Raw genomic sequence first — 57,671 nt, forward strand, 5'->3', positions numbered from 1 at the left:
TGTCTACGAAAGGCTGGCCGGTCCAATAGGGTCTGAAATCGCAGTTCCGCCCAAAATTACTCAGATGATTTCCATACGCATACTCAGGGATTGTGTATTGCCACTTTGAACTATCTGGAAGCGTCACATATTGCAGATCTTCCCTCCCCCCATCGTGGCGTATGAGTAGCGCCACGTGCGTCCCCCAGATACTACTTCCGCGAGTTTTCCGTTCGCACCATAGGTAAGACGGATTTCTGCGCCGTCCGATGCCAGCATCCTGGTTAGATGGGTTGGATTTACTGGGTCATATTCATAAATGACCGAGTTCCCGTATTTGTCTATAGCCTTCGTCGCCAGGAAGTACATTTCCTTCCGCGCCTCTGTTGCGAGCGAGGTACTGAAGCTGCTGACATTACGTAAAGCCAACCAGTCAAAGAAGTAACGGGATCCGTCCGGCAATGCTATGACGTATCCCTCTCCTGGGCCATTCTTAAGAGAAGAGAGGCATGAGACTCTCCAGTTGCTTACCGTTGAGAACTTGTAAGTGATGTTGTCGGAGGGCACGACCGATCCGGGAGTCAACGGCCAGATCTTTTCCTTGCCATGCCCTGGGATGTTCGCAGTCATTCCGTACCAGAAATTGTAGGGAAGTATCGGAGGGCTACTAGGAATACTGATGGCTAGCGGAGACAGCGTTCCTCCTGAACAACGGGGCTTTGCTCCTGTATAAAGCCCATCTCGCGTTGGGTATACGCCAACAATGGAAGGAATATCGGGTTTCCAACGGGGTCCCAGGATCATGATCTTCTTATCTGCCTCTCGATCCTGAGTGTCTGAGGAATCCAAATTGTCGGCAAATGGATCCATTGTTCTTCCGAACTGCAATGGCAACTTGACGGATGTATTTGCAACGACATCGACTACGCGAAAGCCAACTCCACCCTCAATGTAGCTGACCTCGTCCCCAAACAGGCCATCGTCCAATGACTCGATCTTGGACTTCCCATTGATGGTTCCGGGATAGTCGTAGTAGTAGGTTGCTTGAGCTGTTGCAGAGAAAGAAGAGAAGGCGAGGACCGCGACTACGCCAAAGCTCAAGAAGATGTGCGCCGGTCCTTGACGCAGAGAAGTGATCTGCATGTACGCCCCCAAAGTGAATTGGACGGCGCAGGCCCTTTTGGGCAGCAGACCATCCTTGTTTCCGCCAAAGGCAGTATCAGATCCACTCACTGCGCCGTCAACCTAGCAATTGGGTAAAGCAGAAACGACCTTAGGAGATTTCAGCCATCCATAATGAAAAAAGGGGGCAGATCTCATGTCTGCCCCCGTACATGTACTTGACCCGCCAGCGACGTGCGTGCCACTGATCACATTCTGCGATCAACCGCCCCCTTTTTCACACTTCACCGCATCGGCATCCGCCGCCGCACCGGCCACCACCTTGATGTTGGTGAAGGCGGCCGAGAACGGGGCGTCGGCGTCGATGGCGAACGGCATGTCGATGCCGCCCAGGTTGGCGCCGCGATCGGCGAAGCAGGACAGCGGCACCTTCACGGTGTGCTTGTCGCCGGGCTTGTAGCCGGCCAGCTGCGGAGCCAGATCGATGCCGTCGCCACAACCCTGCGTGCAACCGAAGCGCAGCGTGACCTTGCCCTTCGGTGCCTGCGCGAGCTTGATGTCGAACAGCAGCGCGCCCTTGTCCTGCGCGATCGACGCCATGCTGGTGCCGCCCGGGCTGCGCGCATAAAAGCGCGCCGGTGCCAGCCAGGTGACTTCCTTGGCGTCCTGCTGGGTATTGACCTGCACCGTGCGCACGCGCAGCGCCGGCTTGTCCTGCGGCCACTCGATGGTCTGGTTGAGATCGGCACCGAGCGCGCGATCCTGGCCCGCCGCCGACAGGTGCAGCGCGTAGGGCGCGGCATCGGCGAGGTTGAACACCGCCACCGTGGTGGCTTCGCCACAGGTCGCGGGCGCGGCTTCCGCCAGCTTGGCAACCTGGCCGGGCTTGGCGTACGACAGACCGTAGCCGAGTCCGAATTGCGCGGGCTTCTTCGGATCCGGATGGTTCGACGGCGCCGGGCACGCATCACCCGGCCACGGGAAGGTCAGGCGGCCACGGAAGTCATGCGCCGGCTTGCCGTCCGCACCGGCGAACAGCACGTCGGCCACGCCCTTGCCTTCGGTGCCAGGCAGCCACGCGGCGACGAACGCGCTCGACAGGTTGATCAGATCGTTGACATACAGCGGACGCCCGGACAGGAACACTGTCACGACCGGCTTGCCGGTGGCGGCGGCGGACTTCAACACCGCCAGATCCTCGGGGCTGCGCTGGCTGTGGGCGACGGTCTGGTACGGCAGGATGTCGCCCATCATCTCGGCGTACGGCGTTTCGCCGATCACCGCAATGACGGTGTCGAAGCTGGCCGGATCCACGCCTTCGGCCGATTCGCGCACGGTCACGTTGCCTTCGCCGACCGCTTCTCGGATGCCGGCCAGCAGCGTGTCCGCGTTCGGGTAATCGGCGTTGGTGTTGTCGGTGCCCTGCCAGGTCAGCGACCAGCCACCGGCCTGGTTCGGCACGCTGTCAGCGTTCTTGCCGACGACCAGCACGCGCTGGTTGCGCTTGAGCGGCAGCGCGGCGTTCTCGTTCTTCAGCAGCACCAGCGACTCGCGTACCGCCTGGCGGGCCAGTTCGCGGTGCTGCAGCGATTCCGGCTTGCCGGCATGCGGGCTGTCGGACGGCTTGCGCTCGAACAGGCCGGCACGCAGCTTGACCCGCAGGATGCGGGTGACGGCGTCGTCGATGCGGGCCAGCGGAATCTCGCCGCTCTCGACCTGCTGGAGGGTGTTGGCGATGAAAGCCTTCCAGTCGTCCGGCACCATGATCATGTCCATGCCGGCGTTGATCGAAGCGGCGCAGCTGGCGTTGCTGCAGCCCGGCACCTGGCCGATGCCGTTCCAGTCGGACACGACGAAACCGTCGAAGCCCATCTTCTCCTTCAGCGCGCCGGTCAGCAGGTCCTTCGTTCCATGCATCTTGCCGTAGTCCTTGCCGGCGGCGACGTCATTCCAGCTGTTGTAGGACGCCATCACCGTCTGCACACCGGCTTCGATGGCGCCGTAGTAACCCTGGCCGTGGACGTTGATCATGTCGGCCAGCGGCACGGTCGAATTACCCTGGTCCTTGCCGTTGTCGGTGGCACCGTCGCCGATGAAATGCTTGGCGGTGGCGACCACGTCGCCGTCGCCCTTGAGCGTGCCCTGCATGCCCTTGACGTAGGCCGCGCCGTATTCGCGGATCAGCGCCGGCTCGGAGGAGTAACTCTCGTAGGTGCGGCCCCAGCGCGCGTTCTGCGCGACCGCCACGGTCGGCGCGAATGCCCAGCCGATGCCGGTGGCACGGGTGGACTGCGCGGTGGCCGCGCCGATCTTCTCGATCAGCGCCGGGTCATGCGCCGCGCCCAGGCCGATGTTGTGCGGGAAGATGGTCGCGCCGAACACGTTGCTGTGACCATGCACGGCGTCGGTACCCCAGATGATCGGCACCGGGATCTTTGCATCCGTGCTCATCGAAGCCGCGTAGTAGGCATCGGCCAGCGCCAGCCAATCCTTCACGTCGGCATGCTTGTTCTTGCCCGGCCAGGAACCGCCGCCATTGAGCACCGAGCCGATGTAGTACTTGCGGACTTCCTCCGGCGTAATCGACTTGATCTCCGCCTGGGTCATCTGGCCGACCTTCTGGGCCAGGGTCATCGATGCCAGGATTTCCTTGATACGCGCTTCCAGGGCCGGATCCTGCGCCACGGCGCTGGTCAGGCGTGGCCAGTCGGCCAGCTGTTCGCTCGGCTTCACTGCTCCGGTAGCCTGTTGTGTAGTTGGCTCCTGCTTTCCGGTGCAGGAAAGGCAGGCCATCAGGCTGGCGCCCAGCAAGGTCATACGGATCGGATTCACTGGCATCTCCCTTGGTTGCGGTCGCCAAGGATCTATCCGTGGCGATTCTTTATCGGTGGTGCTCGGGCTTCAAATGACGCAGGGACGGCGGAGTGTGCTCCATCGTCCCTGCGTCTATTCAACTCAAACGACTTTTCTTTCCATCGGGCCTTACAGGTTGTACCGGAAACCCAACATGTACTGACGGCCGTACTCGGTGTATTCCTCGGGGAAGAACAAACCGGTCCCGGTGCTTTCGCTGACCTGCGTGCGGAACGGCTCGTTGTTCAAGTTGTTGACCTGAAGCAGCAGCGACAGGCCGCTGAGCTTGCTGGTTTCCGGGAACTCATAGCCAAACTGCAGGTCCAGCACCCGCTCGCTCAGGGTGAATCTGTACTGGCGTTGGCCGAACAGGGCGCTGTACTCGCCACGATACCGGTCTCGATAACGTTGGCTCAGGCGCGCGGAGAATCCGTGCTTCTCGTAGTAGACCGTGGCGTTGGCTACGATCTTCGATAGACCCGGAATGGTATCCGTGCCCACCGAGTTGTCGCCCGGGTCTGGATCAATGGAGGACTCGGTGTAGGACGCATTGAGCAGGGCGCCAAATCCTTCGAGCACCGGATGGATCGCTTCGCCGGTGATCGCTCCACTAAGCTCCACGCCACGCATGTAGCCCCCCGTGCCGTTGGCCCAGGTGCTGTAGTTGCCGAAGTTGGAAACCGGTGTCTTGCCGTCGGGGTCATACCCGCTGAAGTCCCACTGCGGGAAGTTCTGCCGATAGATATAGGTTTCCAGATCCTTGTAGAACACTGCCAGGCCGACATAGCTGCCTTCGCCGAAGTAGCGCTCGAGCGACAGGTCGTAGGCATTAGCCCGGTAAGGCTCGAGCTTCGGATTGCCGCCGCTTCCCGACCACAAGGCGGGACTCGAATCGCTGACCGAGGCGCTGCTATCCGCGCTTAGATAATTGATGGGCGGACGCATGAGCGTCTTGGCCGCACCGAAACGGAGCATCCAACCCCCGCCGAAATCCGCCACGAGATTCATGCTCGGCAGGATGTCGCCATAGCTGGTGCCGAGAGTTTGCGCTGCGACAATCGCATTGTTGTTTGCATTGAAGCCCGTGGAGGATTGCTCGGAGCGTATGTACTGGACACCGACGTTTCCGCGCAGACGGATTTTGTCGGTCAGATCCATGTCCAGGTTCGCCTTGGCATAGAAGGTCTTGATCGTCTCCTCGACGGTAAAGTCCTTGCGCAGGTCATCGTTGCTCTCGCTGACATAGACATCGTAGTAGCGATTGAGCAGATTGCGTGGGTTGAAGCTCAAGATGTTGCCCATCCCCACGAACCCAAGTGATGTCGGCGAGTAGAGCAGCGAGGGGTCGACCAGCGTCGGCGTCCTGCCATTGGGCAGATCGGCGAAGAAAACCGTGGCGACCTTTTCCTTGGTACGACGATTGTAGTTGAAGCCTACGTCGAAACTCCTCAGGAAATCCGAGGACTCCACCAGCCGATTGAGTTCCACGCGTCCAGCCTTGATGGTGTCCTTCTGGAAAGAATCCTCCATGCGTCCGTCATGGCCCCAGCCCTGTGGGTCCCACAGGTACACGGCACCCGGGTCCGCCATGTCCGGAAGTCCATAGTGCGCGAAGCCGGGATCGGTACGCAGGTTGAAGTCAACGCTCTGGCCACCGAGACGACCCGCATAGAGTTCCAGCACTGACTGATCACGCTCTGCACGCGAATAGCTCAAATCCGTCTTCAGGGTATAGATATCGCCCCAGTTGAACGTATTCGCCCATCCTGCTGAGAACAGCTTGTCCTCACGCTGGTTGCTGTCGTTGCGCACGGCGGGGCGCACGCCGTTGAGCGTGCCGCTGGTGACAACATCCCGGCCCTGGTACTGGCTGGTGCTGGCATTGCTGTAACTGACACCCCCATTCTGGAACCAGGGATCGTTGTTCCACATGACACCATGCATCACTTCGTCCTGCTCGAACTTCGAGTAATACATGTCGAGGATGCTGTGGAAGTTCTCGTTGGGCTTGAATTCCAGCACGCCCATCACGCCGTCGCGCTGGAGGTCGCGGGACTTCACCCAGCCTTCCGATCCCTGCAGCGCGATCGCGTTGGCCGGACGGCCCGGCTGTGGCGGATCGCCCCAATCGACCGCATCCATGTCCGCCCACCACCACGCTTTGTAGTGTTTTTCCTGGAAGGGCGAGTTGATGCGTGCAACGCCCAGCGCAACACCGATCGTGTCATTGGCGAACTGATCCACGTATGACGCGCTGGCGCGGTAGCCGCGATCCTCACCATCCGAGCTCAGATCGCCGAACGAGTTCGCCTCATACTGGCCACCGAATACGATGCGACGCTCACCCAGACTGAGCGGGCGGACCGTCTGCAGATCGACGGTGCCGGACAGGCCTTGTCCAATCAGTCCCGCATCCGGGGTCTTGTAAACGACGACGGAATTGATCAGCTCGGCCGGGTACTGGTCGAATTCGACACCGCGACTGTCGCCGGTGCTGACCTGTTCGCGACCGTTGAGCAGGGTGCCTGCAAACTGTTCCGACATGCCGCGGATGTTGATGACCTGGGAACGGCCATCCACGCGCTGCGTCGCCAGGCCAGGCAGACGGGAGATCGAGTCGGCGATGCTGATGTCGGGCAGTTTGCCAATGTCCTCGGCGGAAATGGCCTCGACAATCGAGGTGGATTCGTTCTTGATCTCCACCGCTTTTGTGACGGCGGCGCGGATACCCGTGACCTGCACGGTATCCAGGGTGTCGACGTCGGGGTTCTGCTGCGCAGGCGCGGTCTGACCCTGCTGCGCATCCTGGGCATGGACCGCGAAGGTGGACACGAGCGCCAGCGCGCAGGCGGAGGCAAGCAGTTGCTTGCGGGGGACGAAGCGAAGTTGGGAGCCGGCGGCTCCCCGAGCGTGTGCCTGGTGTGTCATGCGGCCCTCTCCAGCCTGTATTGACAGCGCTGTCATACTGTCGCTCAATGCGACTTGTCAATATCGCGTTACGCGAGCTGGCGGCAACTGCCGTCGTTGTTGGCGCAGGGCGCGGGATACGTGGCGGCATCGCTGCAGCGCAGCATTGGAAATGCGCGGAAACATGGCGTTTTTTTCGCCACCGCGAACCGAGGGAGAGTTCCATTGAAAACGACCATCCGCTGGCGCATGCCATTCACCTTGTCCGTTCTGTTCGCGGCGATGTTCGCCGGCGCGGCCGGTACCGCGCACGCAGGGCCACGGGCGCAGGTGTGGATCACCACCTCCGACCATCGGCAGGCGATGCAGGCGCAGGCGCCGGTGGAGTTCGGCGACGACTCCGATCGGCGGACCCACATCGAAGTAGATCCGGAGCAGCGCTTCCAGCGCATGGTCGGTTTCGGCGCCTCCATCACCGATTCCTCCGCCTGGTTGATCCAGCACCGCATGTCGCCGGCTCAACGCGATGCGCTGCTGCGCGAGCTGTTTGGCCGGGACAACGGCGGGCTCGGCCTGAGTTTCACCCGCCTGACCATTGGCGCCTCCGACTTCTCGCGCCACCACTACAGCCTGGACGATCCGCCGGGCAACCAGCCGGACCCGGAGCTCAAGCACTTCAGCATCGAACCGAATCGCGGCGACGTGGTGCCGGTGACCCGCGCCGCCCTGGCGATCAATCCGCGGTTGCAGGTGATGGCCTCGCCCTGGAGCGCGCCGGCGTGGATGAAATCCAACAACAGCCTGATCCAGGGCACGCTGCGGCCGGAGTACTACGATGCCTTCGCCCGCTACCTGCTCAAGTTCGTCGACGCCTACGCGGCCGAGGGCATCCCGATCTTCGCCCTCACCGTGCAGAACGAGCCGGATTTCGAACCCAAGGACTACCCCGGCATGCGCCTCAATGCGCCGGCGCGGGCGCGCTTCATCGGCGATCACCTGGGACCGTTGCTGGCGAAGCGCAGGAACGCTCCGCAGATCTTCGACTGGGACCACAACTGGGACAAGCCGCAGGAGCCGCTGGGCGTGCTGAACGATCCGGCCGCCGGCAAGTACGTGTCGGCGGTCGCCTGGCATTGCTACGGCGGTGCGGTGGACGCGCAGACCCCGGTCCATGAAGCCTTTCCCGACAAGGACGCCTACCTGACCGAATGCTCCGGCGGCGACTGGGAACCGATCATCAGCGGTGGCCTGACCCTGCAGGCGCGTGGACAGGTCATCGGCGCGACGCGCAACTGGGCCCGTGGCGTGCTGTTCTGGAACCTGGCGCTGGATCAGGATGGCGGCCCGCACGCCGGCGGCTGCGATACCTGCCGCGGCGTGGTCACCATCGACTCGCGCACCGGCGAGGTCAGTCGCACCGACGAGTACTACGCCCTGGCCCATGCCAGCCGCTTCGTGCGGCCGGGCGCTTCCAGGATCGCGTCCGACGGCGAGGGCGGCGATCTGGATCACGTGGCGTTCCGCAACGAGGACGATGGCTCGCTGGTGCTGGTGGTGACCAATTCCGCCAACCGTACCCGCCGCTTTTCGATTGGGCAGGGCGGTCAGACCCTGCGCTACGCCCTGCCGGCGCGCAGCCTGGCGACCTTCGTTTGGACGCCGGGGGCGCCGTGACGCAGCGCGCAAGGCCGACGCCGCGCGCTCTGGCAGAATGACGCCCTGGAAGAGGTGAAGGAACCCCAGCGCCATGCGCATTCGGATTGAGGACGTGGCCGCCGCCGCCGGTGTTTCGATGAAGACGGTATCGCGCGTGCTCAACCACGAGCCGAACGTGCGCGAGGAGACCCGGCGCCGGGTCGAGGATGTCGTCGCCCGTTTGCAGTACCGTCCCAACCCGTCGGCGCGCAGCCTGGCCGGCCAGCGGTCCTACGTGGTGGCGCTGGCCTACGACAACCCGTCGCGCAACTACCTGATGGAAATCCAGAGCGGCGTGCTGGAAGCCTGCCGTGCCCAGCACTACACCCTGGTGCTGGCGCCGGTGACCTTCGGCCAGCGCGGCTACACCGCCGACATAACCTCGCTGGTCGAACATTTCGGCCTGGACGGGGTGCTGCTGATCCCGCCACTGACCGACGACAAGGCGCTGCTGGCGCAGCTGGAGGAACACGAGATCCCGTTCGCCAGCATTTCCCCGCGTGTGCGCCGTGGCCGTATTGGAGTGACCGTGGACGAGCACGCCGCTGTCTGTGACCTGGTGGCCGAACTGGTCGCCCTCGGCCATCGCCGTATCGGCCACATCAAGGGCCACAAGGCGCATGGTGCCTGCGCCTGGCGTTTCGCCGGCTATCGCGACGCGCTGGAACGCGCCGGCATCGACTTCGATCCGGACCTGGTGGTGGAAGGCGAGTTCACCTACGAATCCGGCGTGCATGGCGCCAACCAGCTGCTGGATCTGAAGGATCCGCCGACCGCCATCTTCGCCGCCAACGACGACACCGCCGCCGGAGTGATCCGGGTCGCGGGCCTGCGCGGGCTGAGCGTGCCACGCGATCTGTCGGTCTGCGGCTTCGACGACACGCCGATCTCGCGCCACATTTTTCCGGCCCTGACCACGGTCCGCCAGCCAACCCGCGACATGGGCCGGGTGGCGACCCTGGAACTGCTCAACAGCATCCGCGATCCCGATGCGGGCCGGATGGTGCCGATCCAGTACTCCCTGGAACTGCGCGAATCCATCGCCCCGCCCCGCCGCAAGCGATGACGTGGAGCGGAGCTCGCTCCGCTGCTCTTCGCACCATCTCCAGCCGAGCAAGCTCGGCTCTACACGTAGAGCGGAGCTCGCTCCGCTGCTCTTCGCGCCATCCCCTAGCCGAGCAAGATCGGCTCTACATGTAGAGCGGAGCTCGCTCCGCTGCTTCTCGCGCCGTTCCGAGCCAGGCAAGCGCGCGCCTGCGGATCACCAGAAGATCGTGTACAGGGCGAACAGGATGATGATCACGCCTACCGCGCCGATGTTGAACACGCCCGGGGTGCGGTAGTCCACATCGTCGGTGCGGATGAAATCCTTGCCTTCGGCCCGCGCGGTGGCCAGCGACACCACCACCGCCAGCACCAGCGCGGCCAGGAACACGATGCCGACCCGGTCCATGAACGGCAACAGGTAGACGCCGGTCTTCTGTGCCCAGAAGAAGGCCGCCGACAGCAGCACCGAACCCAGCGCCGCGGCCAGCGCGCCGGCCTCGTTGGCGCGCTTCCAGAACAGGCCGAGCACGAAGATCACCACGATGCCCGGAGTGAAGAAACCGGTGAATTCCTGGATGAACTGGAAACCCTGGTCGAAGCTGCCCAGCAGCGGCTTGGCCGCCAGGATGCCCAGCAGCACGGCGACGGCGGCGGCGATGCGGCCGACCTTCACCTGGCGCGCCTCGCTCGGCTTGCTCTTGGACTTGGCGTAGAAGTCGAGGGTGAAGATGGTCGCCACCGAATTGATCTTGGAAGCCAGCGACGCGACGATCGCCGCCACCAGCGCGGCGAACACCAGGCCGAGGATGCCGGTGGGCAGCAGGCGCATCATCGTCGGATAGGCCTGGTCAGGTTTCTCCAGTCCCGGCGCCAGCACCACCGCGGCGATGCCCGGCAGCACCACGATCACCGGCATCAGCAGCTTGAGGAAGGCGGCGAACAGCACGCCCTTCTGCGCCTCGGCGATGTCCTTGGCGGCCAGCGCGCGCTGGATGATGTACTGGTTGAAGCCCCAGTAGCTGACGTTCATGATCCACATGCCGCCGATCAGCACGCTGATGCCGGGCAGATCCTTGTAGAAGGGGTTGTCCTTGCCGAGGATCATCTCGAAGTGCTCGGGATGCTGCGACCACAGCTTCTGGAAGCCGGCGACGACGCCCGCGCCTTCGCCGATGTGGCTCAGGGTCAGGCCGGCGACCAGCAGCCCGCCCAGCACCAGCAGCGACACCTGCACGATGTCGGTCAGCGCTACCGCCTTCAGCCCGCCGTATAGCTGGTACACCAGCGCGAACACGCCCAGCAGGGTCAGCGCCAGCATCTGATCCATGCCGGTCACCTGGCTGACCGCGATCGAACCCAGCCACATGATCGAGGTCAGGTTGACGAACACGTACAGCAGCAGCCAGAACACTGCCATCAGGGTGCGGATGCGGGTGCCGTAACGCTGCTCCAGGAACTGCGGCATGGTGTAGATGCCGTTGCGCAGGAACACCGGCAGGAAGAACTTGCCGACGATCAGCAGGGTCAGTGCCGCCATCCACTCGTAGGAGGCGATGGCCAGGCCGATGGCGTAGCCGGAACCGGACATGCCGATGATCTGCTCGGCGGAAATGTTCGCGGCGATCAGCGACGCGCCAATCGCCCACCATGGCAGCGACTTGCTGGCCAGGAAGTAGTCCTTGGCGTCCTTCTGGTGGCCGCCCTTCTCGCGGGACACCCACTGGGCCAGGATGAAGATGCCGGCCAGATAGACCAGGACGATGCCGATATCGAGTGCGGACAGTTCCACTACGGGCTCCCGTGGTAATGGATGGCGCATCGTCGCGCATCGGGATCCGTGGAAACACGCGCGCTGTCGCACGATGCGCGGCCAGTCGCGGCTCCATGGGATCCACCCGGCGGACGACAGGCGGAATCGCGGCATCACACGCCGGCAAGCACAAGGTTTCCCGCCGCTGATGACAGCGCTGTCAGCTTACGCAACGGGATCGTGTTTGCATCGTGCGATGCACCAATCCGGTGATTGGTATTTCTTTGGTGGTGAGGCAGGTCGGTTTAGATCGGTACAAACCCACTCGCGATGAAAGCGGCACCCCGCCGCGGCGCGGCCGGATGCGCGAGGTGCCCGGAAGGCTCGTTCGCTACCCGTGGGCCTTGGCGCAGGCCAACACGTGGTTGTAGTCGCTGGACATGCAGCGATAGAACTCCCGGCGCTCGCCGGTCGCGCCTTCACAGTCGGCGAGCGTCAAGCCCTCCAGCTGCGTCCTCAACGGCGCCGCCATGCGATCGAAATCCGCACGGGCCAGGTAGCCACCATCGAGATTGCGCTGGCCGACTTCCAGCATGGTCTCCACGCCCGAGCGCGCGTTCTCCACCGCCCTGGCGCAGGACAGCTCATTGTCTGCGTCCCGCACCTGCAGGAGTTGCCGGGTGATCGCGTCGACATCCTCCCGCACCCGCGGCGGCAGCTCGCGCGTCGCCGTGGTTTGCTCGGGCGAATCCGGCGTGGCGATGGCGGCGGCGCACGCCGTCAGCAGCCAGGCCCCGGCCGTCAGCACCGATGCACGGCGTTTCCCGTTCCCTTCCATGGCATCCCCGTCCCCTCGTTCGAGGGGCGCGAGTATAGCCGCGTCAGCGCGGCCGCAGTCGCTCGTCATCCAGGCGCAGGTTCTTGCGCAACGATTCGCGCAAGGCCGCATCCGGCGGCAACGGCGCGCGTCCGCCCAGGTGCCGGTGCAGCATGGTCTCGACTAGATAGAGATAGGCTTCGCGGGTGACCGGATTGACCAGTTGGTGGCGTCCCTCGGCATCGACGAACAAGGTGACGTCCTTGCCCATCGATTGCAGTTGCGCGGCGTAATGCAGCACGCTGCGGATCGGCACGCGTTCGTCGTCCGCGCCGGCCAGCAACAGCACGGGCCTGCGCAGCGAGGCGGCATTGGCGATCGGCGACTGCGCGCGCAGGCGTTCCATCACGCCGGCATCGGCCGGATCCAGCGACAGCATCCGCATGGTCGCGGCCATCGGCACGCCGCGGGTCATCTGGTCGCACCCGCGCGCGTACCAGCGCAGCACCCAGCCGAAGTCCGCCGGCGGCACCGCGGCGATGCCGACCTTGAATAGATCCGGCTGGAAGGTCACGCCCTGCAGCGCCGAGTAGCCGCCAAAGGAGGCGCCGAGGATGCCGACGCGCTGGCCGTCGCCTATGCCCTGGGCAAGCAGGTGGCGCACGCCTTCCACGATGTCCTGCTGGACCCGGCCGTTGCCGAAGTCGCCATTGCCGGCGAACAGGTAACGGCGACCGTGTCCGGTGGATCCGCGGAAGTTCGGTTCGAACACCACGTAGCCACGATTGGCGAGCATCTGCGATTGCCCGCCGAACTCAGGCCGGAACAGGTTGAACGGACCGCCGTGGACGTTGGCCACCAGCGGCGCGCGCGCGGGATCCACGCCGGGCGGCACCAGCACGAAGCCATGCACGCGCATGCCGTCGGACGCGCGCCAGCTGAAGGCGATCTTGCGCGCCATCGCCGACTCGGGAAGCCGCCGGACCGGCGTGCGGTCGTGGCGGAAACCCAGATCCCCCAGCACTTCGCGCAGCAGGCCGTCGCGCGGGTCGAACAGGTACAGGCGTTCGCCCTTCAGGGAGGCGGCGCGCTCGTGCACCAGCCAGCGCGCGGCGGGACCGCGCCCGACCTCGATGCGCAGGTCGCGGTGCGGAAGGCGTTGCTGGAGCAAGGCGAGGGATCGCGCCGCCTCCGCCTGCAGGCCATAGGCCATGGCGTCGGTGCTGCGATAGGACGCGAACAGGGGTTCGCGGGTCACCGGATCCAGGGTCACCTGCGCCAGATCGGCTTCATTGCGCGGGTCGGCATGCAGCGTGCGCAGTTTTCCCTGCGCATCCAGGCGCGCCAGTCGGCCGAGATCACCGTCGGCATCCGTGTTGAGCAGGAGATCGCGTCCCTGCTCCAGCGTGCCCAGCATGGAGCAGCGCTGCAATCGCTCGCAGCGCAGCACCGGTCGCGCGCGCCCCTGCTCCACGCGCAGGATGACGTGCGCCTCGCCTTCCACCCGGGCCATCCAGGCCAGCCTACCCAGCGGATCCACTTCGAAATCGATGATTTCCCGCGCGTCCTCGTGCACCAGCGTCTGCTTGCCCTGCACGTCCACGCGCTGGATCCGCCAGCGCCTGGGCTGGCGCGTGATCGCGGGGGGACTCTCCATCACGAAGGCCGCGGCGGGCGACGCGGGATCCACGGCGACAAAGCGGCGCTCGAAGGTCCCACCCAGGCGATCGATCGCCCCGGAGCCGGACTGCCCCGCCACCGCCAGCGCGAACAGCTGGCGGGAGGACGCCAGGAACAGCCAGCGGCTGTCGCGCGACCACGACAGTTCGTCCGCGTCGGTGTGCGCGAGCACCCGCTTCGGCGTACCGCCCGCGGTTGGCAGCAGCCACACGCCCCGGTTGGCACCCTCATCCTTGAGGAAGGCGACCTGTTTTCCATCCGGCGAAAGCCAGGCGCCAATCAGGATGGGACGGGCGATGAAGTCGATCCGCGCGAACATCGGCGCGGCGGGCCGCGCGCGTTCGGCGGCGACGGCGGCGCGCAGCGCGGCGTCCTCGTCGGCACGGGCGGGCGCGCACAGCGTCGCGAGAATCATCAACCATGCGAACCGGCAACGAGGGCGGAACGGCAAGTCGGACGCGCGCGCGACCGGCGCCGCCAGCGGCAGCGATGACAAGCTCATCAGCATTCTCCTGTATCCGGCCGTCGAGACGGCCGGAGAACGATACGGTTCAGGCCAGCGCGGGTTGCGCCACCAGTTGCGGTTGCAGCACTTCGCGGCGCGGGTGGATCAGCCGCAGGCTCATCAACGCCGGCAGGCTGAGCACGCCGCAGGCGACGATCCAGGCAATCCGTGCGGGCATGGACAGATCGGTCTTCCGCGTCCACCACACCGCGCCCAGCAGCGACAGCAGCATGAGCACGCCAGCGATGACGGCCACCTGGCGAGGCACCGGCGGGCGCGCGGTGTCGTCGGTGATCTGGTAACCCGCGAACAGCCGGCGTGCGGCGCGCTGCAATTCATAGATCACCGGCGCGGGGAACCAGTTCTGGTAGCGCCACAGCGCGGGGAAACCGCTCTTGAGATCCCGTCGCATGATCGGCATGGCCCTGCCCTGATCGTCGATTCGCGTCATCTGCTGGTAGGGCAGCGCACCCTCTGCGTTATGGGCACTGCGACTGAACAGGAACGACACCAGGTAACCGTCCAGCAGTTCGATCGCATCGGCGCGGTACAGATCGCCGACCTTGCCCGGAATGGCCAGGCGCTGGCGCGGCGTGAGCATGCCGTCGCTGGCCGCGAGGTCGCGTCCGTCATAGAAGTACACGGCGCGGTCGCTGAGCAGGGCCAGATCGTCACCCACCCGGTCATAGCCGGTGATCCGCTCCCCCGCCGGCAGCCGCAGGCGCGGCACCACCCGCTTCTGGTCGCTGTCGTACTGGTAAACGCGGGTGGTGCCGATCAGGCTGTTCTCCGGCCCGGGCATTACCGGCTCCGGGAACGGCGCGTCGCCCTCCACGCCGAGTTCGCCGACGCTGCGGTAGTCCACCAGGCTGTAGCCTTCCAGGCGCATGCGATCGTGGCTGAACACCCAGCGGATGCGGTGCTGCTCGTCGTCGAATTCCATCGGCACGATATTGACCAGCTCGTTGCGCACCGGCGTCGCGCGCAGGCCCGGACCAAACGAGAAGACCTCCGAAATCTGCGCCTGTTCCCGCCACAACGGCGCCTGCGGGTCGCGGCTGCCGCGCAGGCCCATCACCATCAGGTCCTTGCCCTCGGCGTTCTCGGACTCCTTCTCGCCGCCAGCGGCCGGCACCGGCGCGTTGTTCGGATGGGAGCCCTGCGCGATCCACAGGAATTCGATACCAAAGCCCACCATCACCAGCGCCAGCCACATCGCCAGTTGCAACGGAACCGCGGTGAAGAAGGTGCGTGGCATGGTGTGGGGCGCCGCGCCGAGATCCGGTTTGAATGCGACCCACACCATTCCCGCCAGCATCGCCAGGGTGATCAGCTGCACCGCGATCGCGCCCAGGCCGGTGGCCTGGCTGAACACCAGCCAGGACAACAGCGCGATTCCGCTGTATCCATAACGGCGGTTGGCCAGCATCGCGTAGGCGCCGGCGAGGTAGGCGCAGACCGCAATCAGCCACGCCGATACGCCGAGCAGCAGATGGCGATGATCGACCACCCGCGCGGTCATGAACTCCTGCCAGCCGGCCAGCAGCCACAGTGGCAGCACGATCGCCACCGCCAGTTGCAGCGCGCCCGCGCCTACCAGCACGGCCGCCAGCTTTCCATGCGGAATCGGCCGGTGCAGCAGGTTCATCCAGGTGTTCGGCTTGCGGTAGCCGCCCATCTGGTAGAGCCCCAGCAGCAGGCCGGTGACGGCGTAGACGCCGGCCAGCACTTCGTAGACCAGCCGTGGTTGCTGGGCCAGATCGACCACCCGGGTCATGAACCCGAGGATCACCAGTTGCAGCACCGCGTAGGCGATCGCCCAGATGCGGAAGCGCTGCATTTCAGCCTTGAACATGTCCCACATGACCGTGTCCTCTCCGTGCGCTCAGTGCTGCCGTTGCGGTTGCGCCGGCGCGGCGTGGTTCTTGGTCAGGAAGCCGTTGACCGCGCGATCCAGGCTGACCGGCATGCTCTGGATCGAGCGCGCGCCGCTGGCGCGCAGGAACTCGGCGAAGTCCTCGTCCTGGTCCAGCACCAGGTAGTGGTGCAGGCCGTCCAGCCGCTGCAGTTGAAGCAGGCCGGGAACGGTCGCCGGATCCGGTCCCTTGAACGGGATGTCCGCCACCCAATGGGTGACCCGCGCGCAGAATTCCTCCGGCGCGGACATGTTCTTCAGCTGGCCGCGTTCCAGGATGATGAGGTTGTCGGCGATGCGCTCGATTTCCTCCATCTGGTGGGAGCAGTAGATCACCGTGCATTGCTCGGCCGCGTTGGAGTACATCAGCGATTCCAGGAACGCGCGCTTGGCGACCACGTCCAGGCCCAGCGTGGGTTCGTCCAGCACCAGCAATTCCGGTCCCTGCGCCAGCGCCAGCGCCAGGTTCAGTCCGGCGCGCTCGCCGCGCGAGAGCTGGGCGACTTTTTGCTCCGGCAGCACGTGGTAATGGCCCAGCACCTCGTCGTAGGCGTGCTGGTTCCAGCGCGGGTACTGGTGCCGCTGCATCGCGGTCACCGCGGCGACCTTCATCCAGCCGGGCAGGGTATGTTCCTCGTTGACGAAGCCGATGCGTGCACGGTCCTCCGGACGCAGCCGCTGGCTGTCGCGGCCGAGGATGCGCGCCTGCCCCACCGTCGGCGGCAGGAAGCCGAGCAGGACGCGGAACAGGGTGGATTTGCCGGCGCCGTTGGCGCCGACGATGGCGTGGATGCGCCCGCGCGGAATGCGCAGGTCGAGGTGGTCCAGCGCCAGCTTGCGCCCGTAGCGCTTGCTCAGCGCGACGGTTTCGATCACGTAGTCGGAAGCGGGAGTGCTCATGGTCGTCCCAGGGTCGGGTAACGGAACGCGGAAGGGGGACGCGCGGATGCGCGTCAGGCGGATTTCCTTTTCGGCGCGATCACGCGCAGTTCCTCGTCCAGCCGCGCCAGCGCGCGATCGGGCGGGTAGTCGAGCGCGATCACTTCATGCACGAACGCCTGCACGGCGTCGTCCATGCGCCGCTCGCGTTCGGCGTCGCTCAGGCGCTGGCGCGGCGTGGCCACGAACAGTCCCAGGCCCTGGCGCGATTCCAGCCAGCCTTCACTGGTTAGTTCGGCGTAGGCCTTGGCGACGGTGTTGGGATTGATCATCAGCTGCTGGGCCAGTCCGCGCACGCTGGGCAACTGCGCACCCGGCTTGAGTTCGGCGGTGGCGATCTTCATCCGCACGCCATCGACGATCTGCTTGCTGATCGGACGCGCGTCGCCGGTGGCGATCTGGATCATCAGGGCCTGGGTACGGGCCATGGAACACCTCAATCAACTGTACTAGTACGAACAGTACAGTTGGCTTGCAAGCGGCGTCAAGCGTCCAGAGGTCATGGTCCGACGAAAGCCCGGATCCGGCGACGAAAACCCCGTCCGCGCGGACGCGCATACCGGAACGGCGTAGGAGCGGCGTCCCGCCGCGAGCCTTTTGCGCGGTCACCCCGGCCATCGCCGTCACCATCGCGATCATCGCAGCCGAGCATCACGCGGAAGATCTCGCGGCCGGAGGCCGCTCCTACCTGGGGTGTGGTAGGCATTCGCGCCACAGGTGACGCCTTGAGGGTGTCAGCGCGTTCCAGTCACGCGGTCAAAAAGCGAGGTAGGAGCGGCGTCCCCGCCGCGAGCCTATTGCGCGGTCACCACAGACATCGCCGTCACCATCGCCATCATCGGAACCGGGCATCGCGCGGAGGAGCTCGCGGCCGGAGGCCGCTCCTACCCGGCGTGTTCGCGGCAGCGGGAGCCGGACGTTATTCGCTCTGCAGTTCGGCGACGAAGTCGTAGGCGTCGCCGCGGTAGTAGGAACGGGTGGATTCGACCACGCGGCCGTCTTCCAGGAAGGCGCGGCGTTCGACCAGCAGTCCCGGGGCGCCGACAGGCAGTTCCAGGTGGCGGGCGGCCTCGTCGTCCAGCGCGACCGCGCGCAGGCGCTGCAAGGCGCGGCGCGGACGGTTGCCGTGCGCGTCGAGCGCCTCGTACAGCGAGGTGGTGACGGTTTCCGGATCCGGCAGCAGCGACAGCGGCACCAGGGTGCGTTCGATCGCGATCGGCGCGCCGTCGACGTGGCGCAGGCGGTACATGCGGACCACGCCGCTGCCCGGCGACAGGTTCAGCGCCATCGATTCTTCCGGTGTCACTTCGCCGACGCTGCGTTCGAGGAATTTCACCTGCGGATTGAGGCCGCGCTCGCGCAAGTCGTCGGTGAAGCTGGTCAGGCGCGAGAACTGGCGCAGGATGCGCTCGGCCACGAAAGTGCCCGCGCCCTGCCGCTGCACCAGCAGGCCGGCTTCGATGAGTCCGGCCAGCGCCTTGCGGATCGTCACGCGGGACAGACCCAGCAGGTTGGCAAGATCGCGTTCGCTGGGCAGGGCCTGGCCCGAGCGCAGCACGCCGGCGTCCATCAGGTTCTGCAGGGCGCGGCGCAGGCGCAGGTAAGCCACGGCGCGGGTGGACTCGCCGGTCTGCAGGCGCTGGTATTCATCGAACAGGGCTTTTTGCATGGCCCTGAACATACCACTCACGTACCAATAAAGGCAATATCAGCCGACAAATGGTTACATTGGCCTGATTCATTGGTCAGCGTGGTAGCCCGGTGGTATTGTTCCTCCCCACCTGACAAGCGAACGAGATGACGACGTGACCGCCAAGACCCTGCCCGTCGACCCTTTCGATCTGGTGATCTTCGGAGGCACCGGCGACCTGGCCCTGCGCAAGCTGCTGCCCGGCCTGCTGCGCCGCTATGCCGACGGCCAGATCCGCGAGGACAGCCGGATCATCGGCGTGGCCCGCGACAAGCAGTCCGACGCCGACTACCGCGCCAAGGTGGGCGACGCCCTGCAGCGCGCGGCCGGCAACGACGAGGCGCTCAAGGCCAAGCTGCCCGCCTTCCTGGAGAAGCTCGGCTACCACGCGCTGGACGCGACCAAGGACGAGGGCTGGGAGGAGTTCGCCAGCGCGCTCAAGGCCCATGGCGACCGCATCCGGGTGTTCTACCTGTCGACCAGTCCCAGCCTGTTCGTGAACCTGTGCGACCGCCTGCGCGCGCACGGCCTCAACGGCGGCCAGTCGCGGGTGGTCATCGAGAAACCGATCGGCCATGACCTGGCCAGCGCGACGGTGATCAACGACGCGGTCGGCAGCGCGTTCGCGGAAAGCCAGATCTTCCGCATCGATCACTACCTGGGCAAGGAAACGGTGCAGAACCTGCTGGCGCTGCGCTTCGCCAACATCCTGTTCGAACCGCTGTGGAACGCCAACCACATCGATCACGTGCAGATCACCGTGGCCGAGACGGTCGGCCTGGAGAAGCGCGCGACCTACTACGACACCTCCGGCGCGCTGCGCGACATGGTCCAGAACCACCTGCTGCAGCTGCTGTGCATGGTGGCGATGGAACCGCCGGCGGCGCTGGAAGCCGACGCGGTGCGCGACGAGAAGCTGAAGGTGCTGCGCTCGCTGCGCCCGATCACCGCCGACGAGATCAGCCACATGACCGTGCGTGGCCAGTACCGCGCCGGCGCGGTCAACGGCATGGCGGTGCCGGGCTACCTGGACGAACTGGGCCGCGAGGACTCGCGCACCGAGACCTTCGTGGCACTGAAGGCGGAAGTGGACAACTGGCGCTGGGCCGGCGTGCCTTTCTACCTGCGCACCGGCAAGCGCCTGCCCGAGCGCGTGTCGGAGATCGTGATTGCGTTCAAGCAGATTCCGCATTCGATCTTCGAGCACGGCGCCGGCCCGGTGATGGGCAACAAGCTGGTCCTGCGCCTGCAGCCGGACGAAGGCGTGAAGCTGTGGCTGATGATCAAGGATCCCGGTCCGGGCGGCCTGCGCCTGCAGCATGTGCCGCTGGACATGAGCTTCGCCGAGGCGTTCGGCGTGCACCAGCCGGAGGCCTACGAGCGCCTGCTGATGGACGTGGTGCGCGGCAACCCGACCCTGTTCATGCGCCGCGACGAGGTCGAGGCGGCATGGAAATGGATCGACCCGATCCTGGGCGCGTGGGAAAACCAGCGCGAGACGCCCAAGCCCTACACCGCCGGTTCGTGGGGACCCAGCGCGGCGGTCGCGCTGGTCGAGCGCGACGGCCGGACCTGGCACGAGGACACGGTGTAAGCGCGTGACCCAGTCCCTCCTCCCCCCCGTCCCGACCGAACTGGTCACCTTCGCCGACAGCGAGGCGCTGGCCGGCGCCCTGGCCGCGGCCGTCGCCGCCGATCTGCGCGCGGGAATCGATGCCCGCGGCGGCGCGCTGCTGGCGCTGTCCGGCGGCACCACACCCAAGCGGTTCATGCAGCGACTGTCGGAACAATCGCTGGACTGGGACAAGGTCACCGTCACCTTGGTCGATGAGCGCTGGGTGGCGCCGGACAACGAACGCTCCAACGCCCGCCTGCTGCGCGAGCACCTGTTGCGGGGCGAGGCCGCGGCGGCGCATTTCCTGCCGCTGTTCCGCGACACCCCGGAGCCGGAGGACGCACTGGCCGAACTGGAACGGCGCTTTGCCAGCCTGCCGCCATCGTTCGACGCGATCGTGCTGGGCATGGGCAGCGACGGCCATACCGCCTCGTTCTTCCCCGGCGGCGATCACCTGGCCGCGGCGCTGGATCCGGCCTCGCCGGCACGCCTGCTGCCGATGCGCGCGCCCGGCGCCGGCGAAGCCCGCATCACCCTGACCCTGCCGGTGCTGCTGGCCGCGCGCCACCTGTACCTGCATATCGAAGGCGCGGAAAAGCGCGCCGTGCTGGATCGCGCCCTCGCGGGCGTTGGCGCCGACGGCCAACTGCCGATCCGCATCGTGCTGGCGCAGGCCGCCACGCCCGTGGTGACTTACCTGACGCCCTGACCCGCCGTCGCGGCGCGGTTGGAATGCCCGCACGCGCCGCGTACAGTAGCCCGCATCGAGAGGATTTCGGGGGCGCCATGCTGGCTCGGTTAGTGAACGTGTTCCGTGGTTTCTTTGCGCAGTTCGTCAAGGGGATGGAAAAGCGCAATCCGGAAGCCCTGCTGGAACTGGAACAGGAAAACCTGCGCAAGCAGATCGGCAGCTACAACCAGAGCCTGGCGACCCATGCCGGCCTGGCCGAGCGCCTGATCGGCCAAGTGCGCAAGCTGGAGAACGAAGAACGCGAGCTGCGCGCGCGCACCACCGCCCACCTGCGCGCGGGCAACCGCGATGCCGCCGCCCAGCACGCCCTGCGCCTGCAGACGGTCAGCCGCGAGTTGCAGGAAAACCGCGACCAGATGGAGCAGGCCGAAGCCACCTACAAGAACCTGGTGAAGGCGCGCGACGTCGCCGTGGCCGCCGCGCGCGCCAAGATCGAGAGCCTGAAGGGCGCCATCAACGACATGCGCATGAAGCACGCGCTGGCGGAAATGAACGAGATGGCCGCCGGCATGGTCACCACGATCGGCGGTTCCGGCGACACCCTCGATCGCCTGCACGAGATGGTCGAGGAAGAGCGCAACAAGGCCGCCGGCCGCGCTCGGGTCGCGCGCGATGCGCTCGACATGAACCAGATCGAGGTCAAGGAAGCCGAGCAGAAGGCGCTGGCCGACCAGGCGCTCGCGGATTTCGCCGCGGCCGAGGGCATTTCCCTGCAGGCCGAACCGGCTGCGACGCCAGCCGCGCCCCGCAGCATGGGCGCCGCCGAGGCTGCCAAACCGGTGTCGGAAAACGACGCGGGCTGATCGCCCCGCCCTTGCCCGGAGGATGGCCGCCATGCAGGCGAAGGCGCACTGATGCCGCTCGATAGCAACGCCCCGGCGTGGGCGCACGAACTGGCGCTGGCCTATGAAAGCGGCGCGCACGGACAGTTCGTCCTGTACGGCAACGTCGGCGATCGCCTGCCGCTGTCGGGGCGACTGGTCAGCCTGACCCGCTGGCTGGAATCGCAGTTGCTCACCGGTTTCGACGTGGTGTTCCAGTACGACCCCGGCAACGGGCTCACCGTGCTGCGCGGCAGTGATCGCCTGCGCCAGTGGCTGGCCGGTCGCGATGACGCCGCCTGGCCGCGCGAACCGCGGGCGGCGGTCGAACGCGTTTCCCACTACCTGCGCTACCTCGCCAACCTGAAGGCGCTGGGACAAGGCGACGGCGAGCACGTGGCGGTGATCATGCGCGGCATCGATCAGGTGTTGCCGGGCGGGCGCGCCGGCGACTTCGAGATCGCCAGCCTGGCCAGCCTGGTGCGCGACTGGGCCAGCGAATCTCCGTTCACCGACCAGGCCTTCGCCAGTTTCCTGATCGCCGACAACCTCAACGACCTGCACCCGCAGATCGCTTTCCATCCGCGCGTCGCGCGCATCCGCGTGCCGCTGCCCGACGAGGCCATGCTGGGCCAGGCGCTGGCGCAACTGCGGCTGGATCACCCGGGCGCCTTCGCTGGGGCCGACGACGGCATGATCACCGGCGCCCTGACCGGCGTCAGCATCAGCGCCCTGCAAAGCCTGGTGAGGACCTGCGCCCACCAGGGCCGCGCGCTGGGACCGGCCGACTGGTTGCGGGTCAAGAAGCAGCTTGTCGAGGGCGATGCCAGCGGCCTGGTCGAGTTCATCGACTCCCGTCGCACGCTCGACGACTACGAGGCGCCGCCGGCGCTGAAGGAATGGTTGCGCCAGGACATCGCGCTGTGGCGCGCGGCCAACCTGCGCGCCCTGCCGATGGGTTACCTGTTCTGCGGTCCGGTCGGCACCGGCAAGACCTTCCTGGTCGAATGCCTGGCGGGCGAAGCCGGCGTGCCGGTGCTGAAGCTGAAGAACTTCCGCGATCGCTGGGTCGGCTCCAGCGAAGGCAACCTGGAAAAGGTCTTCCGCCTGATCCGCGCGCTTGGCCGCTGCATCGTGTTCATCGATGAAGCCGACCAGACACTGGGCAAGCGCGACTCGGGCAACGGCGACAGCGGCCTGTCCGGCCGGCTGTATTCGATGATCGCCCAGGAGATGTCCGACACCGACAACCGTGGCCGGGTGATGTGGGTGCTGGCTTCCTCGCGCCCGGACCTGATCGAAGTCGACCTGAAGCGGCCGGGCCGCATCGACGTCAAGATCCCGCTGCTGCCCACCACCACCGCCGCCGAAAGCGCGGCCCTGCTCGATGCCCTGCTGAAACGCTTCGGCATGGCGCCGGGCGCTGAGGCATTGCTGGCGCTGCCGTCCCCGTTGCCGCTGTTGCTGACTCCCGGCGCCGCCGAAGCCTTCGCGGTGAAGGCCTACCGGCAGGCCCAGACCACCGGCGTCGCCCCGCTGGAAGCGATCGCCGCGCTGCTGGCCGGCTACCAGCCGCCGGTGCCGCTGGAGGTGCTGGAGTTCCAGATGCGCATCGCCGTCGCCGAGGCCACCGATCTGCGTTTCGTGCCACCCTCGCTGCGTCCGCTGGCGGCCGGGAGCACAACGCCATGAATGCGTTCCGCTACGCCTGGGCCGCCTTCAATGCGCGTCCGCTGGGCATGCCGGTTCCGCCCAACTGGATTGGCCTGGCGGCCTTCGCGCTGGCCGGCATCTTCCTGACGCCGGGTTTCTTCGTGCTGGGCGCGGGCGCGGAAATCGCCTATCTGTACTGGCTGTCGAACCATCGCCGCTTCCGCGCCACGGTGGATGCGCAGGCGTCGCCGCAGGAGTCGGAAGCGGATCGGCGCTACCGCGAACTGCGGGATCCGCTGCCCGTCCCGCAACGCCGCCAGCAGGACGCGCTGGAGCACAAGGCGCGCGTGATCATCCAGATGCTCGACAAGTCGCCGGTGATGGCGGCACATGCGGACAGCCTGGAACAGTTGGTGTGGCTGCATCTGCGCCTGCTGGCCGCGCGCACCGCGATTGCCGGCGTGGTGCACACCGCGCGCGAGGAAAGCGCGGTGCTGGACAAGCAGGAAGCGACCATCGAGGCGCGGCTGGGCCGCGACGACCTGAGCGAGGAACTGCGGCGCAGCCTGCAGCAGCAGAAGACCGTGATCGACCAGCGCCAGGCCGCGCATGCCGATGCCGGTCGCCGGCTCGAGCATGTCGACTCCGAGTTGCAGCGCATCGGCCAGCAGGTGGCGCTGTTGCGCGAGCAGGCGCTGCTGGCCATCGACGAAGGCAGCATCGGCAGCTCGCTGGATGCGCTCAGCGCCTCCTTCGCCGAAGCCAATCGCTGGCTGGAAGGCCAGCGCGACCTGTTGGGCGTCCTCGACCTGAACGCGCAGCCCCGGTTGCCGTCGGCCGTGCTGCGCCCGCCCGTTCCCCGTACCGTGATCGAAGAAGGAGAGTCGTCGTGAGCCGATCCGTTTCCCCGCCGCGCCGCCAGGCCGGCAATGCCAGCGGCAAGCTGATCACCGCGGTGCTGGTGCTGGCGCTGCTCGCGTTCGGCGCATGGCTGGTGATGCGCGACATGGGCAAGGACGAGCCGGCGGGCGCGACGACCTCGCAGGCGGCTGCCGGCAACACCGACGGCAAGGCGCCGGTGCCGGTCGAACCGCAGGCCGGACTGCCCAACCTGGATGCGGCGGCGACCTACCAGCCCAAGGGCAACGTGGTCGACGTCGACATCAGCGAGTACGCCGGCTATGCCGGCCTGATCGCGGCCAACGGCGGACTGGAGCCCAATCCGGATTCGTTCTTCGCGCGCGAGTACGGCTTCCAGGTCCGGCTGAGCCTCAACGAGGAGGAAGGCTGGTCCAAGCTCAACAACGGGCGGGTCGCCGCCTCGGTGACCACCGCCGACACCCTGGCCGTGCTCGGCCGCCAGTTCGACGTGGTGGTGCCGGCGCAGATCGGCTTCTCGCGCGGCGCCGACCAGGTGGTGGTCGACACCGGCATCGCCAGCATCAACCAGCTCAAGGGCAAGGTGCTGGCGGCCTCGCAGTTCAACGAAAGCGAGTTCTTCATCCGCTATCTGGCCTCCGAGGCCGGCGTGCCGGTCAAGGTGCTGCGCGACCTCGACGGGCGCCCGGGACCGGGCGAACTGGGCCTGGTGTTCTACGAGGACGCCTTCGTCGCCTGCGACGCCTACGAGCACGAACTCCAGGGCGGGTCACCGCGCCTGAACGGTTGCGTCGGCTGGTCTCCGCGCACCGACGAGGTCGTCGCCGCCTCCGGCGGCCGCGCCAAGACCCTGGTCAGCAACCGCAACCTGCTGATCATCGCCGACCTGCTGCTGCTCAATCGCGGCTTCGCCGCCGCTCATCCCGACTGGGCGCGCGGGCTGGTGCACGGCCTGCTGGAAGGCAACCGGCTGGTCCGCGACGAGGCGGCCACCCAGATCCCGGTGATCGCCAAGGCCTTCAAGTGGAACGAGGCCGACACCCGCGCCGAGCTGTCCAAGGTGCATCTGTCCAACCTGCCGGAGAACCTGGCCTTCTTCGAAGGCACCATCGATTCGGCCGGCTCCTTCCAGGGCATCTTCCAGTCCTCGGTGCTGGTGTACGGCAACCTGATCAAGAACCCCGCCGACCCGGCCCGCTTCGTGGACACCGCCGCCCTGCAGGCACTGAAGAAGAAAAGCCTGTACGCCAACCAGAGCATCGCCATCGCGCCGATCCGCAGCGGCAACGCGCAGGTTTCGCTGGAGGGCGATGCCCTGCTGAGCAAGGACATCCGGTTCTTCTTCCAATCCAATTCGGCGGTGCTCGACAAGTCCGCGCCGGCCAATGCCGGCTACCTGGACACGATCAAGAACTTCCTCCAGGTCAGCCCCGGCTCGGTGGTGCTGCTGCGCGGCCACGTCGATGACGGCCGCCGCAACGAGTTCCAGAAACAGGGCGGACAGGAACTGGTCCGGAGCATGTCGCTGAAGGCGATGGAGTTGTCGCGCCAGCGCGCGCAGGCGGTCCGCGATGCCCTGCTGGAACGCCATCCCAAGCTGGACGCCAACCGGATCGAACTGGTCGGCCGCGGCTGGGAGGAGCCGGCGGGCACCGACAGTGACCTGAACCGCCGCGTCGAGGTCCAGTGGTTCACCCTGGAATAGCCGGGACGGCGGACCGGGTCTCCTGGAATATGCCGGAAACCGCCACCCTGCTTATAATAGGCCCCCTGTCCGTGGCGTCCGCGCCCGGCACTTGCCGCGAAACCCGCCCTGGTGGCGGTTTCCGACCCCGTTTTTCGTAGCCAAGCACGGCCCGCCGCCGTGCTGCCAAAGGTGGAACGTGCGTAATTACGACCTCGAATTCCTCAAGCATTTCTCGATGGTGATCGGCTTCCTGGTCGTCGTCACCCTGGGCCTGATCATCGGTGCGCATTTCCTGCACTCCTCGATCCCGGCGGAAGTGAACCCGCAGGCCGCCAAGCGCACCGAGGGCCGCATCGCCCCGTCGGGCGCGGTGTACGCCGGCGCCACCGGTGCCGCGGCCCAGGCCGCCGCGCAGGCCGCCGCCGCCGCCGCCGCGGCTTCGCAGGTCGCCTACGGCGGCACCACCGACGGCCAGGTCATCTTCGACAACCTGTGCGGCGCCTGCCACAAGAACGGCACCGGCAACGCCCCGATGCTGACCGCCGCCGGCATGGGCGCGCGCGCCGCCAAGGGCAAGGACACCCTGTACAAGCACGCCATCGAAGGCTTCACCGGTCCGGACGGCGGCATCATGCCCCCGAAGGGCGGCAACCCGGCCCTGACCGAAGAGCAGATCCACGCCACGGTCGACTGGATGCTGGCGAACGTGAAGTAAGCCTCCGGCTTGCACGCGTCGCTGAAAACGCCGCCTTCGGGCGGCGTTTTTCGTTGGTGATCCGAACTCCGCGCCAAGAGCCAATTCCCGCTCGCCTCCGGCGCCCGCCCCCTTTTCAAAAGGGAGCTGACAACACCGCTCCCGATCGCCCCGATGTCTTGCCTCCCCCTTTGTTGCGCTTCACGACCGCCGAGTGGCTGGTCAAAGGGGGATGACCCGCCATTTGGCGGTCGAGGAGCGTTGGCGCTTCCCCATCACCCGTCATCCCCGCTGGCTATCATGTCCGGCTCGACAATCCGCCAGACATCGCCATGCCCTTTCGCCGCGCCCTGCTCGCCACCGCCCTGCTGACCTGTGCCGCGATGGCCCGGGCCGGGGATGCCGACGTCATCGCCATCGGCCAGGTCCAGGGCGCCGGTATGGCCAGCCCGCTGGCGGGCCAGGCGGTCACGGTCGAAGGCGTGGTCACCGCCGATTTCCGCCGGGGGCTGGGCGGCTTCTTCCTGCAGGATGCCGGCGACGGTGATCCGGCGACCTCGGACGGCGTGTTCATTCCGCTCGCCTTCGACGCCAACGCGGATGAGGGCGAGACGCCGAAGGTCGGCCAGCGCTACCGGGTGCGGGGCGAGGTCACCGAGCTGGAACCGGGTCGGCAGGGCAGCCGCCTGACCGCGATCACCCCGGGTGACATCGAGCGTCTCGGAACTCCGGTGCCCGCGATCGACCCGGTCGTGCTGACGGCCGCGCCCGCGGACTGGGAAGCCCTGGAAGGCATGCGCGTGCGCATCGCCGCGCCGCTCACCGTCAGCGGCACCGATCAGGTCGAGCGTTTCGGCGAGCTCACCGCCGCGTTCGAAGGCCGGCTGTGGCAGCCCAGCGAGGTGGCCGCGCCCGGCAGCGAGGCGTTCAAGCAGGTGCTGAAGGACAACGCCCGCCGCCGCCTGACCCTGGACGACGGCAGCGGCGAGCGGGATCCCAAGGCCATCGCCTGGCTCGGCGGGCAACCGATCCCGCGCGTGGGCACCGTCCTGGAGGGCGTCGAAGGCATCGTCGACGAGCGCCATGGCAGCCATCGCCTGCAACTGACCGGTCGCCCGGCACTGCCCGCCCCCGCCTACCCGCTCGCGCCCCGCGTGCCGGGCACGCTCAAGATCGCCGCGTTCAACCTGGAAAACCTGTTCAACGGCGACGGCCACGGCGGCGGCTTCCCGACCCCGCGCGGCGCCAAGACCCCCGAGCAATTGCAGGCACAGCTGGCCAAGCTGGTCGCCACCGTGCGCGCGCTCGATGCCGACGTGGCGGCGCTGATGGAACTGGAGAACGACGGCTACGGCCCCGACTCCAGCCTCGCCCAGTTCGTCGCGGCCCTGAACGCGAAGGGCGGCGACTGGCGCTTCATCGACGCCGGCCAGGGACCGGGGCCGGACACCATCCGGGTCGGCCTGATCTACCGCGCCTCCCGGGTCACGCCGGTCGGCCAGCCCGCCACGCTGGCGGGCGGTCCCTTCGGCGACCGCAGCCGGGTGCCGCTGGCACAGGCGTTCCGGCGCGGGCAAGGGCCGGCGTTCGTGGTCGTGGCCAATCACTTCAAGTCCAAGGGCTGCTCGGAAGCCACCGGCGCCGATCAGGATCAGGGCGACACCCAGGGTTGTTGGAACGCGCTGCGGCTGGATTCGGCGCGCCGCCTGGACGCGTGGCTGAAGCAGGACCCGACCGGCCAGGGCGGCGCGATGACGGTCATCCTCGGCGACTTCAACGCCTATGCGATGGAGGACCCGGTGCGCTGGCTGCGCGAGGCCGGCTGGCGCGACGCCTTCGCCGTGGCCAGGGTGGAACGGCCCTACAGCTACGTCTACAACGGCCTGAGCGGCCGCCTGGATCACGCCCTGCTCACGCCCGCGCTGTCGGCGCGCCTGCGCGGCGCGGCCGAGTGGCATCTCAACGCCGATTCGGCGGACAGCGCCGGCTACCTCCACGGCGATGCCGGCCAGCCCTGGCGCAGTTCGGATCATGATCCGCTGCTGCTGGGGTTTGATCTCTGAGCAATGAGATGGTGGGTGTTCTTCAAAGGTAAAAGGAAGAACAAGGGGGTCTTGTTCTCCCCGCCAACAGCAAGCGCTTTTCAACAGCCTCATAGCTGGTCAATCCCCCGTCGCCTTCGGCGCCCGCCCCCTTTTGCGCTTTCAACAGCCGCATGGCTGGTCAAGGGGGCAAAACGGCGCGCGATGCCTGAACTCTCCGGCTTTTACCTCCCCCTTTGAAAAAGGGGGATTGAGGGGGATTTGCTCCTGAACCAGGCCCGCAGGACCCCGCTGCTACAATTCGCGCCTTTCGCGTCCGGCCGCCTTGGCCGGATCACGCCAGCCGCTCCAGGGGCCAGCCCATGACCAGCACCGCCGAACTGACCTCGCCGTCGTCCGCCAACACCCCGCAGATCGGCGTGCTGGACAACGACTACACCCTCGAACACAAGTACACCCGCACCGACGGCCGCATCTACCTGAGCGGCGTGCAGGCACTGGTCCGGCTGCCGCTGATGCAGCGCCTGCGCGATCAGGCCGCCGGATTGAACACCGCCGGCTTCATCAGCGGCTACCGCGGTTCGCCGCTGGGCGGTTTCGACCTGGAGCTGTGGCGCGCGCGCAAGCATCTGGAAGCGGCGGCGGTGAAGTTCACCCCCGGCCTCAACGAGGATCTCGGCGCGACCATGGTCTGGGGCACCCAACAGACCAACCTGTTCCCCGGCGCCAAGGTCGATGGCGTGTACTCGATGTGGTACGGCAAGGGACCGGGCGTGGATCGCTGCGGCGACGTGTTCAAGCACGGCAATGCCGCCGGCACCTCCCGGCACGGTGGCGTGCTGGCGCTGGCCGCCGATGATCACGCCTGCCGCAGCTCGACCCTGCCGCATGGGTCGGAAGACGAGTTCGTCAGCGCGATGATGCCGGTGCTCAACCCGGCCGGCGTGCAGGACATCCTCGACATGGGCCTGGTCGGCTGGGCGATGAGCCGCTACACCGGCCGCTGGGTCGGCTTCAAGACGATTGCCGAGACGGTGGAATCCTCGGCGTCGGTGGAAGTGAATCCGTTCGCGCGCACCATCCTGCTTCCGGAGGATTTCGACATGCCCGCCGGTGGCCTCAACATCCGCTGGCCGGACCCGCCGCTGGATCAGGAAATGCGCCTGCACCGCTACGCGGTCAAGGCCGCGCAGGCGTTTGCCCGCGCCAACGGCATTGATCGGATCGTGCTGGATTCGCCGCGCGCGCGATTGGGCATCGTCACCACCGGCAAGAGCTACCTGGACGTGCTGCAGGCGCTGGAGTACCTGGGCCTGGACGAGCGCGCCTGCGCCGACATCGGCATCCGCGTGTACAAGGTCGGCATGACCTGGCCGCTGGAGCCGATCGGCATCGCCGAGTTCGCGCGCGGACTCGAAGACATCGTGGTCGTGGAAGAGAAGCGCGCCTTCATCGAGCGGCAGATGAAGGAGTACTTCTACAACTGGCCGGCCAGCGCGGGCCAGCGTCCGTCCATCGTCGGCAAGTACGACGAGGCCGGCGAGTGGATCCTGCCGTCCACCGGCGAACTCACCCCGGCCACCATCGCCGGCGTGATCGGCCGGCGCATCCAGCGTTTCTTCACCAATGAATCCATCGAGCAGCGCCTGCGCTGGATGGAGGACAAGGAAGCCGAGCTCGCGTTGCCGCGCGCCAGCTTCCCGCGCGTGCCGCACTACTGCAGCGGCTGTCCGCACAACACTTCCACGGTGGTGCCGGAAGGCTCGCGCGCGCTCGGCGGCATCGGCTGCCACTACATGGTGACGTGGATGGATCGCGACACCGACACCTTCACCCACATGGGCGGCGAAGGCGTCACCTGGTCCGGGCAGGCGCCGTTCACCGAGACCGAGCACGTATTCCAGAACCTCGGCGATGGCACGTTCTTCCATTCCGGTTCGCTGGCGGTGCGGCAGTCGGTCGCCACCGGCGTCAACATCACCTACAAGATCCTCTACAACGACGCGGTCGCGATGACCGGCGGCCAGCCGGTCGACGGCACCCTGAGCGTGCCGCAGATCGCCCACATGATGCGCGCCGAAGGCGTGGATACCATCGTCGTGGTCAGCGACGACGTGCGCAAATGGAGCCGCCGCGAGCTGTTCCCCACCGGTGTCGAGTTCCATGATCGCGGCCAGCTGGAAGAGGTGCAGAAGCAGCTGCGCAAGGTGAAGGGTGTTTCCATCCTCATCTACGACCAGGTCTGCGCCACCGAAAAGCGCCGCCGCCGCAAGCGCGGCAAGATGCCGGATCCGGCCAAGCGCACGATGGTCAACACGCTGGTCTGCGAAGGCTGCGGCGACTGCGGCGTGAAGAGCTTCTGCGTGTCGGTGTTGCCGAAGGAAACCGAGTTCGGGCGCAAGCGTGAAATCGATCAGTCCAACTGCAACAAGGATTTCTCCTGCGTCAACGGGTTCTGCCCCAGTTTCGTCACCGTCCACGGCGGGAACCCGCGCAAGGGCAAGAAAGCAGCCGTGGCCGAGAAGCTGGAGACCCTGCCGGCACCGACCTTCAAGTCGGATCTGGCCCAACCCTGGAACATCCTGATCACCGGCGTCGGCGGCACCGGCGTGGTGACCATCGGCGCGCTGCTGGGCATGGCCGGGCACCTGGAAGGCAAGGGCGCGAGCGTGCTGGATCAGACCGGCCTGGCCCAGAAGGGCGGCGCGGTGACCACCCACATCCGCATCGCGCGCACGCCGGAGGACATCCACGCCGTGCGTATCGCCGCCGGCGAAGCCGATCTGGTGCTGGGTTGCGACATGGTGGTGGTGAACGACTACTGGGTGCTGTCGAAGGTGCGCGGCGAGCGCTCGCAGGTGGTGCTCAATACCTACGAGGCGATGCCCGGCACCTTCACCACCCGTCCGGACATGCAGTTCCCGGCCACCGACATCATCACCGGCGTGAAGGTGGCGCTGGGCGGCCGCGATCCGATGCTGGTCGACGCCACCCAGCTGGCCACCGCGCTGATGGGCGACGCGATCGCCGCCAACCTGTTCATGCTCGGCTACGCCTGGCAGCAGGGCCTGGTGCCGATTTCGTTCGACGCGATCATGCGCGCGGTCGAACTCAATGGCGCGGCGATCGAAATGAACCGGCGTGCGTTCGCCTGGGGCCGCCTGGCCGTGGTCGATCCGCAGGCGGTGCAGGAAGCCGCCGGCCTGATCCGCAATGCCCAGACCGAGTCCGAACGCACCCCGCGCAACCTGCGGATCCTGCCGCCGGGCGAATGGGAAAGCACCGAGTGGGGCGCCAACGCCGCGCCGCGCAACCCGGACAACGAGAGCGAACTGCGTGGCCTGCCGGAAGGCGGCGCCATCGGTGGCGAAGTCGCGTTCCTGCCGCTGGACGACCTGCGCCTGTCGCGCTCGCTGGACGAACTGATCGCGCGCCGCGTGGCCTTCCTGACCGAATACCAGGACGCCGCCTATGCCAGCCGCTACCGCGATCTGGTCACCCGCGTGCGCGCCGCCGAGAACGTGAAGGCGCCGGGTTCCACCGCGCTGACCGAGGCGGTCGCCCGCTACTTCTTCAAGCTGATGGCTTACAAGGACGAGTACGAAGTGGCGCGGCTATACACCAGCGGCGAGTTCCAGCGCCGCCTGCAGCAACAGTTCGAGGGCGACTATGAAGTGCACTTCCATCTGGCGCCGCCGCTGTTCGCCAAGAAGGACGCGCAGGGCCGCCTGATGAAGAAGGAATACGGCCCGTGGGTGTTCAAGGCCTTCGGACTCCTGGCGAAGCTGCGCTTCCTGCGCGGCGGTGCCTTCGACGTGTTCGGCCGCACCGCCGAGCGCCGCGGCGAGCGCCAGCTGATCAGCGATTACGAACGCACCCTGGATCAGCTGCTCGGTTCGCTGGATGCCGATCGCCTGGGCCTGGCAGTGGATATCGCCAGTATTCCCGAGCACATCCGCGGCTATGGCCACGTCAAGGAACGCCACCTGCACGAGGCCAAGGCGCGCGAGGCCGAACTGCTCGCGCAATGGAACAACCCCAGGGCGCTGCACGTCGTCCAGGTCGCCTGACCAAAAACCCCGCCTCGGCGGGGTTTTTTCTTTTCCGAACCGATGCGCGCGGTTACCGCCGCCGCACCGAGGCCAGCGCGGCGCGCAACGGTGGCTTCAGCGGCAACGCCAGCTTGCGATAGAAGAACGACAGCATCCGGCGCGAACGCGGCACCCGCCACGCCAGGCCTTCCTCGATCGTGTATACGCAAGGCGCGCAGGCACCGCAGGGCTTGCCGTTCACCGGCCGATGGCAGAACCAGGTCATGTCCATGAGCCGGTGCCAGCCGGCGGCTTCGGCTTCGCGCTCCATCGCCCGCTTGTCGATCTGGAATAGCGGGAAGCCGAAATGATGGAACAGGGTGTGTTCGGCGGTGCCCGCGTGGCGCGATTCGACGCGGTGGCTGCGATAGCCGCCGGCGGTCTCGAACGGCTGCACGAAGTCCGCCAGCAGCGCCTGCACCTTGTCGTCCACGTGCACGCTCAGCTCGATGCCCGCTGGCGCGTGCTGGCGGCAGAACAGCGCCAGCCATTCGTACTGGCTGCCGATGTAGACCCGCGATCGGACCTCGCGCAGCGCCTCAGTGATCACCGGGTCCCGCGCCAGTTCCGCCACCTGGAACACCCGCAGTGGCCGCAGCAACGCGCGGGTTTCCGGATGCGATTCGTGCAGCGCCGCGGTGATGCGCTGGATGCTGCGGCGTTCGGTGGCCGTCGACGCGCGCGAAGGATCCTCCAGGTAGTACGGCGTCACCGGCAGGCGATGCAGGAGCAGCAGCCGCAGCAGCTGGAAGGTCGAATCCCAGCCGCTGGTCCACAGCAGCGGAACACTCCTGACGGTGTCCGGCGTGGTGGCGGTGGTCGAATCATTGCGGAATATCGGTTCTTGCATGTACGCGGGAACTCCATGCCGATCGCCTCGGCGGGTTGGGTAACGCATCCACGACCGCAAGCAAGGGACTCCCGGTGCAGCGCGCGCCGATGCTAGCGTGGCCGCGCACGCGCAAGGTGCAATTCTCTTCACTCCGCCGGCTGAACAGGCGATGGCGACGCGAGTCTTCATGCGCGCCTCATGTTTGTCACGCCTCGTGGCGATTCGGTCCACATCGATGAATACGCATCCGTTGAACGTTCGTCGCGCGATCGGCACGGGCATGTCGCCAGCATGTGAAGGCACGCGGATCTTTGCGATGCGTGCACGTTCTGCTCACGTCTTCGCTACCCATCATCGTCCACCGGGGTCGACGGCAGAGATTGCCGCGCCCCGGCCATTTTCCTTCCCCCAGGAACGATTCATGCAAGCCCAATCGATGACCCGCGATCAGTTCTGGCAGTTCGCCGACAAGGCCAAGGAGGCGACCGAATCCCTCGCCGCGCAACGGATGCAGGTACTCGCCGATCTCTCCCCGGACGCGCTGCGCCAGGTGTGCATCCAGTACCGGTTCTTCACCATCGACTACATCAGCGATCTCGCCCTGCTGGTGGCGCGCCTGCCGTTCGGCGGACTGCGCAGCCTGCTCGGCCAGATCCTCGCCGAGGAACTGGGCGAAGGCGATCCCGAGCGCGCCCATCCGGCCGTGTACGACCGCTTCCTCGCCACCATCGGCGTCGCGCCCGAGGAACTGGAACGACCGCTGATGGCCAACGAGCGCATCCTCAAGGGGCTGACCCGCGACATGGCCAACAACCCGATCGCCTTCGGCGTCGGCCTGCGCGGCATGGGCGGCGAATGCCTGTGCCAGACCTACCTGTCGGTGATGTTCGAGCACATGCGCCGCAATCCGTATCTGGTCGCCAACGCCGACCGCGTCGACTGGGAGTTCTGGACCATCCATACCGGCGAAGAAGACATCATCCATGGCGAATTGACCCGCGCGGCCATCGACGAATACCTGCGCCACGATCCCGGCGTGCTGCCCGAACTGGCGCGCGGCTACGAGCGCAGCATTTCCGCCTGGAACCTGTTCTGGCAGAACATCCTCGACGCGTACACGCCACAACTGGAAGCCGCGTCATGAGCAACATCACCCAGTTCCATCTCGCCTTCCCGGTCCGCGACCTGGACGAGGCGCGCCATTTCTACGGCGACATCATCGGCTGCCCGCAGGGCCGCAGCGACATCTCCTACCAGGACTTCGATTTCTTCGGCCATCACCTGGTCGCGCACATCGGCGGCGACGGCCAGCCGTTGCACAACGGCCGCTTCGACGGCGAGGCGGTGCCGGTGCCGCATTTCGGCATGAACCTGGATCGGCCGGCCTGGGAAACGCTGGCGCGGCGGCTGAAGGACGCCCAGGTCGACTTCCACGAAGAACCGCACCTGCGCCTGAAGGGCAAGCCCGGCCAGCACGTCACCATGTTCCTGTTCGACCCCTCCGGCAACGCGCTGGAGTTCAAGTCCTTCGACGACCCGGAGCAGACGTTCATCCCGTGACCCTGTCCGCTTTGCGGCACTTTGTAGGAGCGACGTCAGTCGCGACCGTGCACCTACCAACGAGGCAAGTCTACGGTCGCGACTGACGTCGCTCCCACAAGGATGAGGCGTCAGCGCGGCGCCAGGATTTTCGACAGCCGGTCCTCGGCACCGGGGATGCGTTGCAGGTGCGGGTAGCGCAGACCGTCGCGGTAGTCGATGCGGACGCTGCGGTACTGCTCGCCCTGGCGCACCAGCAGTTCGATCGGTTGCGGCGATGCCTTGGCGGCGATGATGGCGCGCTTGAGGCGCTCGCCGGTGTAGGCCAGGCCGTCCACCGCGATCACCGTCATGTCCTTCGCGAGTCCGGCGGTGAAGGCGGGCGAGTTCCAGATCGCCTCCTGGATTTCGCCGTCGGAGGCCACCTTCAAACCGATCGAGAAACGCAGGTCATCGTTGCCGCCCGCGCCCTCCGCGTCGGTGATGGCCGGATTCGGTTCATCGGTATAGGCCAGCCGCCAGCCGGCACGCTCCAGTCCATCGAGCGGCGAGGCGGCACCCTGCCCATCCAGCCGCTCGCACAGGAAGCCGCGCCAGTCGCCGGGCTGCACTTCGTCGAGCACCCGCACCACGTCGTCGAAGCCGTATAACGAAATCGCCGCGTCGGCGCTGGCGCCAGCGTGGAAGCGGCGGGCGAAGTCGTCCAGGCTGCGGCGGCCGCGCGACTGTTCGCGCAGGCGCGCGTCCACCGCCAGCCACAGCAGCGAGCCTTCCGAATAGAAGTCGTAGCCGCGTTGCCAACTCGACCAGGCTTGCGGTGCATCGTTGTAGTCGACGATGCCCTGGTGCACGGTGTCCTGCAGGTCGCGCCAGTCGCGGCCCGGCTGGGTGGCCGCGGTCGCCAGCGTGTTCGCCAGCACCGCGCGCGCCTGCTCGGGCGTCCACAATCCGGCACGCGCGGCCAGCACCACCGCCCAATACTGGGTCTGTCCCTCGTAAACCCACAGCAGCGAGTTGTCGATGGCGCTGTTGTAGTGCGGCGCCCAGGTGGTGTCCGGACGACGGAACTTGCCGCTCCAGGCATGCACGTATTCGTGCGGCAGCAGATCGTTGTCGATGAAGGCCGCATCGCCGCGCAGGTAGTCGGCGTAGGTGCCGTTCTCGCTGGACTGGCGGTGCTCCAGGCCGATGCCACTGAAGCTGTCGGACAGCGCCAGCAGGAAATCGTAGTGCGCGAACGGACGCGGGCCGAACACCCGATCAGCCTGCGTCACCAGCGCGCGGTGCGCCTGCAGCATCGCCGGCGAGGCGTCCAGCTGCGCGGCGGTGTCGGCCATCGCGTTGAGGCGCACCGGCGTGGTGCCGGTATCCAGATCGAAGCGGCGGAAATGCTGGCCTGCGTAGACCGGCGAATCGATCAGGGTCAACAGATCGGTGGTGGCGTAACGCTGTTCGGCGCCATCGCGTGCCTCCACCGCGAGCGCGGTCGCCGACTCCCAACCCGCCGGCAGGCGCAGGGTCGGGGTGACGCGGATGCGGCGCGCATCATGGCCCGCCGGATACAGCAACACGCGATGCCATTGCAGCGACAGCATCCGTGGCGTCATCGCCACGCGGCCCTGCGACGAGGAGGTCGGCGACAGATACTGGAAGGCGACCTCGATCTCCGCCACGCCCGCCGGCACGTCCAGCTGGAACGCATACATGTCGCCAGGATCGCGGCGCCAGGCGATGCGCTGGCCGTTGCCGGTGATGACGAGCCCGGCGATCTGGTTGATCGGCCCGGTCGGCGCATGGTTGCCGGGAATCCACTTTGGATACCACAGGGTCAGCGGCCCCGCGGCGACCGGAATGCGTTCGCGCACCCGCTGGATGCGCCGGTCGATATCGCTGGCGTCGACGTCGAGTCGCAGCGTGCCGGGATAGTCCTGCGTGGAGAGGGACATCGAAGCGGGTGCCGGTATCGAGGCCGGCTGCGCGGCGAGCGGACCGCCCAGGAAAAGACCGAACGAACACAACAACCCCAATGGCAACCTGGACATTCCGCGCGCGTTCCCCTGTGACGTTGCATTCATCCTAGCCGTTCGCCATGAACGCGGCGACCCGCCGTGACGCGTCCGGTCCTCGTCAGACCTTGCGCCAGACCAGGCAGCGGTTGTTCGCCGGCATGGCGACATCGTCGATCAGCAGGAACCCCTGGGCCTGAGCCAACGCATCGACGGACTCGAAGTCGCGGATGCCCGAAGCCGGATCGCGCGCTTTCAGCCAGGCGTCGAACTCGCGGTTGCTCTCGCTGGTGTAGCGGCCTTCGTAGTTGAACGGACCGTAGACGATCAACGAGGCGCGCGCCCCCAGCACGCCGCCCAGGCCGGCGAAGAACGCCTGCACCGAGGCCCAGCCCATGATGTGCAGGGTGTTGGCGCTGAAAGCCGCGTCGAAACGTTGCGCCGGCCACTGGCCATCCACGTCCAGTTCCAGCGGCGGCGGCGTGTTCGGCAGATCCGTTTCGTCCAGCCACTGGCGGATGCCGGGCAGGTTGTCGGCGACGTCCGAGCACTGCCAGACCAGGCGCGGCAGTTTCATCGCGAAGTACACCGCGTGCTGGCCGGTGCCACTGCCGATTTCCAGGACCCGGCGGACTTCGGCGAAGTGATGGCGCAGCACCGCCAGGATCGGATCGCGGTTGCGATCGCAGGAAGGCGCATGGGGCTTGTCTTCCATCATCGCGCCGCTCCCGGGGTCAGTCGCGCCAGCGCACGTAGAAGCGCCGGCTGGCGCCGCCATCCCCGCCGCGCTCTTCCACTTCGAAGTGGCGGGGATGCTGCTTCAGCAGGTCGCTGAGTTTCTTCTGCCCGTACAGGCGCGGATCGAAGTCCGGGCGGATCTTGATCAGATAGCTGCCAACCGTGCCCAGGAACGCCCAGCCCTGATCGTCGGAGGCTTCCTCGATGGCCTGGCGGATCAGCCGCAGCGGCAGCGCTTCGCCGCGCGCCGGTTCCGGCGGCGGCGCGGCGGTCGGCTCGGCCTGGGTCGGTCCGTTCTTCGGCACGCCGGCTTTCTTCGCCGCCTTCTTCGCCGGTTTGGCGGGCGGCGGTGGCGCGGCCGGTGTTTCGCTGCGCAACACCTCGGTGTAGACGAACTTGTCGCAGGCCTGGACGAAGGCGTCCGGCGTCTTGCGTTCGCCGAAGCCGTACACCATCAGGCCTTCCTCGCGCAGGCGCTGGGCCAGGCGGGTGAAATCGCTGTCGCTGGAGACCAGGCAGAAGCCATCGAAGCGCTGGGTGTAGAGCAGATCCATCGCATCGATGATCAGCGAGCTGTCGGTGGCGTTCTTGCCGCTGGTGTAGGCGAACTGCTGCACCGGCGCGATCGAATGCTTCAGCAGCGCCTGCTTCCACTGGGTCATGCGGGTGCTGGTGAAATCACCGTAGATGCGCTTGACGCTGGCCACGCCGTATTTGGCGATCTCGCCCAGCAGTCCTTCGATGACGGCGGGCTGGGCGTTGTCGGCATCGATCAATACCGCCAGCCGGCGCTGTTCGTCATCGGGTTCCGGACGGGAGACCGGTCGGTTCTTCATGGCGCTCCTGCGTCGCTTCGCATGCCCGGCGGACTATGCCTGTCCGCGCACGCCATCGCAATCGGACCCGGCGGCGCGCGGTGAAAGGGAGACATGAAAAAGGGCGAATGTCGCCATGCTCTCTCAACGTGCAGAACAATTGCAGCGATTCGGCGCTTGCCCCTTCTCCCGCTGGCGGGGGAAGGCCGGGATGGGGGCGCCTCCAGCAATCGCTGTCTGATCGACGGCAACGGTGTGCAGGCTTGGCGGCTGATGCCAGGGCGCAGTTTTTTTCCGGCTGGCCCCCTCCCCAACCCTCCCCCGCAAGCGGGGGAGGGAGCGGTTTGCGCTTGCGGGGATTTCCAGCGAGGCGATGGACTGCTGCCGCCGGTTTACCAGATCTTGACCCGGTCCTTCGGTTCCAGGAACAGCTTCTCGCCCGGCTTGGACGGGAACGCCGCATACCAGGCATCGACGTTGCGCACGGTCTGGGCGCGGTAGCGGCCCGGTGCGTGGCCGTCGCCGATCACCTGCGCGCGCAGCGCCGCGTCGCGGGTCTTGGTGCGCCAGGCCTGCGCGTAGGCGATGAAGAAGCGCTGGTCGCCGGTCAAGCCATCGATCACCGGCGCTTCCTTGCCGCCCAGCGACTTCTTGTAGGCGGTGTAGGCGATGGCCAGGCCGGACACGTCGGCGATGTTCTCGCCCAGGGTCTGCTCGCCGTTGATGTGCAGGCCCGGCAGCGGTTCATAGGCGTTGTACTGCGCGATCAGGCGATCACCGGCGGCCTTGAAATGCGCGGCGTCCTCCGGTGTCCACCAGTTGCGCAGACGGCCCTGGTCGTCGAAGTCGGCGCCGGTGTTGTCGAAGCCGTGGCTGATCTCGTGGCCGATCACCGCGCCGATGGCGCCGTAGTTGGCGGCCGGATCGGCCTTGGGATCGAAGAACGGCGCTTCCAGGATCGCGGCCGGGAAGTTCATCGCGTTCTGCAGCGGCAGCTGCACGGCGTTGACCGTCTGCGGCGTCATCCACCACTCGGCGCGATCGGCCGGCTTGCCCAGCTTGGCGGTCTGGTGGCGGTACTCGAATTCCTCGGCGCGGCGCGCGTTGCCGAGTGGATCGTCGGCCTTCACTTCCAGCGAGGCGTAGTCGCGCCAGGTTTCCGGATAGCCCACGCCCACGCGCATGGTCGCGGCCTTGGCCTTGGCTTTTTCCTTGGTCGCCGGGGTCATCCATTCCAGCTTGTCCACGCCTTCGCGGAACGCGGCCAGGATGTTGTTGACCATCTCCTCGACCTGCGCCTTCGACGAGGCCGGGAAATACTGCTTCACGTAGATCTGGCCGATGGCGTCGCCCAGCGCGCCGTTGGTGGCGCCAATCGCGCGCTTCCAGCGATCCCGCTGCTTGGGCGTGCCCTGCAGGGTCTTGCCATGGAATTCGAAGCTGGCGTCGGCATAGGCCTTGGGCAACATGCCGGCACTGTGGTCGATGGCGTGGAAGCGCAGGTAGTCCTTCCAGGTCTGCAGCGGCTGGCTGGCGACCAGCGCGGACAGCTGGGTGATCGCCTTGGGCTGCCAGGCCACCAGCGTCTTCTGTCCACCCAGGCCGGCGCCATCGAAGAAGGCCGCCCAGTCGATGCCCGGCGCCTTGCTGGCGAACGCCGCGGTCTCCCACGGATTGTTCGCCTTGTGCACGTCCTGGCTGTCGACGATGTTGGCGTGTGCATGGGCGATCTTCATTTCCAGATCAAAGATCGCCTTGGCCTTGGCGGCCGCGTCGGCGTCGCTCGCACCCGCCAGCTTCAGCATCTGGCCGATGTAGGCCTGGTACTTCCCGCGGTTGGCGGCCATGTCCTTGTCGGCGGCCAGGTAGTACTCGCGATCCGGCATGCCCAGGCCGCCCTGCATCAGGTAGCCCACGTTCTGCGACGGATCTTCCAGGCCCTGGGCGACGAACAGGCCGAACAGGTTGTCGGTGGCGAAGTTGGTCGCGTTGAGCGGATCGGTGTCGGCGCGCACGGTGCTGCCGATGTAGCGCGACAGGTCGGCCGGCGTGGCGATGGCATCGATCTTGTCCAGCCATGGCTGCAGCGGCGCCAGGCCGCGCTGCTCGATGCCGGTCTCGTCCATGAAGGCGGCGTAGTAGTCGGCGATCTTGCGCTCGGGCGTGCCGGCGGCCGGGTTGGCCTTGGCCAGGCCCTGGACCAGATCGGCGTTGCGCTTCTCGGCTTTCTGGAAGACCTCCAGGAACACGCCGGTGCTGGAACGGTCGTCCGGAATCTGCGCGTTCTTGCGCCAGCCGCCGTTGGCGTATTCGTCGAAGTCGTCACCCGGCGCGACCGCCTTGTCCAGGCCGGCCAGATCGATGCCGACGACCGGCGCGGCGGCGGGCGCTTCGGCCTTGGGCGCCTCGGCCGCCGGTTCGGGGGTACGGTTGCAGGCGCTGGCGCCGCACAGCGCGGCGGTCAGCAGGATCCAGCGGTGGGCGTGCATGGCGGACCTCGGAACGGGACAAAGGCGGCCACGATACTCCCGTCCGCCGCGCGGACGTCATGTGCCCATGGTCATCCCGGACCGTTCAGCCCGGCGCCGCCCGACACTCAGTCGGGCACCGGCAGGCTGAGGGTCTCCTTGACCTCTTCCATCACGATGTAGCTCTTGGACTCGCGCACGTGCGGCAGGGTCAGCAGGGTGCTGCCGAGCAGCTTGCGGTAGGACGCCATCTCCGAGATGCGCGCCTTGATCAGATAGTCGAAATCGCCCGAGACCAGGTGGCATTCCAGCACGTTGGGCAGGCGCAGGGCGGCGCGGCGGAACTCCTCGAAGATGTCGCCGGACTTGTAGGCCAGGCTGATCTCCACGAACACCAGCAGGTTGGCCTTGAGGTACTGCGGATCCAGCCGGGCGTAGTAGCCGGTGATCACCCCGTCGCGCTCCAGCCGGCGGACCCGCTCGGTGCAGGGCGTGGTGGACAGGCCGACCCGTTCGCCCAGTTCGGTGAAGGAGATCCGCCCCTCCTCCTGCAGCACGCGCAGGATGTTGCGGTCGATCTTGTCCAGTTCGCGGCGGCGCTGGGTCATGGGGGCTCCAAGGAAACCGGGCTTTTCGGTGGAATTCCCCAATGTTGCCATCAAATACGGAAAATAACCCTATACATCCGTCCCTATACTCGCCGAACTCCGGAAACCCGGCCTCCAGGCCAGGGAAATGTCCGGAATCACTGGCGGGAGCATCGGCATGCGGGTTCTGGTTCTGGGCAGCGGCGTCATCGGCATCAGCAGCGCGTGGTATCTGGCGCGCGCGGGTTTCGAGGTGACCGTCATCGATCGGCAGGCCGGCCCGGCCGGCGAAACCAGTTTCGCCAACGCCGGCCAGATCTCGCCGGGCTACGCCTCGCCGTGGGCCGCGCCGGGCGTGCCGCTCAAGGCGCTCAAATGGCTGTTCTCCAGGCATGCGCCGCTGGCGATCCGCCCGGGTCTGGACCCCAACCAGTACCTGTGGCTCGCGCAGATGCTGCGCAACTGCACCCGGGAGCGCTACGCCATCAACAAGGCGCGCATGGTGCGCCTGTCCGAATACAGCCGCGACTGCCTGGACGAGCTGCGCGCGGAAACCGGCATCGGCTACGAGGGCCGCCAACTCGGCACCACCCAGTTGTTCCGCACCCAGGCCCAGCTCGATGGCGCGGCCAAGGACATCGCGGTGCTGGACGAATACGGCGTGCCCTACGAACTGCTGGATCGCGACGGCATCGCCCGGGTCGAACCGGCGCTGGCGAACGTGTCCGACAAGCTGGTCGGCGCGCTGCGTCTGCCCAACGACCAGACTGGCGACTGCCACCTGTTCACCCAGCGGCTGGCGGCGATGGCCGCGGCGGCCGGCGTGGAGTTCCGCTACGGCCAGACCATCGAGGCGCTGGAAACCGAAGGCGGCCGCATCCGCGGCGTGCGCATCGACGGCAAGCGGGAAACCGCCGACCGCTACGTGCTGGCGCTCGGCAGCTATTCGCCGCGACTGCTGGCGCCGCTGGGCATCCGCCTGCCGGTGTATCCGCTCAAGGGCTATTCGCTGACCCTGCCGATCGTCGACGCGGCGATGGCGCCGACGTCGACCATCCTCGACGAGACCTACAAGATCGCGATCACCCGCTTCGACGATCGCATCCGCGTCGGCGGCATGGCCGAGGTGGCCGGCTTCGATCTGTCGCTGTCGCCGAAGCGTCGTGCGACCCTGGAAATGGTGGTCGGCGACCTGTATCCGCGCGGCGGCGATCTGTCCCGCGCCAGCTTCTGGACCGGCCTGCGCCCGGCCACGCCGGACGGCACGCCGGTGGTGGGTGCGACCCAATACTCGAACCTGTTCCTCAACACCGGACATGGCACACTGGGCTGGACCATGGCGTGCGGCTCGGGCCGTTACCTGGCCGACCTGATGGCCTCGCGCATGCCGCAAATCAGCGGCGAAGGCCTCGACATTTCCCGCTACGGCGCGCGCCGCGGCGGCCACGACCCCCAGCCTGAACCATGCGCCCAGCCCGCGCGCTGATCGACCTGCAGTCGCTGCGCCACAACTACCGCATCGCCCGCGAACTCGCCGGCGGTCGTTCCCTCGCCGTGGTCAAGGCCGACGCCTACGGGCATGGCGCGGTCCGCTGCGCCCAGGCGCTGGAGGCCGAAGCCGCCGACGGTTTCGCGGTCGCCTGCCTGGAAGAGGCGCTGGCCCTGCGCGGCGCCGGCATCCGCTCGCCGATCCTGTTGCTGGAAGGTTTCTTCGAGGCCGACGAACTGGCGGTGATCGCCGCGCATGATCTGTGGTGCGTGATTCACGCCCACTGGCAGATCGAGGCACTCGCCAGTACCGCGCTGGAACAGCCGCTGCGGATCTGGCTGAAGCTGGATTCGGGCATGCACCGGGTCGGCCTGGCGCCGGAGGACTATCGCGCCGCCTGGCAGCGACTGGCCGCGCTGCCGCAGGTGGCCTCGGTGGTGGCGATGACCCACTTCGCCCGCGCCGACGAACTGGACAGCGAACGCACGCCGCAGCAGGTGGAAGCCTTCGCCGCGACCCTGGACGATCTGCCCGGCGAACGCAGCCTGTGCAACTCGCCCGGCCTGCTCGGCTGGCCGGCGGCCGGCAGCGACTGGGGCCGAGCCGGCCTGATGCTGTACGGCGCCAATCCGTTCCCGTCCTCCCACCCGCAGGCCGATCGCCTGCGTCCGGTGATGACCGCCGAATCGAAGATCATCAGCGTGCGCGAACTCGCCGCCGGCGAACCAGTCGGCTACGGCGGCGGCTTCGTCACCGAACGCCCGACCCGGGTCGGCGTGGTCGCCTTCGGCTACGCCGACGGCTATCCGCACTTCGCCCTCACCGGCACCCCGGTCGCCATCGACGGCCAGCGCAGCCGGCTGATCGGCCGCGTGTCGATGGACATGCTCACCGTCGATCTGACCGATGTGCCGCAGGCGGGTCTGGGCAGCCGGGTCGAACTGTGGGGCGCGCAGGTGCCGGTCACCGAACTGGCCCGCCACGCCAACGGCAGCGCCTACTCGCTGCTGTGCGGACTGAAGCGCGCACCGCGGATCTATCGCGACTGACGACCTGCTTCCCACGCCCAGGACCAGGAAGGGAGACCGCGAGGGATTTGTTTCTGCTCCAAGCGCAAATCCCCCGTCGCCCGCTGCGCGGCCGCCCGCCCCCTTTTTCAAAGGGGGCTAATCCTTCTACCTTCTACTGAAAGACTCCGCGTTTCCTCCTTCTTGACCAGCCATGCGGCTGTTAAGCGCAAAAGGGGGATTGAGGGGGATTTGCTTCAGTTCCAACAGCGGACGCTCTCCAACAGCCGAATGGCTGATCAAGGTGTACTTCAGGAGACGCGTTTTTCCTCCCCCTTTGTAAAAAGGGGACCGAGGTTTTCCTCCCCCTTTGCAAAAGGGGGACCGAGGGGGATTTGCTCTTCGCTTTTGGAAGCCCGCCCAACCCGCGACGGCCCACCCGGAAATACCGGTCGCGTTCGGCATACCATGCGCGCCATCCACCCGCCGATAAGGAAGCCGCCATGTCCCTACGTCCCTTGCTGGGCTCCGCCGCCATCACCGCCGCGCTGGCCCTGGCTGGCTGCAGCTCGACCCCGCCATCAGCCGACACCGGAGCCGCCACGCCCGCACCCGGCTCGGGCAAGTGCAACGCCGACGCCGTGCAGTGGGCCGTCGGCCAGGAAGGCAACCAGGCCAACATGGGCCGCGTCTGGCGCGAGAGCGGTGCGGGCCTGATGCGTCCCATCGGTCCGAACCAGGCGGTGACCATGGACTACCGCGAGGACCGGGTGAACGTGCACCTGGACAAGGACAACAAGATCAGCAAGGTCGCCTGCGGCTGATCATTTCCGCTTCGCCGCTTTCCGCTTCCCGCCCGACGCCGCACGCGCGGCGTCGCGGTGCGCCCGGCTGAGAAAACGCAGCGCGGCGCTTTCCCATTGCCGGGGCCCGCGCGCGTCTCCCGCGCAGCGCGCCACCCGGCCGTCGCGCCAGCCCTCGAACACGCACGGGTCGATATACGCCTTGCGGCACACCGCCACCGTGTTGCCCAGCATTCCGGCCACCGCCTCGGTGACCGTCTGCCGCACCCGCGCCAGCGCTCGCTCACCGCCGCGCGCCGGCAACGGAATCGCCGCCAGTTGCTGGAACGCGGCCAGGGTCCCGCCCCAGGTGCGGAAATCCTTGGCGGTGAACGCTTCGTCCATCGCCTCGCGCAGGTAGTCGTTGACCGCACCCGAATCCACCGGATGCAGCTGGCCATCGTCATCGCGGTACTGGAACAGCAATTGCCCGGGCAGTTGCCGGCAGCCACGCACCAGCCGGACCAGCCGTCGATCATCCACCGCGATGTCGTGCACCTGTCCGCCCTTGCCGGCGAAGCGAAGCCGCACCCGGCCCCCACGCACGAACTCGACATGGCGATTGCGAAGGGTGGTCAGGCCGAAGGAACCGTTGTCGCGCACGTAGCCGGCGTTGCCGATCCGCACCAGCGTCGCGCCCATCAGCGCCACCACGATCGCCAGCACCTTCCCGCGCGGATGGCCTGGCCGCGCCAGATCGGTACGAACCCGGCGACGCAGGCGCGGCAGGGCACGGCCGAAGGCAACGATCCGGGTGAACTTGCCATTGCCGCGCACTTCGCTCCATTGCGGGTGGTAGCGGTACTGCTTGCGCCGCCGCGCATCGCGTCCGGTGGCCTGCAGATGGCCGCGCGCATGCGGGCAGATCCACACCTCGGTATAGGCCGGCGGGACGGCCAGCGCGCGGATGCGTTCCAGCGTCGCCGCATCGCGGACACGCGCGCCCGCCGGGTCCAGATAAACGAAACCCTTGCCGGCACGCCGGCGGCGGATCCCCGGTTCAGCATCGCTGACATGAATCAGGCCGGCTTCGCGCGCCTGCGCGGCCGCGTCGGCGAGAGCATTCAAGACTTCGGGAGATCCGGGCATGCCCAATCCTGCCGACGAGTGCGGTTAACGACATGCGAATGTGAGCTGGGCGATGCTTGGCCCATCATCCGTTTGCCACTGGAGCCTGCATGTCCCGTTATGCGATTCCCGCCCTGTTGCTTTCCCTGACGCTCGCCGCCTGTTCGGCGCCGGCGCCCGACGAACAGACGGCCGCCACGGAACAGTCGCAGGCCGCCGCCGCCGCCGCCGCGCAACCGCCCGAACCCGGCAGCGATCCCACTGGCACCGCACCCGCGCCCGGCGGCAGCTGCGACGACACCCAGGCGCAGTGGATCATCGGCAAGGCCGCCACGCCCGCCGACACCGAGCAGGCCGGCAAGGACGCGAAGGCCAACGCCGTGCGTACGCTCAAGCCGGGCGAGGCCGCCACCATGGACTTCAATCCCAGTCGCCTGAACATCGACCTGGATGACAAGGGTATGGTGACGGCGGTTCGTTGCGGCTGATCGGGCTTCGATAACCGGAAAAAAGCGCCCCCATCCCGGCCTTCCCCCGCGAGCGGGGGAAGGGGCGGTATCCGGTGTCGGGAAGGGGCAGCCTCCGGACGCTGCTTCCTCTCCCATCGTTCGGGCATTCCGCGGTTCGCGGGAAAAGAATCGGAACACGGACACGACTCCCTCCCCCGCCTGCGGGGGAGGGTTGGGGTGGGGGCAAAACATGCCCCCATGACTTCCCGCGCGATCACGCGCATCCGGAAACACTTAAGATCCTCGCCATTCGCATCGACGCCACCGGCGTCGGCACGCACCGGGAAGGGATCCCGCATGGCCAGCAAGCTCCGCACCCTCGCATGGCTGTTCGCCGCCGCGCTCGCAGGCTGCGGTTCCACGCCTCCGCCGAAATCCGCGCCGCCCGCCGCCGCAGCCCGGGCCCCATTGCCGCCACGCTGTGATCCTTCCGCCGCGCAGCTCGTCATCGGCCTGCCGATCGATGCCGGCGTGATCGAGAAAGCGCGCGCGGCCGCTGGCGCCGACATGGCGCGCGCCGTGCGCGTGGATCAGGTCGGCGTGCAGGATTTCCGCGCTGGCCGCCTCAACTTGTATCTCGACACGCAGCGACGCGTCGCGCGCGTCGGCTGCGGGTGAACAGGCGCGCGTGCCGCGCGCAGCAGACCAAAGAAAATCCACTGGAAAAGTTGCTTCTGCAACTATCGTCGTACTCGTCGGAACGCTGTTGCGGCACCGCAACATCTGTGCTTTAGTCGGGACTCCGGTGACATTTCGAAGTGCCGCTGCGTGGGCAGGGCACGGTGTCGCCGTCAGCAAGGTTTGAGGCAGAGATGGCCCCTCGCAGTCGCCACGGGCTCTACGACCCGAACGACGAACGCGACGCATGCGGTTTCGGCATGATCGCGCAGTTGGATGACCAGCCTTCGCGTGCGCTGGTCGACACCGCCATTGCCGCGCTTTCGCGGATGACCCATCGCGGCGGCGTCGCCGCCGACGGGCTTACCGGCGATGGCTGTGGCCTGCTGATCCGAAAACCCGATGCCTTCCTGCGCGCGCTGGCCCAGGAAGCCGGCATCACGATCGGCGCGCGCTTCGCCGCCGGGCTGGTGTTCCTGCCCCACGACGCCGCGCAGGCGGATCGATGTCGCGCCACCCTGGAAGCCGAACTGCGCCGCGTCGGCGTGATGCCGCGCGGCTGGCGCGTGCCGCCGACCGACGACAGCGTCTGCGGCGTGCTGGCCAAGGAAACCCTGCCGCGCATCGAACAGATCTTCGTCGACGCCGGCGACCAGCAGGATGATGATGCCTTCGGCCTGGCCCTGTTCCTCGCCCGCCGTCGCGGCGAACAGCAGCTGCGCAAGGACGTCTCCGACTTCTACGTGGTCACCCTGTCCCCGCACGCCATCGGCTACAAGGGCATGGTGCTGCCGGACAAGCTGCCGGTCTTCTATCCGGACCTGCAACGCAGCGACCTGGGCAGCAGCGCGGTGGTGTTCCACCAGCGCTTCTCCACCAACACCCTGCCGCGCTGGCCGCTGGCGCATCCGTTCCGGCTGCTGGCGCACAACGGCGAAATCAACACCATCGAAGGCAACCGCCGCTGGGCGCAGGCGCGCAGCAAGGTGTGGAAGACCCCGCGCTTCGACATCGCCGAATTCGATCCGGTCATTTCCATGCACGGCTCCGATTCGCAGAGCCTGGACAACATGCTGGAGCTGCTGATCGCCGGTGGCATGGATCTGCTGCAGGCGCTGCGCATCCTGGTGCCGCCGGCGACCCAGTCGCTGGAATTCAAGGACGCCGACCTGGCCGCGTTCTACGAGTTCTACGGCCTCAACACCGAGCCGTGGGACGGTCCCGCCGGCATCGTCGCCTGCGACGGCCGCTACGCCGCCTGCATGCTGGATCGCAACGGCCTGCGCCCGGCGCGCTGGATGCTGACCAGCGATCGCCATTTCCTGGTCGCCTCCGAAGCCGGCGTGTGGGAAGTGCCCGCCGAACGCGTCACCCGCAAGGGCAAGCTCGGCCCCGGCGAGATGATGGCCATCGACCTGAAGCGCGGCGACCTGCTCGACAGCGAGGCGGTGGATCGCATCAACCGCGGTCGCGCGCCATACAAGCAATGGCTGCACCACGGCGTCACCTACCTGCAGACCGAACTGATCGATCCGTCGCTCACCGACGCGCCGTTCGACGAGAAGACCCTGCGCGGCTTCCACAAGCTGTTCCAGCTCACCAGCGAGGAAGTGGAGCAGGTACTGCGCCCGCTCGCCGAGACCGAGCAGGAAGCCACCGGCTCGATGGGCGACGACACCCCGATGGCGGTGCTGAGCCGGCAGACCCGGCCGCTGTACGACTACTTCCGCCAGGGCTTCGCCCAGGTCACCAACCCGCCCATCGATCCCTTGCGCGAAGACTGCGTGATGTCGCTGGCGACCCAGCTCGGCAAGGAGACCAACATCTTCCACGCCGGCCCGGAGACGGTCAGCCACGTCATCCTCAATTCGCCGGTGCTCAGCCAGCGCAAGCTGCGCCAGCTGCTGAAGATGGATCCGTACGATCAGAAGCACCGCTACATCGACCTGTCCTACAGCGTCGAGGAAGGCCTGAAGGCGGCGATCGAGCGCATCTGCGCCGAGGTCGAGCAGGCCGCGCGCGAAGGCATGGTCATGGTGGTGCTGAGCGATCGCCGGCCACAGCAGGGCCGGCCGATGGTGCATGCGCTGATGGCGACCGGTGCGGTCCATCACCACCTGTGCCGCGAAGGCCTGCGCTGCGACGTCAACCTGATCATCGAGACCGGCACCGCTCGCGACGCCCACCACATCGCCTGCCTGATCGGTTACGGCGCCACCGCGGTGTATCCGTACCTGGCCTACCAGACCCTGTTCGACCTGGGCCGGCGCGGCATCCTGCAACTGAAGAAGGGCGGCGAACAGGCCCAGATCGGCCGCAGCTACCGCAAGGGCATCTACAAGGGCCTGTCCAAGATCATCTCCAAGATGGGCATCTGCACCATCAGCAGCTACCGCGGCGCGCAGCTGTTCGAGATCGTCGGCCTGGATCCGGACGTGGTCGAGCTGTGCTTCGCCGACACCCCCGCGCGCATCGGCGGCGTCGGTTTCGAACGCCTGGACACCGAGGCGCGCGAACTGGAAGCGCGCGGCTGGAACGATCGCGCGCAACCGGAAATCGGCGGCCTGCTCAAGTACGTCCACGGTGGCGAGTACCACATGTACAACCCGGACGTGGTGACGACGCTGCAACGCGCCACCCGCACCGGCGAGGCCGCCGACTGGCAGCAGTACGCCGACGCGGTGAACTCGCGTCCGCCCTCGGCGCTGCGCGACCTGCTGCGTCTCAAGCCCGCCGCCACCCCGACGCCGCTGTCGGAAGTGGCCGAAGCCGGCGATCTGCTGCGCCGTTTCGACACCGCCGCGATCAGCCTGGGCGCGCTGTCGCCGGAAGCGCACGAAGCGCTGGCGATCGCGATGAATCGCCTGGGCGGGCGCAGCAACTCCGGCGAGGGCGGCGAGGACCCGGCGCGCTACGGCACCGAGAAGCGCAGCAAGATCAAGCAGGTCGCCTCCGGCCGTTTCGGCGTCACCCCCGAGTACCTGGTCAATGCCGAGGTGCTGCAGATCAAGGTCGCCCAGGGCGCCAAGCCCGGCGAAGGCGGCCAGTTGCCCGGCCACAAGGTCAACGAACTGATCGCCCGCCTGCGCTACGCGCGCCCGGGCATCGGCCTGATCTCGCCGCCGCCGCATCACGACATCTACTCCATCGAGGATCTGGCCCAGCTGATCTACGACCTCAAGCAGGTCAATCCGCAGGCCCTGGTCTCGGTGAAGCTGGTCTCGCACGCGGGCGTGGGCACGATTGCCGCCGGCGTGGTCAAGGCCGGCGCGGATCTGATCACCATCTCCGGCCACGACGGTGGCACCGGTGCCAGCCCGATCAGTTCGATCCGCTACGCCGGCGTGCCGTGGGAACTCGGCGTGGCCGAGGCGCACCAGGCGCTGGTCACCAACCAGCTGCGCGAGCGCACCGTGCTGCAGACCGACGGCGGCCTGAAGACCGGCCTGGACGTGGTCAAGGCGGCGCTGCTGGGCGCGGACAGCTTCGGTTTCGGCACCGGCCCGATGATCGTGCTGGGCTGCAAGTACCTGCGCATCTGCCACCTCAACAACTGCGCCACCGGCGTGGCCACCCAGGACGAACGCCTGCGCTCGCAGTACTTCACCGGCTTGCCTGAGCGCGTGGAGAACTTCTTCCGCCTGCTCAGCGAGGAAGTGCGCCAGTGGCTGTCCTACCTGGGCGCGCGTTCGCTGGACGAGATCGTCGGCCGCACCGATCTGCTGGAGCAGATCGACGCCTCGCCGCGCGCCGGCGTGCGCATCGATCTGGCCCGCCTGCTGCAGGGCGCGCAGACCGGCAGCGAAAGCTGCGCGGCCCAGCGCCTGTACGAATCGCCCGACAGTCTGGCCACCCAGCTCGACGGCCTGCTGGCCGAACCGATCCGGCGCAAGGCCGGCGGCGAGCACCGGTTCCTGATCCACAACACCGACCGTTCGATCGGCACCCGCCTGTCCGGCGCGATCGCCCGCATGCACGGCAACCAGGGCATGGCCGACGCGCCGCTCAACCTGCGCTTCCGCGGCACCGCCGGGCAGAGCTTCGGCGCTTTCAACGCCGGTGGCCTGCAGATGGAACTGGAAGGCGAGGCCAACGACTACGTCGGCAAGGGCATGGCCGGGGGCCGGCTGGTGGTGCGTCCGCCGCGCGGCGCGCGCTTCGAAGCCCGCAATACGCCGATCATCGGCAACACCTGCCTGTACGGCGCCACCGGCGGCGAACTGTTCGCCGCGGGCCGAGCCGGCGAGCGCTTCGCGGTGCGCAACTCCGGCGCGCTGGCGGTCATCGAGGGCGCAGGCGATCACTGCTGCGAATACATGACCGACGGCATCGTGATGGTGCTGGGCCGGGTGGGCCTGAACTTCGGCGCCGGCTTCACCGGCGGCCTGGCCTACGTGCTGGATCTGGATCGCGATTTCGTCGATCGCTACAACCACGAGCTGATCGATATCCACCGGATCTCGCCGGAAGGCTTCGAGAGCCACCGCCAGCACCTGCACAAGCTGATCCAGCGCCATCGCGAACTCACCGGCAGCATCTGGGCGCAGCAGATCCTGGACGAGTTCCGCGACTACGTCGGCAAGTTCTGGTTGGTGAAGCCGAAAGCGGCCAGCCTGGAGTCGTTGACGGATTCGCTCAGGCGGGCCGCCTGAGCGACGGGATTCGGGAATCGGGATTCGGGATTTGCAGGAGCGCGATCCCCATCCACTTTCCGGGTCCCGGTTCACCTGGCTTTTGATTTCGCGAATCCCGAATCCCCATTCCCGAATCCCCACCATGAGCAAGAAAAGCGTCTTCCAGTTCCTCGAACTGCCCCGCACCATGCCGCAGCGCATTCCGCTGGAACTGCGCACATCCGGCGACTGGGGCGAGCTGTACGGGAAATTCGACAAGCCCGAGGCGCAGTACCAGGCGGGGCGCTGTCTGGATTGCGGCAATCCGTATTGCAGTTGGAAATGCCCGGTGCACAACGCGATTCCGCAGTGGCTGCAACTGGTGCAGGAAAACCGCATCGAGGAAGCCGCCGCGCTCTGCCACTCGACCAACCCGCTGCCGGAAGTCTGCGGCCGCGTGTGCCCGCAGGATCGCCTGTGCGAAGGCGCCTGCACGCTGGAGGAATTCGGCGCGGTCACCATCGGCGCGGTCGAGAAGTTCATCACCGACACCGCGCTGGCCAACGGCTGGCGTCCGGACCTGAGCGACGTCAAGCCGACCGGCAAGCGGGTGGCGGTGATCGGCGCCGGTCCGGCGGGCATCGGCTGCGCGGATCGGCTGGCGCGCGCCGGCATCCACGCGGTGGTATACGACCGCTATGAACAGATCGGCGGCCTGCTGCAGTTCGGCATTCCCACCTTCAAGCTGGAGAAGAGCGTCATCGCCCGCCGCCGCGAGGTGCTGGAAGGCATGGGCGTGGAGTTCCGCCTGGGCATGGAAGTGGGCCGCGACGTGAGCCTGGAGGAACTGCTGGCCGATTACGACGCGGTGTTCCTCGGCACCGGCGCCTATCGCTACACCGATGGCGGGCTGGAAGGGCAGGATCTGGACGGCGTGCTGCCAGCACTGCCGTTCCTGGTGCAGAACGGCCGCATTGTCGGCGGCAATGATCCCTGGGGTCGACCGATCGCCGGCTGGGAAGACAAGCTGGCGCTGCCGGATCTGGCCGGCAAGCGCGTCGTGGTGCTGGGCGGCGGCGACACCGGCATGGACTGCGTGCGCAGCGCGATCCGGCTGGGCGCGGCCAAGGTCACCTGCGCCTACCGCCGCGACGAGGCCAACATGCCCGGCTCGGCGCGCGAAGTCGCCAACGCGCGCGAGGAAGGCGTGCGCTTCCTGTTCAACCGCCAGCCGCTGGCGATCCGCGGCGACGCCGACGGCAAGGTCGTCGGCGTGGAGGTCGTCGAAACGCGCCTGGGCGAGCCGGACGCGCGCGGCCGCCAGAGCGCGGTGCCGATCGAGGGCAGCGAATCGCTGCTGGAGGCCGACGTGGTGATCATCGCGTTCGGTTTCTCGCCGACCGTGCCCGAATGGCTGGCCACGCAGGGCGTGGAAGGCACGCCGAACGGACGCATCGTCGCCGGTGGCGGCGATCGCCTGCCGTTCCAGACCACGAACCCGAAGCTGTTCGCCGGTGGCGACGCGGTGCGCGGCGCGGATCTGGTGGTGACCGCGGTCGCCGAAGGGCGCGACGCGGCGGCAAGCATCGCGGAGATGCTGGCGGAATAGGTCTTCACACCGACCCACCGCGTTCACTCGCGGGCGTTGTTGAATTGGTATGGCAATGGTGGGCCGGAGCCCACCTGTGCCGCGCACGCGGGATCGCTAGACTAGCGCTTTCCCTTCGACGCCCCGTCCATGCGCCTGGGTCTTGCCGCCAACCGCCTGCACCACCACAACGAAGACGCCGCATTGTTCCGCTGGCTGCGTGCCAGCGAATCCGGCATCCGCGAACTGAAGCTCGGCCTGCACGCGGTCGGCCGTACCTACGACGCCATCGCCGCGGCCGGCATGCTGGCCAACTATCCGCAGCTGCGCCGCTATCCCTACGGACGCGAAGGCGGGCTGATGAAGCTGGTCGCGGAAGTGGTCGGGCTGGAAGGCGCCGAGCGCAATCTGGATGGCGCGATCTACCTGATCGATCCGGTGGATCCTTCTTCCATCTTTCCCGAAGCGATCGCGCTCAAGCGGCAATGCGTGATCCACGGCAAGCCGTTCCTGTCGACCGTCGCCTCGGCGCGCGACTGGGTGGAGATGGAACGCATCCATGCCGGCTTCGCGCCGGACGCCGGCGCCGATCGTTTCCACGCACTGGAGGACCAGACCCTGGCGCTGATCGCACACGACGCGATGAAACCGCAGATGCTGGCCTTCGCCGCCGAGCATTTCGATCAGCTCTCGCGCTTCGCCCACCGCGTCGCCACCGGCACCACCGGCCAACGCCTCAACGAACTGGCCTGGAGCCGCGGCTGGCCGCAGGACAAACCCTGGGCCGAGCGCTACCAGAGCGGCCCGATGGGCGGCGACGCGCAAATTGCCGATCGCGTGCTGGAGCATCGCTGCCAGCGAGTGATTTTCTTCGAGGATCCGCACGTGGCGCGCCAGCACGAAGCCGACATCCAGTTGCTGGAGCGCGCGGTCACCACCGTCACCGATGAGGCGGTGTGCATGACTTCGCCGGTGGTGGCCAGGCGCTGGCTGGCGGCGGTGGGGTTGCGCGCGACGAAACGCTGATCGCGCATCCCGGTTCGATCGCGTAGAGCGGAGCTTGCTCCGCTGCTGCGGGATCACGCTTCCTGCGAGCGCCCCCATCCCAGCCTTCCCCCGCAAGCGGGGGAAGGGGCGTATCACGGACGCCAATAGCTTCCGAAGCATGGGAGGACAGCGAGACTGGCTTGCCAAGAGCCATCACCGCCCGGACACAGCTCCCTCCCCCGCCCGCGGGGGAGGGTTGGGGTGGGGGCCAGGCGGACGAACCCCGTGCCATGACAGCCCCCAAAGCGAACGCGCGGCCACTTTCCCCACCCGCCCAGTGAGACAAATGGGGAATCCAGCATTCCACTCATCTCCACGCATCGAATCACCCCACACCTTCTTCCCCCCGCATCCCTGGGCGACAATGCCCCGGTTCCGTTGAGCGGCATCTCCATGTCCAACGCTTCCCCGCCGCGCCACCTGTTGCGCGATCTCTCCCTGTCCGCCATCGCCGCCGGTTTCGTCACCGTGCTGGTCGGCTTCGCCAGTTCGGCGGTCATCGTGTTCCAGGCCGCGCAGTCGCTGGGTGCGTCGCCGGAGGAAATCAGTTCGTGGATGTGGGCCCTCGGCCTGGGCATGGGCCTGACCTGCATCGGCCTGTCGCTGCGCTACCGCATGCCGGTGGTGACCGCGTGGTCCACGCCCGGCGCGGCGATGTTGATCAGCAGCGCGGCGGGATTGCCGCTGTCCGATGCCATCGGCGCGTTCCTGATCTCGGCGGGGCTGATCACCGTCGCCGGTTTCTCCGGCCTGTTCGAGAAGACCATCAGCCGCATCCCGGTGCCGCTGGCCTCGGGCATGCTGGCCGGCGTGCTGCTGCGCTTCGGCCTGGACGCCTTCGTCGCCATGAAGACCCAATTGGGCATGGCGCTGACCATGTTCGTGGTCTACCTGCTCGCGCGCCGGCTGCTGCCGCGCTACGCGGTGATCCTCACCCTGCTGGTCGGCATCGCCTTCGCCGCCGGGCTCGGCCAGCTGAAGACCGACGGGCTGAGCTGGGAACTGGCGAAGCCGATCTTCATCTTCCCGAGCTTCTCGCTGCCCGCGCTGTTCGGTATCGCGCTGCCGCTGTTCGTGGTGACGATGGCGTCTCAGAACGTGCCGGGCGTGGCGGTGATCCGCGCCTCCGGCTATGCGATTCCGATCTCGCCGGCGGTGGGCTGGACCGGCGTGGCGAACCTGCTGCTGGCGCCATTCGGCGCGTTCGCGCTGAACCTGGCCGCGATCACCGCCGCGATCTGCATGGGCCGCGAAGCCCACGAGGATCCGGATCGGCGCTACGTCGCGGCGATCGCGGCCGGCGTGTTCTACGTGCTGGTCGGCATCTTCGGCGCCACCGTGGCCGCGCTGTTCGCCGCGTTCCCGAAGGAACTGATCATGGCAATCGCCGGCATCGCCCTGCTGGGCACGATCGGCAACAGCCTGTCGGCGGCACTGCGCGAGGAATCGCATCGTGAACCCGCGTTGATCACCTTCCTGGTGACGGCTTCGGGCCTGACCGTCGCGGGCATCGGATCGGCGTTCTGGGGTTTGATCGCCGGCGTCGTGACGCTGTTGATCTGGCGACGCGGATAGAACGCCGCGCTCACGCGGTTTTCATTTCGCCGAACGGTTCACGCCGTCTTTCCAGCGGGTTCATCCGCCGGTGAAGTCGACGGCGGCAGGATTGGGTTCCCTCCCGACAGGAGCGAACCATGCAGACGCTTTCCTTCATCCGCCCTTCCCGCAAGCTCTGGTTGTTGTCGCTGGCATTGGCCGCCACGCCGCTGCTGGCGCAGGCGCAAACCCAGCAGGCGCAGGATCCCGCCAAGGCCGCGATGACCGAACCGCAGGTACGGGCGCTGCTGACCGAGAAAGGCTATACCCGCATGGACGATCTCGATTTCGAGGACGGCATGTGGGAAACCGACGCCACCAGTGCGGACGGCAATCGCGTCGACGTGCGCGTGAATCCGGCCAACGGCGACATCAAGGCCGAGGCGCTGGTGTCCAACTTCAGCGAGAACGACATCAAGGCGAAACTGGCCGCCGCCGGCTACTCCAAGGTGCATGACGTCGATTTCGACGACGGCATGTGGAAGGCCGAGGCCGAGCGCGCCGACGGCAATGACGTTGAGATCCATCTGGACGCCACCAGCGGCGCGATCGTCCACGTCGAAAACGACTGACGCGGCATCGCCGGCCTACGCCCCGAATGAAGTCTCTCTCCCGTCCGGGGCGTGGTCGGCGGTGGAGGGAGGTGGCCTCCGGCCTGCGCGCCGGCAGGCCGCCTCCCGGCGCGGAATGCGCTCGCCGGACGACGCGCCTCAGTCGTCCTTTTTCTTCGCCCCGCTCAGATCCAGCGGCTGGCTGCTCTTCTCATCCTGCGACCAGCGCACGCCACTGGTGCGTTCGCAGTCCTTCGACACCGGATCATTCGGATTGTCCGGGCGGCCGGCGCACAGCGGATTCATGTCCACCGCCGCGTTGGTGTCGTAATACTCGGGCTGGCTTGCGCAACCGGCCAGTACCACTGCAAAGACAAGCAATATCGTTCCACGCATGGGTCACCTCACCGTATGTCTCCGGCGCGAGCATCTCCCATCGCGGGCACGGCGAACAGTGCCGGAGGTTGAGTCCCTCGGCGGGTCCGGATGATCAGGCGTGCGATACCGGCGCCGGCCGGGCGAAACGCCACCCCACCAGCAGGCCGATGAAAAGCAGCAGCGACGCCAGCATCCACGGTGCGCCCGGCAGATGCGCCGGCGCGTTCTTGCCGATGAACAGGGCGAAG

At 67.1% G+C, this 57,671-nt stretch carries 42 protein-coding genes (1 of these 42 running past the window's edge); 23 read left to right on the forward strand and 19 right to left on the reverse strand.

All coding sequences use genetic code 11. The features are described from left to right. Positions 1-123 precede the first annotated feature (123 nt). The 3 genes from IQ458_RS03815 to IQ458_RS03825 all read right to left on the reverse strand — a co-directional run bounded on the left by IQ458_RS03815 (position 124) and on the right by IQ458_RS03825 (position 6,882). Positions 124-1,122, reverse strand: coding sequence for a hypothetical protein (locus IQ458_RS03815; protein ID WP_203321969.1), 999 nt, complete (start codon positions 1,120-1,122; stop codon positions 124-126). 240 nt (positions 1,123-1,362) lie between these two features. Beyond that, the gene (locus tag IQ458_RS03820) at positions 1,363-3,939 is read right to left on the reverse strand and encodes a glycoside hydrolase family 3 protein (protein ID WP_425504629.1); all 2,577 of its coding nucleotides are present in this window, start codon (positions 3,937-3,939) and stop codon (positions 1,363-1,365) included. A 144-nt stretch (positions 3,940-4,083) separates the two neighbouring features. Further along, entirely contained in the window at positions 4,084-6,882 is a 2,799-nt protein-coding gene (locus IQ458_RS03825) for a TonB-dependent receptor (protein ID WP_203321970.1), read from the reverse strand. Positions 6,883-7,086: 204 nt separating this feature from the next. Between IQ458_RS03825 and IQ458_RS03830 the strand changes: the two genes are divergently transcribed. Together IQ458_RS03830 and IQ458_RS03835 are read left to right on the forward strand one after the other, a co-directional pair. Continuing rightward, a complete protein-coding gene (locus IQ458_RS03830; RefSeq protein ID WP_235996612.1) occupies positions 7,087-8,535 on the forward strand; it encodes a glycoside hydrolase family 30 protein in 1,449 nt (482 codons plus the stop codon). Positions 8,536-8,608: 73 nt separating this feature from the next. Next, positions 8,609-9,622, forward strand: coding sequence for a LacI family DNA-binding transcriptional regulator (locus IQ458_RS03835; RefSeq protein ID WP_192198188.1), 1,014 nt, complete (start codon positions 8,609-8,611; stop codon positions 9,620-9,622). A gap of 195 nt (positions 9,623-9,817) precedes the next feature. Here IQ458_RS03835 and IQ458_RS03840 read toward each other — a convergent pair whose 3' ends face one another. The 7 genes from IQ458_RS03840 to IQ458_RS03870 all read right to left on the reverse strand — a co-directional run bounded on the left by IQ458_RS03840 (position 9,818) and on the right by IQ458_RS03870 (position 18,878). Further along, entirely contained in the window at positions 9,818-11,392 is a 1,575-nt protein-coding gene (locus IQ458_RS03840) for a sodium/sugar symporter (protein WP_183640096.1), read from the reverse strand. Between the two features lie 352 nt (positions 11,393-11,744). After that, positions 11,745-12,191 (reverse strand): hypothetical protein, encoded by a 447-nt coding sequence (locus IQ458_RS03845; RefSeq protein WP_203321971.1) that lies wholly within the window; start codon positions 12,189-12,191, stop codon positions 11,745-11,747. A gap of 43 nt (positions 12,192-12,234) precedes the next feature. Then, on the reverse strand, positions 12,235-14,352 hold the full coding sequence (locus tag IQ458_RS03850) for an alpha/beta hydrolase family protein (protein WP_203321972.1): 2,118 nt from the start codon (positions 14,350-14,352) through the stop codon (positions 12,235-12,237). A 49-nt stretch (positions 14,353-14,401) separates the two neighbouring features. Further along, positions 14,402-16,219, reverse strand: coding sequence for a hypothetical protein (locus IQ458_RS03855; RefSeq protein ID WP_203321973.1), 1,818 nt, complete (start codon positions 16,217-16,219; stop codon positions 14,402-14,404). A 21-nt stretch (positions 16,220-16,240) separates the two neighbouring features. Then, a complete protein-coding gene (locus IQ458_RS03860; protein WP_192198192.1) occupies positions 16,241-17,170 on the reverse strand; it encodes an ABC transporter ATP-binding protein in 930 nt (309 codons plus the stop codon). Positions 17,171-17,223: 53 nt separating this feature from the next. After that, on the reverse strand, positions 17,224-17,637 hold the full coding sequence (locus IQ458_RS03865; protein ID WP_203321974.1) for a GntR family transcriptional regulator: 414 nt from the start codon (positions 17,635-17,637) through the stop codon (positions 17,224-17,226). Positions 17,638-18,128: 491 nt separating this feature from the next. Further along, positions 18,129-18,878 (reverse strand): GntR family transcriptional regulator, encoded by a 750-nt coding sequence (locus IQ458_RS03870; protein ID WP_183640084.1) that lies wholly within the window; start codon positions 18,876-18,878, stop codon positions 18,129-18,131. 136 nt (positions 18,879-19,014) lie between these two features. Between IQ458_RS03870 and zwf the strand changes: the two genes are divergently transcribed. The 9 genes from zwf (at position 19,015) to IQ458_RS03915 (ending at position 33,111) form a co-directional block, all read left to right on the forward strand. Then, positions 19,015-20,493, forward strand: coding sequence for a glucose-6-phosphate dehydrogenase (zwf, locus tag IQ458_RS03875; protein WP_183640082.1), 1,479 nt, complete (start codon positions 19,015-19,017; stop codon positions 20,491-20,493). 4 nt (positions 20,494-20,497) lie between these two features. Then, the gene (pgl, locus tag IQ458_RS03880) at positions 20,498-21,223 is read left to right on the forward strand and encodes a 6-phosphogluconolactonase (RefSeq protein ID WP_328805074.1); all 726 of its coding nucleotides are present in this window, start codon (positions 20,498-20,500) and stop codon (positions 21,221-21,223) included. A 77-nt stretch (positions 21,224-21,300) separates the two neighbouring features. After that, positions 21,301-22,068: a PspA/IM30 family protein gene (locus IQ458_RS03885; RefSeq protein ID WP_183640080.1), complete on the forward strand. Its 768-nt coding sequence runs from the start codon at positions 21,301-21,303 to the stop codon at positions 22,066-22,068. Between the two features lie 51 nt (positions 22,069-22,119). After that, positions 22,120-23,778: an AAA family ATPase gene (locus IQ458_RS03890; RefSeq protein WP_203321975.1), complete on the forward strand. Its 1,659-nt coding sequence runs from the start codon at positions 22,120-22,122 to the stop codon at positions 23,776-23,778. After that, positions 23,775-24,632 carry a hypothetical protein gene (locus IQ458_RS03895; RefSeq protein ID WP_203321976.1) on the forward strand — a complete coding sequence of 286 codons (858 nt, stop codon included), beginning with the start codon at positions 23,775-23,777 and terminating at the stop codon, positions 24,630-24,632. Before IQ458_RS03890 ends, IQ458_RS03895 begins: the two co-directional genes overlap by 4 nt. Next, on the forward strand, positions 24,629-26,323 hold the full coding sequence (locus tag IQ458_RS03900; RefSeq protein WP_203321977.1) for an OmpA family protein: 1,695 nt from the start codon (positions 24,629-24,631) through the stop codon (positions 26,321-26,323). The genes IQ458_RS03895 and IQ458_RS03900 overlap by 4 nt, the downstream gene beginning before the upstream one ends. Positions 26,324-26,501: 178 nt before the next feature. After that, positions 26,502-27,020: a c-type cytochrome gene (locus IQ458_RS03905; RefSeq protein WP_183640072.1), complete on the forward strand. Its 519-nt coding sequence runs from the start codon at positions 26,502-26,504 to the stop codon at positions 27,018-27,020. A gap of 311 nt (positions 27,021-27,331) precedes the next feature. Continuing rightward, complete coding sequence (locus IQ458_RS03910) at positions 27,332-29,062, forward strand: ExeM/NucH family extracellular endonuclease (RefSeq protein ID WP_203321978.1); 1,731 nt, start codon at positions 27,332-27,334, stop codon at positions 29,060-29,062. 341 nt (positions 29,063-29,403) lie between these two features. Next, on the forward strand, positions 29,404-33,111 hold the full coding sequence (locus IQ458_RS03915) for an indolepyruvate ferredoxin oxidoreductase family protein (RefSeq protein WP_203321979.1): 3,708 nt from the start codon (positions 29,404-29,406) through the stop codon (positions 33,109-33,111). Between the two features lie 52 nt (positions 33,112-33,163). Here the strand turns inward: IQ458_RS03915 and IQ458_RS03920 are convergent, their stop codons facing one another. Further along, positions 33,164-33,982, reverse strand: coding sequence for a hypothetical protein (locus IQ458_RS03920; RefSeq protein WP_183640066.1), 819 nt, complete (start codon positions 33,980-33,982; stop codon positions 33,164-33,166). 403 nt (positions 33,983-34,385) lie between these two features. Here IQ458_RS03920 and IQ458_RS03925 point away from each other — a divergent pair, with 403 nt between their 5' ends. Together IQ458_RS03925 and IQ458_RS03930 are read left to right on the forward strand one after the other, a co-directional pair. Then, entirely contained in the window at positions 34,386-35,108 is a 723-nt protein-coding gene (locus tag IQ458_RS03925) for an iron-containing redox enzyme family protein (protein WP_183640064.1), read from the forward strand. Further along, positions 35,105-35,524, forward strand: coding sequence for a VOC family protein (locus tag IQ458_RS03930; protein WP_183640062.1), 420 nt, complete (start codon positions 35,105-35,107; stop codon positions 35,522-35,524). Before IQ458_RS03925 ends, IQ458_RS03930 begins: the two co-directional genes overlap by 4 nt. Before the next feature lie 110 nt (positions 35,525-35,634). Here the strand turns inward: IQ458_RS03930 and IQ458_RS03935 are convergent, their stop codons facing one another. The 5 genes from IQ458_RS03935 to IQ458_RS03955 all read right to left on the reverse strand — a co-directional run bounded on the left by IQ458_RS03935 (position 35,635) and on the right by IQ458_RS03955 (position 42,138). Next, positions 35,635-37,545 (reverse strand): M61 family metallopeptidase, encoded by a 1,911-nt coding sequence (locus IQ458_RS03935; RefSeq protein WP_203321980.1) that lies wholly within the window; start codon positions 37,543-37,545, stop codon positions 35,635-35,637. Positions 37,546-37,630: 85 nt separating this feature from the next. Continuing rightward, a complete protein-coding gene (locus tag IQ458_RS03940; RefSeq protein WP_203321981.1) occupies positions 37,631-38,224 on the reverse strand; it encodes a DUF938 domain-containing protein in 594 nt (197 codons plus the stop codon). Between the two features lie 19 nt (positions 38,225-38,243). Next, positions 38,244-39,083, reverse strand: a complete 840-nt coding sequence (locus IQ458_RS03945) for an NYN domain-containing protein (protein ID WP_203321982.1) — start codon at positions 39,081-39,083, stop codon at positions 38,244-38,246. 371 nt (positions 39,084-39,454) lie between these two features. After that, positions 39,455-41,551, reverse strand: a complete 2,097-nt coding sequence (locus tag IQ458_RS03950) for a M13 family metallopeptidase (RefSeq protein WP_203321983.1) — start codon at positions 41,549-41,551, stop codon at positions 39,455-39,457. Between the two features lie 107 nt (positions 41,552-41,658). Further along, complete coding sequence (locus IQ458_RS03955; protein ID WP_141454834.1) at positions 41,659-42,138, reverse strand: winged helix-turn-helix transcriptional regulator; 480 nt, start codon at positions 42,136-42,138, stop codon at positions 41,659-41,661. A 157-nt stretch (positions 42,139-42,295) separates the two neighbouring features. On the opposite strand from IQ458_RS03955, the gene IQ458_RS03960 reads away from it, so the two are divergent. From IQ458_RS03960 to IQ458_RS03970, 3 genes are all read left to right on the forward strand, one after another. Then, the gene (locus tag IQ458_RS03960; protein WP_203321984.1) at positions 42,296-43,603 is read left to right on the forward strand and encodes a D-amino acid dehydrogenase; all 1,308 of its coding nucleotides are present in this window, start codon (positions 42,296-42,298) and stop codon (positions 43,601-43,603) included. Next, positions 43,582-44,655, forward strand: a complete 1,074-nt coding sequence (gene alr / locus IQ458_RS03965) for an alanine racemase (RefSeq protein ID WP_203321985.1) — start codon at positions 43,582-43,584, stop codon at positions 44,653-44,655. The genes IQ458_RS03960 and alr overlap by 22 nt, the downstream gene beginning before the upstream one ends. 461 nt (positions 44,656-45,116) lie before the next feature. Further along, the gene (locus IQ458_RS03970; RefSeq protein ID WP_183640048.1) at positions 45,117-45,437 is read left to right on the forward strand and encodes an I78 family peptidase inhibitor; all 321 of its coding nucleotides are present in this window, start codon (positions 45,117-45,119) and stop codon (positions 45,435-45,437) included. On the opposite strand, the gene IQ458_RS03975 is transcribed toward IQ458_RS03970, so the two are convergent. After that, positions 45,438-46,544, reverse strand: a complete 1,107-nt coding sequence (locus IQ458_RS03975; protein ID WP_203321986.1) for a DNA topoisomerase IB — start codon at positions 46,542-46,544, stop codon at positions 45,438-45,440. An 89-nt stretch (positions 46,545-46,633) separates the two neighbouring features. Between IQ458_RS03975 and IQ458_RS03980 the strand changes: the two genes are divergently transcribed. The 7 genes from IQ458_RS03980 to IQ458_RS04010 all read left to right on the forward strand — a co-directional run bounded on the left by IQ458_RS03980 (position 46,634) and on the right by IQ458_RS04010 (position 57,066). Next, the gene (locus IQ458_RS03980) at positions 46,634-47,011 is read left to right on the forward strand and encodes an I78 family peptidase inhibitor (protein ID WP_203321987.1); all 378 of its coding nucleotides are present in this window, start codon (positions 46,634-46,636) and stop codon (positions 47,009-47,011) included. 318 nt (positions 47,012-47,329) lie between these two features. Then, positions 47,330-47,650 carry an I78 family peptidase inhibitor gene (locus IQ458_RS03985; RefSeq protein WP_183640042.1) on the forward strand — a complete coding sequence of 107 codons (321 nt, stop codon included), beginning with the start codon at positions 47,330-47,332 and terminating at the stop codon, positions 47,648-47,650. Between the two features lie 194 nt (positions 47,651-47,844). Continuing rightward, on the forward strand, positions 47,845-52,302 hold the full coding sequence (gene gltB, locus IQ458_RS03990) for a glutamate synthase large subunit (RefSeq protein WP_203321988.1): 4,458 nt from the start codon (positions 47,845-47,847) through the stop codon (positions 52,300-52,302). A 124-nt stretch (positions 52,303-52,426) separates the two neighbouring features. Next, positions 52,427-53,872, forward strand: coding sequence for an FAD-dependent oxidoreductase (locus IQ458_RS03995; protein ID WP_203321989.1), 1,446 nt, complete (start codon positions 52,427-52,429; stop codon positions 53,870-53,872). A gap of 129 nt (positions 53,873-54,001) precedes the next feature. Then, complete coding sequence (locus tag IQ458_RS04000; protein WP_203321990.1) at positions 54,002-54,877, forward strand: methylglyoxal synthase; 876 nt, start codon at positions 54,002-54,004, stop codon at positions 54,875-54,877. A gap of 414 nt (positions 54,878-55,291) precedes the next feature. Continuing rightward, on the forward strand, positions 55,292-56,473 hold the full coding sequence (locus IQ458_RS04005) for a benzoate/H(+) symporter BenE family transporter (protein WP_203321991.1): 1,182 nt from the start codon (positions 55,292-55,294) through the stop codon (positions 56,471-56,473). Between the two features lie 119 nt (positions 56,474-56,592). Then, a complete protein-coding gene (locus IQ458_RS04010; protein ID WP_183640032.1) occupies positions 56,593-57,066 on the forward strand; it encodes a PepSY domain-containing protein in 474 nt (157 codons plus the stop codon). A gap of 138 nt (positions 57,067-57,204) precedes the next feature. On the opposite strand, the gene IQ458_RS04015 is transcribed toward IQ458_RS04010, so the two are convergent. Together IQ458_RS04015 and IQ458_RS04020 are read right to left on the reverse strand one after the other, a co-directional pair. Continuing rightward, entirely contained in the window at positions 57,205-57,441 is a 237-nt protein-coding gene (locus IQ458_RS04015; protein WP_183640030.1) for a hypothetical protein, read from the reverse strand. Between the two features lie 94 nt (positions 57,442-57,535). Further along, positions 57,536-57,671, reverse strand: partial view of a TCR/Tet family MFS transporter gene (locus IQ458_RS04020; RefSeq protein ID WP_328805075.1) — the 3' end only. 1,106 nt of this gene lie beyond the right edge of the window; only the last 136 of its 1,242 coding nucleotides appear in the window; its start codon lies off the right edge, out of view — the gene reads right to left on this strand; its stop codon occupies positions 57,536-57,538.

It is taken from the genome of Pseudoxanthomonas beigongshangi (assembly GCF_016820515.1).
In the GTDB taxonomy this organism is placed as follows: domain Bacteria; phylum Pseudomonadota; class Gammaproteobacteria; order Xanthomonadales; family Xanthomonadaceae; genus Pseudoxanthomonas_A; species Pseudoxanthomonas_A beigongshangi.

What these genes read in the sequence shown, in the direction of transcription:
- IQ458_RS03845 (WP_203321971.1), bottom strand. Translation starts at nt 12,191, where the DNA reads ATGGAAGGGAACGGGAAACGCCGTGCATCGGTGCTGACGGCCGGGGCC.
- IQ458_RS03865 (WP_203321974.1), bottom strand. Translation starts at nt 17,637, where the DNA reads ATGGCCCGTACCCAGGCCCTGATGATCCAGATCGCCACCGGCGACGCG.
- IQ458_RS04010 (WP_183640032.1), top strand. Translation starts at nt 56,593, where the DNA reads ATGCAGACGCTTTCCTTCATCCGCCCTTCCCGCAAGCTCTGGTTGTTG.
- IQ458_RS03960 (WP_203321984.1), top strand. Translation starts at nt 42,296, where the DNA reads ATGCGGGTTCTGGTTCTGGGCAGCGGCGTCATCGGCATCAGCAGCGCG.
- IQ458_RS03980 (WP_203321987.1), top strand. Translation starts at nt 46,634, where the DNA reads ATGTCCCGTTATGCGATTCCCGCCCTGTTGCTTTCCCTGACGCTCGCC.
- IQ458_RS03985 (WP_183640042.1), top strand. Translation starts at nt 47,330, where the DNA reads ATGGCCAGCAAGCTCCGCACCCTCGCATGGCTGTTCGCCGCCGCGCTC.
- IQ458_RS03925 (WP_183640064.1), top strand. Translation starts at nt 34,386, where the DNA reads ATGCAAGCCCAATCGATGACCCGCGATCAGTTCTGGCAGTTCGCCGAC.
- IQ458_RS03950 (WP_203321983.1), bottom strand. Translation starts at nt 41,551, where the DNA reads ATGCACGCCCACCGCTGGATCCTGCTGACCGCCGCGCTGTGCGGCGCC.
- IQ458_RS03955 (WP_141454834.1), bottom strand. Translation starts at nt 42,138, where the DNA reads ATGACCCAGCGCCGCCGCGAACTGGACAAGATCGACCGCAACATCCTG.
- IQ458_RS03895 (WP_203321976.1), top strand. Translation starts at nt 23,775, where the DNA reads ATGAATGCGTTCCGCTACGCCTGGGCCGCCTTCAATGCGCGTCCGCTG.
- IQ458_RS03920 (WP_183640066.1), bottom strand. Translation starts at nt 33,982, where the DNA reads ATGCAAGAACCGATATTCCGCAATGATTCGACCACCGCCACCACGCCG.
- IQ458_RS03825 (WP_203321970.1), bottom strand. Translation starts at nt 6,882, where the DNA reads ATGACACACCAGGCACACGCTCGGGGAGCCGCCGGCTCCCAACTTCGC.
- IQ458_RS03935 (WP_203321980.1), bottom strand. Translation starts at nt 37,545, where the DNA reads ATGTCCAGGTTGCCATTGGGGTTGTTGTGTTCGTTCGGTCTTTTCCTG.
- IQ458_RS03975 (WP_203321986.1), bottom strand. Translation starts at nt 46,544, where the DNA reads ATGCCCGGATCTCCCGAAGTCTTGAATGCTCTCGCCGACGCGGCCGCG.
- gltB (WP_203321988.1), top strand. Translation starts at nt 47,845, where the DNA reads ATGGCCCCTCGCAGTCGCCACGGGCTCTACGACCCGAACGACGAACGC.
- IQ458_RS03930 (WP_183640062.1), top strand. Translation starts at nt 35,105, where the DNA reads ATGAGCAACATCACCCAGTTCCATCTCGCCTTCCCGGTCCGCGACCTG.
- IQ458_RS03820 (WP_425504629.1), bottom strand. Translation starts at nt 3,939, where the DNA reads ATGCCAGTGAATCCGATCCGTATGACCTTGCTGGGCGCCAGCCTGATG.
- IQ458_RS03860 (WP_192198192.1), bottom strand. Translation starts at nt 17,170, where the DNA reads ATGAGCACTCCCGCTTCCGACTACGTGATCGAAACCGTCGCGCTGAGC.
- IQ458_RS04015 (WP_183640030.1), bottom strand. Translation starts at nt 57,441, where the DNA reads ATGCGTGGAACGATATTGCTTGTCTTTGCAGTGGTACTGGCCGGTTGC.
- IQ458_RS03970 (WP_183640048.1), top strand. Translation starts at nt 45,117, where the DNA reads ATGTCCCTACGTCCCTTGCTGGGCTCCGCCGCCATCACCGCCGCGCTG.
- IQ458_RS03940 (WP_203321981.1), bottom strand. Translation starts at nt 38,224, where the DNA reads ATGGAAGACAAGCCCCATGCGCCTTCCTGCGATCGCAACCGCGATCCG.
- IQ458_RS03995 (WP_203321989.1), top strand. Translation starts at nt 52,427, where the DNA reads ATGAGCAAGAAAAGCGTCTTCCAGTTCCTCGAACTGCCCCGCACCATG.
- IQ458_RS03870 (WP_183640084.1), bottom strand. Translation starts at nt 18,878, where the DNA reads ATGCAAAAAGCCCTGTTCGATGAATACCAGCGCCTGCAGACCGGCGAG.
- IQ458_RS03850 (WP_203321972.1), bottom strand. Translation starts at nt 14,352, where the DNA reads ATGAGCTTGTCATCGCTGCCGCTGGCGGCGCCGGTCGCGCGCGCGTCC.
- alr (WP_203321985.1), top strand. Translation starts at nt 43,582, where the DNA reads ATGCGCCCAGCCCGCGCGCTGATCGACCTGCAGTCGCTGCGCCACAAC.
- IQ458_RS03815 (WP_203321969.1), bottom strand. Translation starts at nt 1,122, where the DNA reads ATGCAGATCACTTCTCTGCGTCAAGGACCGGCGCACATCTTCTTGAGC.
- IQ458_RS03890 (WP_203321975.1), top strand. Translation starts at nt 22,120, where the DNA reads ATGCCGCTCGATAGCAACGCCCCGGCGTGGGCGCACGAACTGGCGCTG.
- IQ458_RS03835 (WP_192198188.1), top strand. Translation starts at nt 8,609, where the DNA reads ATGCGCATTCGGATTGAGGACGTGGCCGCCGCCGCCGGTGTTTCGATG.
- IQ458_RS04000 (WP_203321990.1), top strand. Translation starts at nt 54,002, where the DNA reads ATGCGCCTGGGTCTTGCCGCCAACCGCCTGCACCACCACAACGAAGAC.
- IQ458_RS03855 (WP_203321973.1), bottom strand. Translation starts at nt 16,219, where the DNA reads ATGTGGGACATGTTCAAGGCTGAAATGCAGCGCTTCCGCATCTGGGCG.
- IQ458_RS03885 (WP_183640080.1), top strand. Translation starts at nt 21,301, where the DNA reads ATGCTGGCTCGGTTAGTGAACGTGTTCCGTGGTTTCTTTGCGCAGTTC.
- IQ458_RS03910 (WP_203321978.1), top strand. Translation starts at nt 27,332, where the DNA reads ATGCCCTTTCGCCGCGCCCTGCTCGCCACCGCCCTGCTGACCTGTGCC.
- IQ458_RS03915 (WP_203321979.1), top strand. Translation starts at nt 29,404, where the DNA reads ATGACCAGCACCGCCGAACTGACCTCGCCGTCGTCCGCCAACACCCCG.
- IQ458_RS03945 (WP_203321982.1), bottom strand. Translation starts at nt 39,083, where the DNA reads ATGAAGAACCGACCGGTCTCCCGTCCGGAACCCGATGACGAACAGCGC.
- IQ458_RS04005 (WP_203321991.1), top strand. Translation starts at nt 55,292, where the DNA reads ATGTCCAACGCTTCCCCGCCGCGCCACCTGTTGCGCGATCTCTCCCTG.